General features: G+C 39.9%; 51 protein-coding genes and 1 riboswitch (1 of these 52 running past the window's edge). Of the genes, 22 read left to right on the top strand and 29 right to left on the bottom strand.

The features are described 5' to 3' along the window. The 3 genes in view from trmD to rpsP are tightly spaced (at most 43 nt apart) and all read right to left on the bottom strand, a layout consistent with a single transcriptional unit that may run on beyond the window. Nucleotides 1-466, bottom strand: the 5' portion of a protein-coding gene (gene trmD / locus H4J61_RS13045; protein WP_182136079.1) for a tRNA (guanosine(37)-N1)-methyltransferase TrmD. The gene continues 344 nt to the left of window position 1, outside the view; 466 of the gene's 810 nt are visible here — the first part of the coding sequence; its start codon is at nucleotides 464-466; its stop codon lies off the left edge, out of view. 43 nt (nucleotides 467-509) lie between these two features. Beyond that, nucleotides 510-1040, bottom strand: coding sequence for a ribosome maturation factor RimM (rimM, locus tag H4J61_RS13040; RefSeq protein ID WP_404842448.1), 531 nt, complete (start codon nucleotides 1038-1040; stop codon nucleotides 510-512). 28 nt (nucleotides 1041-1068) lie between these two features. Continuing rightward, the gene (rpsP, locus tag H4J61_RS13035) at nucleotides 1069-1317 is read right to left on the bottom strand and encodes a 30S ribosomal protein S16 (protein ID WP_146879194.1); all 249 of its coding nucleotides are present in this window, start codon (nucleotides 1315-1317) and stop codon (nucleotides 1069-1071) included. A gap of 240 nt (nucleotides 1318-1557) precedes the next feature. Between rpsP and H4J61_RS13030 the strand changes: the two genes are divergently transcribed. Further along, entirely contained in the window at nucleotides 1558-2538 is a 981-nt protein-coding gene (locus tag H4J61_RS13030; RefSeq protein WP_182185348.1) for a DMT family transporter, read from the top strand. A gap of 163 nt (nucleotides 2539-2701) precedes the next feature. On the opposite strand, the gene ffh is transcribed toward H4J61_RS13030, so the two are convergent. After that, nucleotides 2702-4084: a signal recognition particle protein gene (gene ffh, locus H4J61_RS13025; protein WP_182185347.1), complete on the bottom strand. Its 1383-nt coding sequence runs from the start codon at nucleotides 4082-4084 to the stop codon at nucleotides 2702-2704. 202 nt (nucleotides 4085-4286) lie between these two features. On the opposite strand from ffh, the gene H4J61_RS13020 reads away from it, so the two are divergent. The 3 genes from H4J61_RS13020 to H4J61_RS13010 all read left to right on the top strand — a co-directional run bounded on the left by H4J61_RS13020 (nucleotide 4287) and on the right by H4J61_RS13010 (nucleotide 7667). Next, entirely contained in the window at nucleotides 4287-5390 is a 1104-nt protein-coding gene (locus tag H4J61_RS13020) for an SO_0444 family Cu/Zn efflux transporter (RefSeq protein WP_310650062.1), read from the top strand. A 112-nt stretch (nucleotides 5391-5502) separates the two neighbouring features. Then, nucleotides 5503-6303 (top strand): cytochrome c biogenesis protein CcsA, encoded by an 801-nt coding sequence (locus tag H4J61_RS13015; RefSeq protein WP_182136033.1) that lies wholly within the window; start codon nucleotides 5503-5505, stop codon nucleotides 6301-6303. An 86-nt stretch (nucleotides 6304-6389) separates the two neighbouring features. Then, the gene (locus tag H4J61_RS13010; protein WP_182136034.1) at nucleotides 6390-7667 is read left to right on the top strand and encodes an HlyC/CorC family transporter; all 1278 of its coding nucleotides are present in this window, start codon (nucleotides 6390-6392) and stop codon (nucleotides 7665-7667) included. 658 nt (nucleotides 7668-8325) lie between these two features. Here H4J61_RS13010 and H4J61_RS13005 read toward each other — a convergent pair. Together H4J61_RS13005 and gshA are read right to left on the bottom strand one after the other, a co-directional pair. Continuing rightward, nucleotides 8326-8949 (bottom strand): hypothetical protein, encoded by a 624-nt coding sequence (locus H4J61_RS13005; protein ID WP_182136035.1) that lies wholly within the window; start codon nucleotides 8947-8949, stop codon nucleotides 8326-8328. A 625-nt stretch (nucleotides 8950-9574) separates the two neighbouring features. Next, complete coding sequence (gene gshA, locus H4J61_RS13000; protein ID WP_182185346.1) at nucleotides 9575-11170, bottom strand: glutamate--cysteine ligase; 1596 nt, start codon at nucleotides 11168-11170, stop codon at nucleotides 9575-9577. A 388-nt stretch (nucleotides 11171-11558) separates the two neighbouring features. Here gshA and H4J61_RS12995 point away from each other — a divergent pair, with 388 nt between their 5' ends. Together H4J61_RS12995 and H4J61_RS12990 are read left to right on the top strand one after the other, a co-directional pair. Then, nucleotides 11559-12917, top strand: a complete 1359-nt coding sequence (locus H4J61_RS12995; RefSeq protein ID WP_182185345.1) for a Na+/H+ antiporter NhaC family protein — start codon at nucleotides 11559-11561, stop codon at nucleotides 12915-12917. Then, complete coding sequence (locus H4J61_RS12990) at nucleotides 12917-13621, top strand: TIGR01621 family pseudouridine synthase (protein WP_182185344.1); 705 nt, start codon at nucleotides 12917-12919, stop codon at nucleotides 13619-13621. The genes H4J61_RS12995 and H4J61_RS12990 overlap by 1 nt, the downstream gene beginning before the upstream one ends. 93 nt (nucleotides 13622-13714) lie before the next feature. Here H4J61_RS12990 and H4J61_RS12985 read toward each other — a convergent pair whose 3' ends face one another. Then, complete coding sequence (locus H4J61_RS12985) at nucleotides 13715-15061, bottom strand: sodium-dependent transporter (RefSeq protein ID WP_182185343.1); 1347 nt, start codon at nucleotides 15059-15061, stop codon at nucleotides 13715-13717. Nucleotides 15062-15324: 263 nt separating this feature from the next. Then, on the bottom strand, nucleotides 15325-15807 hold the full coding sequence (locus tag H4J61_RS12980; protein ID WP_182136040.1) for a YajQ family cyclic di-GMP-binding protein: 483 nt from the start codon (nucleotides 15805-15807) through the stop codon (nucleotides 15325-15327). 228 nt (nucleotides 15808-16035) lie between these two features. Between H4J61_RS12980 and H4J61_RS12975 the strand changes: the two genes are divergently transcribed. Both H4J61_RS12975 and H4J61_RS12970 read left to right on the top strand, forming a co-directional pair. Further along, on the top strand, nucleotides 16036-16419 hold the full coding sequence (locus H4J61_RS12975; protein ID WP_182185342.1) for a VanZ family protein: 384 nt from the start codon (nucleotides 16036-16038) through the stop codon (nucleotides 16417-16419). Next, a complete protein-coding gene (locus H4J61_RS12970; protein WP_182185341.1) occupies nucleotides 16416-17318 on the top strand; it encodes a ketopantoate reductase family protein in 903 nt (300 codons plus the stop codon). Before H4J61_RS12975 ends, H4J61_RS12970 begins: the two co-directional genes overlap by 4 nt. 323 nt (nucleotides 17319-17641) lie before the next feature. Here H4J61_RS12970 and thiI read toward each other — a convergent pair whose 3' ends face one another. The 3 genes from thiI to pomA form a co-directional block, all read right to left on the bottom strand. Further along, the gene (gene thiI / locus H4J61_RS12965) at nucleotides 17642-19096 is read right to left on the bottom strand and encodes a tRNA uracil 4-sulfurtransferase ThiI (protein ID WP_182185340.1); all 1455 of its coding nucleotides are present in this window, start codon (nucleotides 19094-19096) and stop codon (nucleotides 17642-17644) included. 392 nt (nucleotides 19097-19488) lie between these two features. Next, nucleotides 19489-20424 carry a flagellar motor protein MotB gene (locus tag H4J61_RS12960; RefSeq protein WP_182136044.1) on the bottom strand — a complete coding sequence of 312 codons (936 nt, stop codon included), beginning with the start codon at nucleotides 20422-20424 and terminating at the stop codon, nucleotides 19489-19491. 11 nt (nucleotides 20425-20435) lie between these two features. Then, nucleotides 20436-21200: a flagellar motor protein PomA gene (gene pomA / locus H4J61_RS12955; RefSeq protein WP_182136045.1), complete on the bottom strand. Its 765-nt coding sequence runs from the start codon at nucleotides 21198-21200 to the stop codon at nucleotides 20436-20438. 236 nt (nucleotides 21201-21436) lie between these two features. Between pomA and xseB the strand changes: the two genes are divergently transcribed. From xseB to H4J61_RS12935, 4 genes are all read left to right on the top strand, one after another. After that, on the top strand, nucleotides 21437-21691 hold the full coding sequence (gene xseB, locus H4J61_RS12950) for an exodeoxyribonuclease VII small subunit (RefSeq protein ID WP_182136046.1): 255 nt from the start codon (nucleotides 21437-21439) through the stop codon (nucleotides 21689-21691). Next, nucleotides 21684-22574, top strand: coding sequence for a (2E,6E)-farnesyl diphosphate synthase (gene ispA, locus H4J61_RS12945; protein WP_182185339.1), 891 nt, complete (start codon nucleotides 21684-21686; stop codon nucleotides 22572-22574). The genes xseB and ispA overlap by 8 nt, the downstream gene beginning before the upstream one ends. A 22-nt stretch (nucleotides 22575-22596) precedes the next feature. Then, nucleotides 22597-24483, top strand: coding sequence for a 1-deoxy-D-xylulose-5-phosphate synthase (gene dxs / locus H4J61_RS12940; protein ID WP_182185338.1), 1887 nt, complete (start codon nucleotides 22597-22599; stop codon nucleotides 24481-24483). 216 nt (nucleotides 24484-24699) lie between these two features. Then, the gene (locus H4J61_RS12935) at nucleotides 24700-26235 is read left to right on the top strand and encodes an amidase (RefSeq protein ID WP_220461263.1); all 1536 of its coding nucleotides are present in this window, start codon (nucleotides 24700-24702) and stop codon (nucleotides 26233-26235) included. Between the two features lie 136 nt (nucleotides 26236-26371). On the opposite strand, the gene ribBA is transcribed toward H4J61_RS12935, so the two are convergent. The 8 genes from ribBA to H4J61_RS12895 form a co-directional block, all read right to left on the bottom strand. Beyond that, nucleotides 26372-27481, bottom strand: a complete 1110-nt coding sequence (gene ribBA, locus H4J61_RS12930; RefSeq protein ID WP_182136049.1) for a bifunctional 3,4-dihydroxy-2-butanone-4-phosphate synthase/GTP cyclohydrolase II — start codon at nucleotides 27479-27481, stop codon at nucleotides 26372-26374. A 10-nt stretch (nucleotides 27482-27491) separates the two neighbouring features. Beyond that, nucleotides 27492-28151: a riboflavin synthase gene (locus H4J61_RS12925; protein ID WP_182185337.1), complete on the bottom strand. Its 660-nt coding sequence runs from the start codon at nucleotides 28149-28151 to the stop codon at nucleotides 27492-27494. A 107-nt stretch (nucleotides 28152-28258) separates the two neighbouring features. Beyond that, complete coding sequence (gene ribD, locus H4J61_RS12920; RefSeq protein WP_182185336.1) at nucleotides 28259-29386, bottom strand: bifunctional diaminohydroxyphosphoribosylaminopyrimidine deaminase/5-amino-6-(5-phosphoribosylamino)uracil reductase RibD; 1128 nt, start codon at nucleotides 29384-29386, stop codon at nucleotides 28259-28261. A gap of 60 nt (nucleotides 29387-29446) precedes the next feature. Then, nucleotides 29447-29899, bottom strand: a complete 453-nt coding sequence (gene nrdR / locus H4J61_RS12915) for a transcriptional regulator NrdR (protein ID WP_182185335.1) — start codon at nucleotides 29897-29899, stop codon at nucleotides 29447-29449. A gap of 199 nt (nucleotides 29900-30098) precedes the next feature. After that, on the bottom strand, nucleotides 30099-31355 hold the full coding sequence (gene glyA / locus H4J61_RS12910) for a serine hydroxymethyltransferase (RefSeq protein ID WP_182136052.1): 1257 nt from the start codon (nucleotides 31353-31355) through the stop codon (nucleotides 30099-30101). Between the two features lie 778 nt (nucleotides 31356-32133). Then, entirely contained in the window at nucleotides 32134-33297 is a 1164-nt protein-coding gene (locus tag H4J61_RS12905; protein ID WP_182185334.1) for an ABC transporter permease, read from the bottom strand. Further along, nucleotides 33294-34040: an ATP-binding cassette domain-containing protein gene (locus H4J61_RS12900; RefSeq protein ID WP_182185333.1), complete on the bottom strand. Its 747-nt coding sequence runs from the start codon at nucleotides 34038-34040 to the stop codon at nucleotides 33294-33296. Before H4J61_RS12900 ends, H4J61_RS12905 begins: the two co-directional genes overlap by 4 nt. Nucleotides 34041-34043: 3 nt before the next feature. Beyond that, nucleotides 34044-35543, bottom strand: a complete 1500-nt coding sequence (locus H4J61_RS12895; protein WP_182185332.1) for an alpha/beta fold hydrolase — start codon at nucleotides 35541-35543, stop codon at nucleotides 34044-34046. Nucleotides 35544-35938: 395 nt separating this feature from the next. On the opposite strand from H4J61_RS12895, the gene H4J61_RS12890 reads away from it, so the two are divergent. Next, the gene (locus H4J61_RS12890; RefSeq protein WP_182136059.1) at nucleotides 35939-36157 is read left to right on the top strand and encodes an EF-hand domain-containing protein; all 219 of its coding nucleotides are present in this window, start codon (nucleotides 35939-35941) and stop codon (nucleotides 36155-36157) included. A gap of 391 nt (nucleotides 36158-36548) precedes the next feature. After that, nucleotides 36549-37184 (top strand): hemolysin III family protein, encoded by a 636-nt coding sequence (locus tag H4J61_RS12885; protein WP_310650060.1) that lies wholly within the window; start codon nucleotides 36549-36551, stop codon nucleotides 37182-37184. A gap of 42 nt (nucleotides 37185-37226) precedes the next feature. Here H4J61_RS12885 and H4J61_RS12880 read toward each other — a convergent pair whose 3' ends face one another. The 7 genes from H4J61_RS12880 to H4J61_RS12850 all read right to left on the bottom strand — a co-directional run bounded on the left by H4J61_RS12880 (nucleotide 37227) and on the right by H4J61_RS12850 (nucleotide 44283). Continuing rightward, nucleotides 37227-38426, bottom strand: a complete 1200-nt coding sequence (locus H4J61_RS12880) for a pyridoxal phosphate-dependent aminotransferase (RefSeq protein WP_182185330.1) — start codon at nucleotides 38424-38426, stop codon at nucleotides 37227-37229. A gap of 58 nt (nucleotides 38427-38484) precedes the next feature. Then, nucleotides 38485-40593, bottom strand: coding sequence for a 5-histidylcysteine sulfoxide synthase (gene ovoA / locus H4J61_RS12875; RefSeq protein WP_182185329.1), 2109 nt, complete (start codon nucleotides 40591-40593; stop codon nucleotides 38485-38487). A gap of 55 nt (nucleotides 40594-40648) precedes the next feature. After that, nucleotides 40649-41752 (bottom strand): hypothetical protein, encoded by a 1104-nt coding sequence (locus tag H4J61_RS12870; RefSeq protein ID WP_182185328.1) that lies wholly within the window; start codon nucleotides 41750-41752, stop codon nucleotides 40649-40651. Between the two features lie 775 nt (nucleotides 41753-42527). Continuing rightward, nucleotides 42528-42758: a glutaredoxin family protein gene (locus tag H4J61_RS12865; RefSeq protein ID WP_182185327.1), complete on the bottom strand. Its 231-nt coding sequence runs from the start codon at nucleotides 42756-42758 to the stop codon at nucleotides 42528-42530. 91 nt (nucleotides 42759-42849) lie between these two features. Then, on the bottom strand, nucleotides 42850-43461 hold the full coding sequence (locus H4J61_RS12860) for a fumarylacetoacetate hydrolase family protein (RefSeq protein ID WP_182185326.1): 612 nt from the start codon (nucleotides 43459-43461) through the stop codon (nucleotides 42850-42852). Between the two features lie 66 nt (nucleotides 43462-43527). Next, the gene (locus H4J61_RS12855) at nucleotides 43528-43878 is read right to left on the bottom strand and encodes a hypothetical protein (protein ID WP_182185325.1); all 351 of its coding nucleotides are present in this window, start codon (nucleotides 43876-43878) and stop codon (nucleotides 43528-43530) included. 99 nt (nucleotides 43879-43977) lie between these two features. Then, the gene (locus tag H4J61_RS12850; protein ID WP_182185324.1) at nucleotides 43978-44283 is read right to left on the bottom strand and encodes a hypothetical protein; all 306 of its coding nucleotides are present in this window, start codon (nucleotides 44281-44283) and stop codon (nucleotides 43978-43980) included. Nucleotides 44284-44635: 352 nt separating this feature from the next. Between H4J61_RS12850 and H4J61_RS18095 the strand changes: the two genes are divergently transcribed. From H4J61_RS18095 to H4J61_RS12835, 3 genes are all read left to right on the top strand, one after another. Continuing rightward, entirely contained in the window at nucleotides 44636-46144 is a 1509-nt protein-coding gene (locus H4J61_RS18095) for a HAMP domain-containing sensor histidine kinase (RefSeq protein WP_182185323.1), read from the top strand. Next, on the top strand, nucleotides 46144-46716 hold the full coding sequence (locus tag H4J61_RS12840; protein ID WP_182136069.1) for a hypothetical protein: 573 nt from the start codon (nucleotides 46144-46146) through the stop codon (nucleotides 46714-46716). The genes H4J61_RS18095 and H4J61_RS12840 overlap by 1 nt, the downstream gene beginning before the upstream one ends. A gap of 115 nt (nucleotides 46717-46831) precedes the next feature. Beyond that, nucleotides 46832-48205 carry a sigma 54-interacting transcriptional regulator gene (locus H4J61_RS12835; protein ID WP_182185322.1) on the top strand — a complete coding sequence of 458 codons (1374 nt, stop codon included), beginning with the start codon at nucleotides 46832-46834 and terminating at the stop codon, nucleotides 48203-48205. Nucleotides 48206-48499: 294 nt separating this feature from the next. Here the strand turns inward: H4J61_RS12835 and H4J61_RS12830 are convergent, their stop codons facing one another. The 3 genes from H4J61_RS12830 to H4J61_RS12820 form a co-directional block, all read right to left on the bottom strand. Continuing rightward, a complete protein-coding gene (locus H4J61_RS12830) occupies nucleotides 48500-48973 on the bottom strand; it encodes an FKBP-type peptidyl-prolyl cis-trans isomerase (protein WP_182185321.1) in 474 nt (157 codons plus the stop codon). Between the two features lie 97 nt (nucleotides 48974-49070). Then, nucleotides 49071-49781, bottom strand: a complete 711-nt coding sequence (locus tag H4J61_RS12825; RefSeq protein WP_182185320.1) for a pseudouridine synthase — start codon at nucleotides 49779-49781, stop codon at nucleotides 49071-49073. Between the two features lie 28 nt (nucleotides 49782-49809). Then, nucleotides 49810-50703: a mechanosensitive ion channel family protein gene (locus tag H4J61_RS12820; protein WP_182185319.1), complete on the bottom strand. Its 894-nt coding sequence runs from the start codon at nucleotides 50701-50703 to the stop codon at nucleotides 49810-49812. A gap of 435 nt (nucleotides 50704-51138) precedes the next feature. Next, nucleotides 51139-51237: riboswitch (TPP riboswitch) on the top strand. A gap of 97 nt (nucleotides 51238-51334) precedes the next feature. Here H4J61_RS12820 and thiC point away from each other — a divergent pair. The 5 genes from thiC (at nucleotide 51335) to thiE (ending at nucleotide 57257) form a co-directional block, all read left to right on the top strand. Further along, nucleotides 51335-53293: a phosphomethylpyrimidine synthase ThiC gene (thiC, locus tag H4J61_RS12815; RefSeq protein ID WP_182185318.1), complete on the top strand. Its 1959-nt coding sequence runs from the start codon at nucleotides 51335-51337 to the stop codon at nucleotides 53291-53293. A gap of 18 nt (nucleotides 53294-53311) precedes the next feature. Next, nucleotides 53312-54493 carry an FAD-dependent oxidoreductase gene (locus tag H4J61_RS12810; RefSeq protein ID WP_182185317.1) on the top strand — a complete coding sequence of 394 codons (1182 nt, stop codon included), beginning with the start codon at nucleotides 53312-53314 and terminating at the stop codon, nucleotides 54491-54493. Nucleotides 54494-54570: 77 nt separating this feature from the next. Continuing rightward, nucleotides 54571-54789 (top strand): sulfur carrier protein ThiS, encoded by a 219-nt coding sequence (locus tag H4J61_RS12805; protein ID WP_182185316.1) that lies wholly within the window; start codon nucleotides 54571-54573, stop codon nucleotides 54787-54789. A gap of 3 nt (nucleotides 54790-54792) precedes the next feature. After that, a complete protein-coding gene (locus H4J61_RS12800; protein ID WP_182185315.1) occupies nucleotides 54793-55596 on the top strand; it encodes a thiazole synthase in 804 nt (267 codons plus the stop codon). Next, nucleotides 55596-57257, top strand: a complete 1662-nt coding sequence (gene thiE / locus H4J61_RS12795) for a thiamine phosphate synthase (protein ID WP_182185314.1) — start codon at nucleotides 55596-55598, stop codon at nucleotides 57255-57257. The genes H4J61_RS12800 and thiE overlap by 1 nt, the downstream gene beginning before the upstream one ends. Nucleotides 57258-57671 lie beyond the last annotated feature (414 nt).

The raw sequence follows: 57671 nt of genomic DNA, 5'->3' as shown, positions 1-57671 counted from the left end.
CAGGTAATTCCCCACCACTTAATACATAATCGCCGACCGACCATTCTTCGTCAATTTCAGACTCTATTAGTCGCTCGTCTATACCTTCATAACGTCCTGCTATAAATATCAGTCGGTCATGTTGTGCTAATTCACGTACACCAGCTTGGTCCAATTTCCGTCCTTGCGGCGACAAATAAATAACCTTCGCTCTACCCTTTTCTTTAATAAGATCAGGGCTGCTATCTTCATCTGCAGCTTTTCTTGCAGCTTGTATAGCATCACGTAATGGTTGAACCATCATAAGCATCCCTGGGCCGCCACCGTAAGGTCGGTCGTCCACAGTGCGATGTTTATCATGAGTAAAATCTCTTGGGTTCCACTTATGAAACTCAATTAGACCATTACGTATAGCTCGGCCTGTCACCCCATACTCAGTAATTGCGTCAAACATTTCGGGAAAAAGGCTTATCACCCCAATCCACATTTTCTTATCACTAAGCATGTTTGTTAATACACTCTTACTCAAGTTAGAAACCTGGGTCCCAGTCAACACAAATTTGTTTATCTTCAGCGCTTATCGAAAGTATAACTTGGTCCATTAAGTAAGGTATTAACCTTTCTTTTTTACCAAAGCCATCTTTCAGATTAGCTTTAACAACCAGTACGTCGTTAGCGCCCGTTTCCATTATGTCGGAAACCCGACCTAGGTCGTAACCTTTGTCAGTAACTACCGCCATGCCGATTAGATCACGCCAATAAAACTCACCTTCAGGTAAGTCTGATAACGCCTCTTCGCTGACAAATATCTCTGAACCCACGAGCTTTTGTGCTACATCGCGATCATCAATACCTGCAACTTTAACCACAAGACCATTGTTATGTTTGCGCCAATCGGTAATATCTACTGATTGAATCTTATCCCCTAATTTTAAAGACCAAGGAAAATAGTCTAGAATGGCTTCTTGGTCATCTGTGAATGAATGAATTTTCAACCAACCCTTGATACCGTAGACTGCGCCTACTTTACCTAAAGTGACATCTTTACCAATAACTTCCACAACAAACTCCTAAAACCTACCAATTAAATTAAGCTGCTTTGTTAGCATCTTTAATTAATTTGGCCACACGATCAGATACAGTTGCACCTTGACCAACCCAATGGTTGACACGGTCTAAGTCTAAACGTAATTTTTCCGCTTGACCTTGCGCTGTAGGGTTGAAAAAACCAACTTTCTCGATGAAACGACCATCGCGAGAGTTACGGCTATCTGCAACAACAACCTGATAGAATGGACGCTTCTTTGCGCCGGCACGAGCTAAACGAATGGTAACCATATCGTCCTCTATATAATTTAAGTGTTAAAACGAATTTCCCAGACATTTCCGTCGACTAAGCAACAGAAAAGCTCGCGTATATTACGCTTTTCTGTTGACAAAGCAACCTAAAGCTAGCCTTGGATGAATTATTTCGCAAATTAGTTACCTGTGTTAGCAATATAACGATATAATCCACGTCTGCAAAACCAAGCGCCATATACCCGCGCTTTAATTCACTCTTTCTAGCCGGCGAAAACTATGACTCAGCTCGCAAACACCAGTATAAAAGGATTAATGCTAGCGATGACCACGGCTATTATGTGGGGATTACTGCCATTAGCGCTAAAATCTGTTTTAGTACTAATGGACGCTTATACTATTACTTGGTATCGCTTCGTGTTCGCTGCATTTTTTGTGACTCTATTTTTATCAGCAACCAGAAAAATACCTAACTCAGCACTGCAGCAAACTAGCGTCATGAAACGACTATTGCTTGCTGCTATTCTGTTGAGTTTTAACTACATACTTTATCTGGTTTCATTGCACTATATACCAGTAGAAACTGCACAAATGCTTATTCAAATGGCGCCCTTTTTCATGTTACTCGGCAGTGTTGTTGTAATGAAGGAACACTTTAGCCGTGGTCAAATGGTCGGCTCTTTGGTACTTATCTCAGGTTTGTTATTGTTTTTTAATCAACAATTTATTAATAGCAGTGGCATTGATAGACATGATTTTTTACTTGGCTTTATCATTATGTTTGGGGCGGCAATAACTTGGGCGGCCTATGCAATCATGCAAAAAAAAATGTTACGTTATTACAGCTCAAACCAAATAATGTGGTGTATTTACTTATTAAGTGCCCTGTTTTTCTTACCCTTGGCAAGCCCGGAAAAAATAAAGTCTTTAGATGATAGCGCATTACTTTTGTTACTTTTTTGCTGCGCTAACACCCTCATTGCCTATGGCACTTTTGCTAAGTCATTAGAATATTTGTCAACCGCCAAGGTGAGTGCAACCTTGGCGATAACACCCTTACTTACCGTGTTGTTTGCCACTATCGCTGAGCAAATTTGGCCAACAGCATTCCAAGCACAACAGTTGAATGCACTCGCTTATATCGGAGCCAGCTTTGTGGTGTTAGGCTCAATGCTAACTGCCCTCGGTAATAGAATACTTAATCGAAAAAATATAAATGCGGTTAAAGCGTACTTAAGATTTAAAAATAAAAGCGCTTGATTTAGCCGCTATGACCCACATTGAGTAAAGAAAAATCATAGATGAGAGCAGAGATTTATAACAAACTCCTGTCATGTAATTCTAGAATAGAAAAGTGTAGAAACTAAAAAAGGTAGCCACATGCTACCTTTTTTGGTTTCAAAATATGATTTAGCTTAATAGGTTAACGACCCGGCATACCGCCGCCCATGCCACCACCTGGAGGCATCATGCCTTTCATTGAGCGCATCATTTTTTGCATGCCGCCTTTACCCGACATTTTTTTCATCATTTTTTGCATTTGAGTAAATTGTTTGAGCAATTTATTAACGTCTTGTATTTGCGTACCCGAACCGGCAGCAATACGACGCTTGCGTGAACCTTTAATCACGTCAGGGCGTTGTCGTTCGGCTTTGGTCATCGAATTAATCATAGCTTCCATCCGAATAGTCACTTTGTCATCCATTTGGCCTTTAACTTGTTCCGACATATTGCCCATACCGGGTAATTTATCCATCATGCCCATCATGCCTCCCATGCTTTTCATTTGCACAAGTTGGTCACGAAAGTCTTCTAAATCAAAACCTTTGCCACTTTTAACTTTTTTCGCTAATTTTTCAGCTTGTTTGCGATCAACCTTTTGCTCGACCTCTTCAATTAAAGAAAGTACATCGCCCATACCCAGTATACGAGAAGCAATTCTGTCTGGATGAAAAGGCTCTAAGGCTTCAATTTTTTCGCCAACCCCCATAAACTTGATGGGTTTACCGGTAATATGGCGAATAGATAACGCCGCACCACCACGGGCATCACCGTCAGTTTTGGTTAAGATAATACCGGTTAATGGTAAAGCATCATTAAAGGCTTTAGCGGTATTAGCCGCATCTTGACCTGTCATGGCGTCAACCGTGAACAAGGTTTCAATGGGGTTAATGGCGGCGTGTAACTGTTGGATCTCAGCCATCATTTCGCCGTCGATATGCAAACGCCCGGCGGTATCCACAATAACGACATCAAAAAAGTTTTTCTTCGCGTGGTCAATCGCCCCATTGGCAATATCAATAGGCTTTTGGTTAATGTCACTTGGGAAAAAGCCAACATTAATTTCAGTGGCTAACATTTCCAGTTGTTTAATCGCTGCGGGGCGATAAACATCAGCACTCACCACAAGCACTTTTTTCTTTTCACGCTCAGTTAAAAATTTAGCTAACTTAGCAACAGAGGTCGTTTTACCTGCACCTTGTAAGCCGGCCATTAACACAACAGCTGGCGGCGCTGTTTTTAGGTTAAGGGCTTCATTAACTTCACCCATGGCCATTTCAAGTTCAGTGCGAACAATTTTTACAAAAACCTGACCTGGCGTTAAGCTTTTAGAAACATCTTGCCCAACAGCACTTTCTTTTACTTTGGCAATAAAATCGCGAATAACCGGTAAAGCGACATCAGCTTCTAATAAGGCCATCCGTACTTCACGTAAAGTTTCTTTTATATTGTCTTCTGTTAAGCGACCACGGCCACTGATATTTTTTAGTGTTTTCGTTAAACGATCGGAAAGATTTTCAAACATAAATGACTCAAATATTAACTTTGCGCAAAAAATTACCTCTATTATACCCGTACAATTAATTAGCGAAAGTAGAAGTTATGTTTTTAAGCTAATGATGAGATTTAATCTCACGATATGTAGACAAAAAAGCCTAGTTATAGATCAATAACAGTGAAAAAATTTATGATAAACTCTCATTAATTACCTCACTTTTGGACCAAGTGTGAATACCTTTATTTTATTTTTTGACAATTTATTACAGCTCAGCCTAGAAGCTAGCCCATGGCTATTGCTCGGTTTACTTATTGCCGGTCTGATGAAAGCTTGGGTACCCACCAAAATTTTAAGCCAGCATTTAGGTCATGGTAATAAAGCCATTATTAAAGCGGCATTTATTGGTGCACCATTACCGTTATGTTCATGTGGCGTGATCCCTGTGGCGACTGAACTACGACGCTCAGGCGCTTCAGCTCCTGCCACTGCAGCGTTTTTAGTCGCAACACCTGAAACCGGCGTAGATTCGGTGTCGGTTTCCTATGCTTTGTTAGGGCCTGTTCTCGCCATTTATCGCCCAGTGACAGCAATATTATCGGCAATTTTTACCGGTATGATAGTTGCCACATCCAAAGAGAGCTTTACCCGAGTAAAAAGCCACAACACGCATAGTGAATTAACAACTTGTTGTGCAAAAATAACAACCGCTGTTAAAGCTGAAGCAGCCGAGCCATCCAATTCGTGCTGTGCAAGCAAGCCAACAAAGCCTAGCCATTCGGTACTTAGCCATTCAGTAATAGCGAAAACATTGGCCGGCATTCGCTATAGCGCAACACAATTAATTGATGACTTAGTGCGATGGCTATTGTTAGGCTTATTGTTTGCCACTGCGGTAAGAACATTTGTACCTACATCATTTTTATTAAGCTATGGCAGTGGCTTAGGCGCTATGTTGGTAATGATTGCACTGTCGATTCCTATGTATATATGCGCGACTGCCTCAACACCTATTGCCGCTGGCTTTATTATGGCAGGCATTTCTCCCGGTACTGCATTAGTCTTTATGATGGCAGGGCCAGCCACTAACATTTCAACCTTGGGCGTGATCAAAAATGAAATGGGTAGTAGCGTATTAATAAAGTACCTTTTAGGCATTAGCATTTCTGCCATTAGTTTTGGTTTATTATTGGACTGGGGGCTAGTTTATTTTAACATTGATATTAGTCAGCAAATGCAACACAGTCATCAGTTAATACCTTTTTGGTTTGGCTTAACTTGTCTTGGCGTATTAACATTCTTAGCCATTAAACCTTTGCGTAAACTCTTGATATAAAATAAACAATAGTATGGAGTCTGCTAGCGGTTCTGCTAGAATCGCTATAGTAAATATTAACTAGCAGTATTATTTACCTTGTGGACAATTTTTAATTTTTTTGGAGCTCTTTGTGGAATTTTCAAGTATCAGTTCATTTACTGCGTTTGTATGCTACAGCGTGGCGACGGTATCAATTTTATCGCGTTTATTTCATCCGAAAGGACCAAACTTAATCATTACCTTGATTTTTGCCTGTTTGGCGATTGTTTTTCATGTATTAAGTAGCTCACAATTTTTATTTACCCATAACCACCTTAATTTCTCGCTACCTAATGTGGTTTCACTGGTCAGTTTAATTATTACCTTAGTTATTTCTACGGTCGCTTTACGCTTCAAGGTGAATTTATTATTACCCGTAATTTATGGTTTTGCTGGCCTTTGGCAACTCAGTATGATTTTCATTTCACCCATAGGTAATATGGAAATTGTTAGCGATAAGCTTGCCATGTTAAGCCACATTACTTTAGCCCTTATTGCCTATTGTATTTTAGTTATCGCCACTTTGTATGCCTTCCAAGTTGCCTATATCAATAAAAAATTAAAAAGTAAAAATATTCAAGCCGTGCATCATTTACCGCCTTTAATGCAAGTTGAACGTCAGTTATATATTATTTTACTGTTAGGTAGCATCTGCCTATTACTCAGCCAAGCATTAGGCTTTTTGTTTCTTGACGGCATGATCTCAAAAGTAAATGCGCATAAAACTATTTTATCGCTGATCGCCTGCAGCATTTATTTCTTAACGTTATGGGGACATTTTAAACAAGGTTGGCGTGGCCAACGGGTACTCATATTAACCGTAATTGCCACCTTCATACTGACTTTGGCTTATTTTGGTAGCCGATTTGTGAAAGAATTTCTCTTATTATAATTTTTAGGGTATAAGTTAACTTTGTATTACTTTTCCACTGTGGTCTGGTAATACTGCTTATAAATAACGCATCAATAGGATCCCTTTTGGATAACATCTCTACCGATATGCTGTTTGTCGTACTTGGCATTCTCATATTTATATCAGCCTATTTCTCTGGTTCTGAAACGGGCATGATGTCGATTAACCGGTATCGGTTAAAACACTTAGAAAAACAAAATCATAGTGGCGCAAAAAGGGTGAGTAAATTACTGGCAAAACCAGATAAATTAATTGGCCTGATCCTGATTGGCAATAACTTAGTCAATATTTTTGCCACCCTAATTACCGGCATCATAGCGCAACGATTGTACGGCGACGCAGGCGTGTTTTATTCAGGTTTATTGCTGACCTTAGTTATTTTGATTTTTGCTGAAATAACGCCAAAAACCTTAGCCGCATTGTACCCAGAAAAAGTCGCGTTTCCGAGTTCATTAATCCTAGTTTTACTTTTAAAGCTACTCTACCCTTTCGTTATTGCGGTCAATTGGATCACCAATGGCATATTAGCCATATTAGGCATTAGTTCAGAACAACGTGAACAACACAGCTTAAGCTCTGAAGAATTACGCACCGTAGTAAATGAATCAGGTGCCTTATTGAAATCTCAAGATCAAGACATGCTGGTGGGTATTCTCGATTTAGAAAATGTCACCGTTGAAGATATTATGATCCCGCGTAATGAACTGGTTGGCATCGATATCAATAACGAGTGGAAACGCATCCAAAAACAACTTACCCAGTCAAACCATACCCGGGTATTATTATATCGTGACAATATTGACGATGTAGTAGGTTATGTTCACATGCGTGATGCCTTGCGATTAGTCTCAAAAGAACAATTCACCAAAGCAACCTTGTTACGTGCTGTGCGAGAAATTTATTTTATTCCTGAAGGTACTCCCCTCAATGTGCAACTGTTAAAGTTTCAACATGCAAAAGAGCGCATAGGCTTAGTGGTCGATGAATATGGTGATATTCAAGGTTTAGTCACCTTAGAAGATATTCTTGAAGAAATTGTCGGTGATTTCACTACAACGATGACGCCAACCACTAGCGATGAAGTTAATATTCAACCCGACGGTAGCTATTTAGTCGATGGCAGTGCCACTGTACGTGACGTGAATAAAGAAATGGCCTGGAATTTCCCTACTGATGGCCCAAAAACGATCAATGGCTTAATTTTGGAATACCTTGAAGATATTCCAGAAGCAAACTTAAGCGTTAGAATATCAGGCTACCCGCTGGAAATTATCGAAGTAAAAGACAATATGATCAAAACAGTTAGAATTTTACCTGATTTTTATGATGGTATTAAATCTTAGCGCTGTAAAGGCTAAACTAGCTTTTCGCGCAAAGGCACCGTTGAACCTAAGTCAACGGTGCCTTTTTCTTATGACCTCTTCGATAGCTAAGCTTTAATAACTAAGCTTTAATAAGTTAGCTTTAGTAGCCAACTACCGTCCTCAGTTATTCATTTCATCTTATGATGCCGATCAGTGAATGACATTGACCCCAAAATATTCCTGGCTCATTTTTAGATATTTTTGTGGATAGAACGTTCGCCACCGAGACTTACTAACAAGGTTATGCACAGCTCTAGATCTGAAGACGATTTTTCCACAATTTCTGTGGATAACAAATGCGAGCCCTCTAACAAATAGCCTTTGAATTTTGCAATCGATTTTTCGAAATAAAATGAAGTTTTTTTTAAAAATCACTGCGTTTATTTTCTAGCCCTGATTCACACTGAGTTGTTAAAAAATAATACTATTTTTATCAACTTTGGCAAGAACTATGCTATGGAACTAACGAATAAAACGGTGCAGTAAAACAGTGTAAGACACGGGTAATTTTAAGAGGGGTAAAAGCTTGCCCTTGGTTAAATAATGGCTAGTACTATTGCTAGTAATGTTGCTAGTAATAAAGCGACAAAAATAACGAGAGGCTAAAAACTTGTTAACCTCTGTCATAATAAATGAATTAATCACCAAAAAATAAACGCCATAACCAACCATGATTAAGTTCTTCTTCACAGCTTTTAAGCTGACTTGAATAACGCTTACCACGACGATCGACTTTTCGGGCCACCTTACTTAACCAAGGTTTTTTCTTATAACTTTTATGTTTAAAGCCGCCCCAACCTTCATGATAATTTAAATACTGGTTGTAGCCATCCCATTTAGAGACCCTATTAATTTTTTGAGTTTTAAAAATAAACCACCCCATAAAATCGATAGCATCTTCAAAGTCATCACGATCAGCACCCGAATTGTCAGTTTCTCTCACGTAGTCTGCCCAAGTCATAGTTTTTGCTTGTGAATAGCCATAAGCGCTGCTAACTCTACCCCAAGGAATGAACCCTAGCAGGTAGTCCCTAGGAGGCAATGCACCGGCTTTAAATGAGCTTTCTTGATACATCATACTCATCGGCACATGAATAGGTACGCCCCAACGTTCGCGTACTTCTTTTGCAATAAAGTACCAATCTCTATGTTCACGGAATATTTCGCATAAATTTTCAGGATTTTTGGGTGGGCTAGTCGCGCAACTTGATAACGTTAAGCAAGCTAACGCAGAAATAATAAGTGTTTTAAAAAAGGCCATGAATGCAGTTACTTAGTTTTGAATGATAATATCATGCCAGAATATTGTCGAATTTTCAGATTAAAGTCGCTATATATGACACTTTTTTCTAGTGCTCGCTTGGAAAGCTCTATTCTGACGCATAAAATAAAAACACCGTAATAACCTCATATTTAAATAGGCGCTAGATACTAGATAAAATTTACCTAGGTTTAGGCACTTATTAACTTTTTAGGAATGTTTGTTATGCTGCGCCAATAAGCGCGTATTAGTCAGTAACTTTATATATTTCGCAGCACATTCATTGTTTGAAGCTAAATTATTAGGGGGCTTTTTGATCTTAAACTTATTTTATTTTAACTATTAATCTGACTTTGATAGCCTTATTGGTGAATCATGCTGATTATAAAATAGGGAAAAAAGTCAATGTCATGCAAGCTTCTGCTGAGTGCTCATTAAGGAAGGAAGGAAGGAAATAAGAGGAAGGACAAATAAATCGTATAAAAAATGAACCACCAAAACAATAGCCAGTCATAATACATGAAAGTAAAACCTTCCTGGACTGCTTTCTTATTATTTACAGCGCGTTACCTTAACGCGCTTTTTTTTTGCTGAAAGCTTTGCTAACAATTTAGCTTAGGGTTACTCAGGAAAAGTAATCCTGTAAAAAAGAATCAAAATCTACTTTATCACTTGCTTCAATCGCGGCATTTTTTCGCAATGAATCTGTGACAGTTTCAATAAAATATTCTTCGTTAAACTCTTGATAATCATTAGCTAAAAGCTGTTGGCGATAATCAACAGCCTTAGTAAGTGCCATTTTCGTTAATGATTGATTTTCATCCACCACTGCCGCTAAAATTTGTGCTGACGGCGTTAAACTCGCGTCGTTAATTTTAGCCGCTTCCGCCGCCAGTACTTGGCTGTATAACTTACTGTCATTAGCTTGATCTAATAACGTGGCGACACCGGCCATTTGAGCGAAAATTTCGCCACCCCATTGCTGTACAGACTTTTCTTCTGCGCTGTTTTCTTCTGCACTACCTGTTGTAATATCTCGTAATAATAAGCTTGGATCACGACCTCTTACTACCACAGCATCCATATTTTCTTCACTGGTTGCCTGTGCTTTGCAGTCAAGTATTGGACTCGTTTCCAGCATACAAAAAGTTAGGAAAATGTCTAAAAATCGCACTTGTTCAACCGTAATGCCCGTGGCAGAAAAGGGGTTAACATCAAGTGCTCTAACTTCAATATATTCAACGCCCCTATTGTTTAAAGCTTCTGATGGCTTTTCGCCGGCTTTAGCAACACACTTTGGTCGCACTGGCGCGTATAATTCGTTTTCTATTTGCAAAACATTACTATTGAGCTGTTGGTACTTACCATCCACTTTAATACCAATTTTCTCAAATTTTTTCGACGGTAAGTTAATCGCGTTTTTCACCCCGTCTAAGTAGCCTGACAAGTTGTTATAGCAAATTTGCAACGATGACTGTTCACTGTTGGTATAACCTAAATCGCTCATACGTAACGACGTAGCATACTCAAGATACAAATAACCTTTTTCGGTTTTTTTAAACGGTAAATCAGTCGGTTTATTTTTTAAAAAAGAACCACAAATAGCCGGTGAACTGCCATATAAATATGGGATCAGCCAGCAAAAACGTTTGTAGTTTCTTAACAGTGCAAAATATTTATCAGAAGTATAATCATCAATGTCATCAGTATTTTTTTCGATGGTTTGCAGCGATTGAAAAAAACTTTTTGGAAAGGAAAAGTTAAAGTGTATGCCAGAGATAACCTGCATCATGCTGCCATAGCGATTTTTTAAGCCTTGGCGATAAACAGTTTTCATTCTACCTATATTAGATTTACCAAACTGAGCTAAGGGTATTTTATCGTCATCATCAACAAAGCACGGCATACTCATTGGCCATAATAGCTCACCATCAAGTTGGCTTAAGGTAAACTTTTGCACATCTTCAAGTTGGGCAATAACCGTTTCAGGTTTATAACTCACCGGGGTGATAAATTCCATCAAGGTTTCTGAGTAGTCGGTGGTAATATTAGGATGGGTTAACGCCGAGCCTAATCGTTCACTGTGCGGGCGTTCAGACAACCCGCCTTGTGGTAGCACCCGAAGTGCTTCACGTTCTATACCTCGACCAAATTGGCTCAAAGAAGTTTGATGCTTTTCTTGAGTAAAAGCCGTGATATATTCGTTTAATGATAGTGTCAAAATAGTTCCTGATGCGTTACGCCAGTGAGTGACTGTTATTTAAGGGTGAAATGTGAATTTTTCAATGGCTACAATGATTTATTATTCTTTAAATATGAGTAGGTCAAGTAAATAAAGTACCAACAAAACGGTAAAAACTTGCTCTCTAACTTTAAACTCACCACCTTACTCTGGTAAAATATACGCTATATTGCTGCACTTATCTTTATCTAACTCAGATATTGCAGCAATTCAGTGAAAGTATGTTTCTTTTTTTAAAAATTTTTATCCTCAGGTCTGCAAGCATACAGTTTCTTATTGCATGAGCTTACGGTAAAGTTAGCTGCTGTAAATTTTTAAGTTATAGCGACAAGTTCCCCCCAACATAAAATAATAATAAAGGTTTACTATGCAAGACAGTGTTTTTAGCTTACTTCCCCCGCTTGTTGCTATCATCATTGCCATATGGCGAAAAAAAGCACTTTTTGCACTTTTATGTGGTGTAATGCTTTGTTATGTCATGATAGCAAATGGCAATCCTATTGACGGTTTAACTGGCACTACACTTGGTATTGCGCAAGTATTTTATTCTTTAGGTAACGTATATATTGTCAGTTTCAGCTTATTAATTGGCGCGTTAGTCACCTTGATGAATCAATCGGGCGCGGTAAACGGCTTTATTAACCACCTCGCCTCATTAAACTTAGTGAAAAACAGCCGACAAGCTAGCATGTTACCCACAGTGATCGGTACCACCATTTTTACTGATACTAATCTCAGCATGTTTACTGCCGGCATGGCGAGTCAAAAGCTATTCGATCAGCACAAGCTTAGCCGAGCTAGGCTAGCTTACTTGGTTGATTCAACCTGTGCGCCCATCAGCATTTTATTTTTGATTAATGGCTGGGGAGCTTATGTTTTAGGCTTACTTGATGGTTATTCATTTAAGGATCCGGTCGGTATTTTAATTGCTACCATTGGCTATAATTTTTACGCCATTATTGCGGTTGCTTTAGCTTATTACACCGCATTTAGTGGCCGAGTTTTTGGCCCCTTAAAGCGTGCTGAATCAGTAGTTCAAGCACAACAAAAAACCACGGTTGATGATGTTGCCCCCGCCTATATTATGTGGTTCCCGATGCTAACGCTATTAATGGGCACTTTTATACTGCTTTGGTTTACCGGTGACGGTGATATACGTCGAGGCTCTGGTGCTTTCTCTGTGTTTTGGTCTGTGGTTGCTGCGCTAGTATTCTTAGTGCTCTTAATTATCAGCCACAAGCTCATGTCATGGTCGACTATCGTTAAAACCATTGTTACCGGTATTAAATATATGTCACCTGTTGTCGCCATTTTAGTCTTGTCGTTTGCTTTTGGCGACGCTATTAAAGCGCTTGGTACCGGGGTTTATGTCAGCCAATTAATTAATGTTGAAGTGCCGTTATTTTTAATGGCTCCCATTTTATTTATTGCCGCCGCTATAATGGCCTTTGCAACCGGCACATCATGGGGCACCTTTGCAATACTGATCCCCATTGCTGTACCTATCGCGCAACAAAGCGGTTTGCCTATTGAATTTTTGGTGGCTGCCGTGCTCGGTGGCGGTATATTTGGCGATCATGCATCACCTATTTCCGACACCACCATTGTCGCCTCAATTGCCAGTGGCTGTGATCACTTTGAGCACGTTAAAACCCAATTACCTTATGCCTTAGTGGGCGCGGTACTCACACTGATTATTTATATAATCATAGGGCTGAGCTTTTAATGACTGAGCAAACATTAACTGTAATTGATCACCAAGCTGACTTTGTCGTCATTGATAAACCCCAAGGGCTGAGTTTTCATGATGAAGATACCCTGGGCAGCGGTTTATTTTCCCAAATAAAAGCGCAGCTAAAAACCCAGTTTGCCCTCACTGAGCTTTATCCGGTTCATCGATTAGATAAGATGACCTCGGGGTTGATTATAGTGGCTAAAAATAGTGCCACCGCAAGAGCGTTTCAACAACAATTTGAGCAACACCAAGTGCAAAAATATTACCTGGCAATAGCGGAAGGTAAGCCGAAAAAAAAACAAGGCTTAATTAAAGGTGATATGGAGAAAAGCCGCAGAGGTATGTGGAAGTTGCTCCGCACTATGGATAGTCCCGCCATCAGCCAATTCTTGTCTTTCACTATCGCCCCCAAACAACGGCTCTATTTAATCAAGCCTCATTCGGGTAAAACGCATCAAATTAGAGTGGCGCTAAATAGCATAGGCGTACCCATACTGGGTGATCCGCTCTACAACAGTGAACTCAATACTGATCGAGGTTATCTACACGCCTTTGCCTTAAGCTTTAGTTTGCACAATAAACAATATCAGTACTGCCTGCCGCCAAGCACGGGGGCTGTTTTCAACCACACTTCAACGCTTGCGGTTATAAAGCAACTGACACCACCATGGCAACAATCATGGCCGGCATTATAATCTATACTTAACCACCATTATGGCAAAAAATAGCATAAGAAAAGGGAGCTAAAATAGCTCCCTTTTTAATCACTAAATTTTAAAGTGGCTTTATTACAATGAATGCCAGAAAACAATACCGATTGCGGTGGGACAAACAAACTTAGTGTACCAAGGCCAAATTTTCCAAAACAACGAATGTTCAACCATATCATTACCTTGCTTAAGCTCATTTAAAATATCGTTACGAAACCAAATCCAACCAACAAACACACAGCACAACATAGCAATCAGTGGTTGACCATAAACGGTAGACATCGAAATAACTAAACCAAAAAGCACATCAAAATTAAAGACGATTAAGGTACTTAACATAAATATACCCAGGCCAATAAAGGTAGTGGCTTTTTTCCGTTCAATATTATGGCGTTCTACCACAAAAGAAACCGGCCCTTCTAACATTGAAATACTCGATGTTAACGCGGCAATTGACATTAAAACAAAAAAACCAAAGCCAACAAATAAACCAATAGCCCCCATACCATCGAATAACGTCGGTAAGACATCAAAAACCAAATTAGGACCAGAAATTAAACTACCATCTGCACTAAAGATGGCGACACCTTGTGCCTGAGCAACATACATGGATGGAATAATAAGCAAACCGGCCAAGAAGGCAATAGAGACGTCAATTAAGGTCACTTGCGCACCAAGCGATACTAAGTTTTCACTTTTAGATATATATGAGCCATAAATCACCATCACACTAGTCCCTAGTGACAAAGAAAAGAAAGCTTGCCCCAATGCGCTGATCAGTAAGTCGGGCTCAAATAAACGAGAAATATCAGGATTTAAATACGCCGCGAAGCCTTCTTTTGCCCCTTCTAACGTAAAGACATAGAAGATCAATAAAATCAGCAAACCTATTAGCATAGGCATTAAGCGCTTAGACCATTTTTCAATACCCTCCTCAACACCTCGGCGAATAATCGCGATAGTCAGCATCATAAATAACGCAGAAAAAATTAAATTACGCGCTATAGATTGTGAGGTTAGCCAGTTTGACGCTTCATTAAAGCCTAACAAAGTCGTCATCGGCTCAATCGCGAATGACATCATCCAACCCGCTAAAATGCCATAAAAGCTTAAAATTAATGCCGCACAAACAATACCGCCAAAGCCAACGACAAAAGCAAAACGTTTGTGAAAAATATTGCGTGATATTTTTTGTAGTGACGTCACCGCATTGGCTTGGCCATATCGCCCTATCAGTAACTCCGCCATAAAAGCGGGATACGCTAAACAAAAGGCAAGCACTAAATAAACTAGCACAAATGCAGCGCCGCCATTACTTGCCGTTTGGGTTGGAAAACCCCATATATTACCTAACCCTACCGCAGAACCCGCCGCCGCCATGATAAAACCAAAACGAGAACTGAACGCACCTCTAGAAGCAGCCATTTAAAACCATCATTATTATTATTTGAATAAGTTAATTTACTTAAAATATTAAGAAAAAAACAGCGTTTATTGGTAAAAAAGATCATGAAAGTGCTTTTAATCGCTGTTTTTCGCGTAAACATTTCATTACTAGCTAAATTACAGTCAATCGTGTTTTTATTGCTACCTATAGCTTTAAAAAAGATTAAAGCAAAAAAAGAGGCCAAAGCCTCTTTTTAAAAATCAGACACTAACCAAGAGAAAATAACGCTATGACTAGCGCATTAATCTCTAAAGTTATTATATTGAAATGATTGTTCAAACTCATTTTCTCTGAGTAATTGCATTACCGCTTGTAAATCGTCACGCTTTTTACCGGTAACCCGCACTTGTTCACCTTGAATTGAAGCCTGCACTTTTAACTTGCTGTCTTTGATCAATTTAACCACTTTCTTGGCCACCAATTGTTCGATGCCTTCTTTAAAAGTCGCCTCTTGGCTAAAGTTTTTCCCTGTGTGCTCAGTGTTACTCAGTGTCAGCGCTTTGGCGTCAATATTGCGTTTGACTAATTGGCTTCTTAGTACATCCGCCATCTGCTTAAGTTGAAAGTCAGCATCACCTTTCATCGTTACTGTTGGCGTTTTCCAAGTAAAGCTTGCGTCTGCACCTCGAAAGTCGAATCGAGTCGATAACTCACGGTTAGCATTTTCAGTTGCGTTTCTAACTTCTTCCAAATTAATTTCGGAAACAATATCCATTGAAGGCATGATGATTCTCTATCTAACAATAATTAGGCATATATTATCAATATATGAAATTAATACCAATGCACAAGATAACAAATTATTGCTTTGACTAGGAATAATACCCGTTGAATTAACTCAGCGATCGATTATTTATGTTAATGGCAATAAAGCCTTTAGTTCAAAACAACAATGATAGTTTTCGTTGCTTAGCACTGATATGATTAATAACATCTGATTTTATTAAGCACAATGACCTACACCGCAATGAAAAGTCGCTATCACTTATCTATTCTCGCCATTATTGTCATGCTATTTTTTTGCTTTTACTTTAGTTCTGAAGACTTGAGGCGCATGGTTTTTCGTAGCACAGAAATCGACTCTATTGGCCATATTATCAGTTTTTTTTGCTTAACTTGGGTACTACACAGCATATTAAAATTGCCGTTATTTAATACCATGTTAACCGTCGCTTTTTACGGCATACTCACCGAGTTAGGACAGTATTATTTAGGCTTTCGCAGTGCGCAAGTAAGCGATTTTATTTCTGATTTAATCGGCATAGCATTATTTGGCCTTATTAGATGGGCAATTTTGATCTACCGTAATCGCTCGAGTAATAAGTCAATATCATGAATATTGTGGTTATTGGCCAAGGCGCTATCGGACTGCTCTGGTATCATCATTTAACTAAAATGCAGAAAAACTCAGTCAGTTTATCCTGCTCAGCAAGCGCAAGCTCTGTGCCTAGACATTATCACTTTACTGACCTTAACAACCACAGCCAACAGGGCTTATTAACGCTCGCCAATAACACGACCTTGGCCAATGCAGACTTGATATTGCTCTGCGTAAAGTCTTATCAGGTTAAAGCCGCCATAGCAGCTTTAACCAATAAAATATCAACTCAAGCCATCATTGTTTTTTGTCATAACGGCATGGGTGCATACCAGGACTTAGCCAAACTTCAGCAACCTTGTTTAGCGTTATTAACCACCCATGGCTGTAAAATAACCCGCCCTTTTCATGCTCAGCACACGGGTTTAGGTCACCATGACTTAGGCCTGATCGCTGGCGATATTAGCCCAACAATACGTGATGAACTTACCGCCACATTGGGCCAAGCTTTGCCAACATTGAGCTTTACAGAGGCTATTAAGGACAAGCAGTGGCTTAAATTAGCGATAAATTGTGTTATTAACCCGATAACCGCGATAGAAAACATCGATAATGGTCAGCTACTTGATGATAAATTCAAGTCACTCATCACTAAATTAATTGATGAAATCATCGCTGTAGCGGCTTATGAAAACATTAACTTTAACTTTAACGAGCTGAAAGCAAGCATACTGCAGGTCGCGAGAAACACCGCTAAAAATTGCTCTTCAATGCGCAGTGATATTCTACAGCAACGAAAAACTGAGATTGATTATATCAATGGCTACATTGTTAATCTGGCTAGAAAGGCAGGTCTTGGTGTCCCCCAAAATGAAAAAATAATACAGCAAATTAGAGCATTAGAAGTTAGAAGTTAGAAGTTTAGTACTCTGTCATGTTTGACATTAAAAAACCCTCAAACAATGACTTATTTGAGGGTTTTTTAATGTTAACTATAGCCGTTGAACCTATAGCGTTATTTAGCTGTAGTTGTCGTTGATTTTTGTCGTCTCAAATAAAATTAACTGGGCTATTTATACATAGGTTATGCATATTTGGCCCATCAGGTTAATTGCCTATTTAACGCTTGCCGGACTCAAATTCGACCTAGAAAAAATGGCCCAACACGCTATTATCCCCTAGGTTCCATTTAGGCTAGACTCCATCAGCGAGCAACATTGTGCTGAAACAGAGTGGTTACTTATGGCCGATACACTTTCACATTGGTAAAACCTGCGCCTAATAAATACAGCGCCTGCAATTTACTCATCACACCTTGGTCACAATAAAGTAAGTAATCTTTAGACTTATCTAAGTCGCCAAATTGACTGGTGAGCTTGTAAAAAGGTAAATGTATAACCTCTACACCTTCTAACGCTAATGGATTGTCATCTTCTTCGTCTGGACTACGAATGTCGAGCACGACTGCATTGGCTGGAATGTTATCTAAGGTATCAACCGCATGAATTTCTGCTTCACTTTCTTTGCCAATATCACGAATATCAAATATGCGCGTTTCATCAACCACCTTGTCAAGAATTGAGAAATCAAAGTTTGCTTCTTCTGCCTCAACTTTAGACAATACCGCTTTTACCGTTGGCTTTTTAGAAATAACACCACAATATTCAGGAATGGTTTTAGCAAAATCTTCTGTACCAATTTTACGCGCAATATCAATAATATCTTGTTTATCGTAGGTGGCTAATGGTCGTAAAATCAAGGTGTCTGTCACCCGATTAATAACGTTTAAGTTAGTTAAGGTTTGACTAGATACCTGGCCTATTGCTTCACCGGTAACTAAAGCTTGAATACCCATTTTGTCGGCTATTGTGGTTGCCGCTCGCATCATCATACGCTTAAGCACGACACCCATTAGACCGTTTTCAATGTTTTCTAGTATTTCTGCAACTACAGGTTCAAAATCTACCGCGAAAAACTTCACTCGATGTGACGCGCCGTATTTATTCCATAAATAGTAACTGACTTGCTTAACACCAACTTCGTGCGCCGCACCGCCTAAATTAAAAAAACAATAATGCGTTCGTGCACCTTTTTTAATCATTTGATAACTGGCAACACCTGAATCAAAACCACCCGACATTAGCGATAGCACATCTTCTTGTGTGGCAATGGGAAAACCTCCCATACCTTTGTGACGCTGGGTAACAATATATAAATGTGTATTTTTAATTTCTAAATACACAGTAACATCAGGTTTTGTCAATTTAACGCTAGCAGATTCAACGTGCAAGTTTAGTCCACTGCCAACATATTTTTCGACGTCCATGGAATTAAAGTCGTGCTTACCTGAACGCTTTACTCTGACAGAAAATGTTTTGTTTTCGATATTCTTAGCATGAACCGCTAAGGTTTTTTCACAAATATCATTAAGGTCAGTAAAGCTGGCTTGTTGCACTTCGAGAAACGTCGGAATGCCTGGCGTGGATTTTAAGGTCTCTATTAATTTTAAACGGTTTTCGGGGCTATTATTGGACGTATTAACTTCAATGTTGTCCCAGTGCATTTGTGTTGTCACTTGTTCATCAACACGACGCAGCACATTTTTTATACTTGATTCTAAAATCTTAGTAAAACGCTTACGCACTGGACGGCTTTTAATGGTTATTTCAGCCTGTAACTTAACAATGAATCTCATCAACAATAATGCCCTTATTTAGAATGGCGCGCATTATATACCTGTTCTACTCTAATATGCAATTTCAGCGCTAAGTACCCTAAGGTAAACTGATAACGGCTTATCTGCTAGGTTATAAACATTAACAGTGAAATAATACCAAAGCGTTTTAGGTATAAAGCGCGGTTAAATTAGGAAAGTTATTTATCTTCAACACCTGTTATTGCACAATAGTTGGCGTATATCTGTGTGCACAACAAAATAATCAAGGTAATGGCATGTGCTTAACGTGCAAAAATCTGCCTATTTAAAAGCAGAGGCGATAGACTAGCTTTAAGCTCAGCCATAAAAAAAGGAGTACCTGATTTGTACTCCTCATATAACTTGCCTTTAAGTGAGATAAATTTTTATCATCACTGAATGGAGATTGGCGCTGTTTCTTTCGCTTTACCTTGGTTAATAGCAATTTCAACCCGACGATTTCGACGACGGTTTAAGCGATTAGTATTAGGCACTAATGGCCGTGTGTCGGCATGGCCAACAACCAGTAAACGAGATTGGTCAAAATCAGGCACTTTAATAATTTCATGCGCAATAGCCACAGCGCGTTTACTTGATAAGTCCCAATTAGAGGTAAACAATTCAGAACTTATGCCTTGGTTATCTGTGTTGCCAGAGATCATGATCTCACCGGGCACAGTATTTAATAACAAACCAATTTCTCGCATTATAGGTTTAAATTGAGGTTGTAAGAATGCTGAGCCTGATGGAAATGAGCCGTTTTCACGAATACGAATAATAACTTGCTGCCCCAATGACTCTAACTCAATAGCGCCGTCTTGAATTTGTTGTTCTAATTGCTGGGCTATTTTTTTCACTAGGTCATTAACTTGATCTTGTGACGCTTGTTCTAGCTCATCTCTAGCTTTTTGTGGTGCCGCTGTTGAGACGGTATCTGCAGTGCTTTGTGATTGACCACCGCGTTGGGTGCCGCGTTGCTCTTGTCGACCACCCGCGGAGGTTTCATCTCCGGCTTGAAATTCCAACATTTGTTGGGTCATTTCCATGGTTTGTTGCTGAATAACTTCAATCGGGGTTGGCTCAGGTTTACCGGGGCGAAATTCCTGAGCAATAATACTGGTGCCTTTAGGGATGTCTTTTACTTCTATTTTATTTTGTACACCGAAGGCAAACTTCATTGAGCCCGCAATTTGCTTAAACTTTAATACGTCCATTTCAGAAAATGATAAAAGTAAGACGAAAAAACACATCAATAGCGCCATTAAGTCGGCAAATGTGCCCATCCATGGTGGTAATCCTGGGGGTGGGCATTTACATTTATCTGCCATAATTAACTCCCCTACTCTTCAGTTGTATCAACAGCTCGCTTACTTTCAGCAAGGTAGCTCTTTAGCAGGCCTTCAATAACACGTGGATTTTGGCCATCTTGAATACCTAAAACGGCATCAAGCACGAGTTCTTGATTCATTTTCTCTTCTGCTAAACGTAATTTTAATTTAGACGCGATAGGTATGGCAATAACATTCGCCAAAAATGCACCGTATAAGGTTGTTAGCAATGCTACCGCCATGGCCGGACCAATTGCCTTTGGGTCATCCATATTCGATAACATAGCAACCAAGCCAATCAAGGTGCCTATCATGCCCATAGCGGGTGCAATATCGGCTAGGGCCATCATCATGTTTGAGCCAGTTTCATGACGTTCGGTCGTGAGGTCGATATCTTTTTGCATCGTGGTTCGCACAACATCAGCATCATGACCATCAACCAACATATCGACACCTTTTTGCATAAAAGCATTAGAAATTTCAGCTTCCTCTAGGGCTAAAAAACCGCCTTTACGAGCTGCATCAGCCATTTCTACTGATTTTTCAATTAACTCTTCAGGTGTCTCCAATTTAAACATGAAGGATTTACCAATAATTTTTCCGATACCAAAAAACTGGCCTAAATTATAATTGGCTAACACAACAAAAATCGAACCACCAAAGACAATAATCACCGACTGAGTATCTAAAAACATGCTAATGTCGCCAGCGAGTAACATCGCCATAATCAGTAACCCTATTGCACCGACTATGCCTATTAATGTTGCTAAATCCACAAATGCCTCCGATAAATTTTCTTAGATATACTCATTAGGCTGATAATACCTGATGAATAGGTCTGACGCGAATACTTATATTTTTTGTTATACCTTTGTTATCGTCCATATTGTCAATAACTTAACAAGCTAATATCAATATTATCTTTATCAACATCAATTCATCATTAATTGACCCCGCGCCCTAGCTAAGGTAAGTTTGCGCCTAGAGTTCATATCACGCAAAAAAAAAGTCCATGGCCAGAAAAAAAATTGAAAACTTAAGCTTTGAAGAATCATTAGTTGAATTAGAAACCATTGTGAAAAATTTAGAACAAGGTGATCTTAATCTTGAAGACTCAATGACCTTATTTGAACGTGGCCTACACCTGAGCCAGCATAATCAAGAAAAACTTAAAGGTGCCGAACAGCAAATTAATATTTTGCTGGAAAAAAACGGCCAAGCGCCGTTAGAAAAATTTAATACCGACGAGACTAACATCCGTGACTAAACTCGCCCATATTGATGATGTGCAAACGCGCATTAATAATTATCTCAGCAAAAAGCTTGCAAGCTTAACCCTTAACGATGAAAAGTTATTAGCCGCTATGCGCTACGGCTTACTCATTGGGGGTAAGCGTATGCGGCCATATTTAGCTTATATTACCGGGGCAACATTAGACGCCAAGCAAAGTGATATTGACGGTGTAGCCGCCGCCATAGAGTGCATTCATGCTTATTCACTGTTGCATGACGATTTACCGGCAATGGACGACGACGATTTGCGTCGCGGCCAACCCACTTGTCATAAAGCCTTTGATGAAGCGACCGCTATTCTCGCTGGTGATAGTTTGCAAACGCTAGCGTTTGATATTATTGCCAACCATGAATTTTCTGAGGCTGTAGACACTAAGCGGATTAATTTATTACGCCACCTTGTTAATGCCGCGGGTTATCAAGGCATGTGTGGTGGCCAAGCATTAGATTTAGCCGCCACTGATAAAGCCATTTCACTGGCCGCATTAGAAAATTTACACTCGTTAAAAACCGGCGCTTTACTTGAAGCTTCGGTAAAAATGGCCGCAGAATGCAGCAATAAAGCCACCCTGTATGACAAAGAACAATTAGCCCTTTATGCTAAGCTTGTTGGCTTGGCTTACCAAGTACGTGATGACATTATCGATATAACATCAACAGAAGAAGAGCTGGGCAAACCCACGGGTTCTGACCTTGCCGCCAATAAAAGTACCTATCCCGCATTGTTAGGTTTACAGGGCGCACAAGAAAAGGCCGAAAACTTATATCAACAAGCGCTTCAAGCTTTAGCCACTTTGCCCTACAATACCCAGAGCTTGTCCGACTTTGCGACTTTCATTGTCAGCCGCAAACATTAATTTTTAAATTTAATAGAATCATATGACTATAAACTTAACTGAATATCCTTTATTGGCCAAGATCAATTTCCCGGCTGATTTGCGAAAATTAGAGCAAAAGCAATTAACAAAAGTCAGTGAAGAGCTAAGACGTTATCTTTTAAATTCTGTCAGTAAAAGTAGCGGTCACTTTGCCTCGGGCTTAGGTACCATTGAATTAACCGTTGCCTTACATTATGTTTATAACACGCCATTTGACCATTTACTTTGGGATGTTGGACACCAAGCATACCCACACAAAATACTCACTGGCCGACGTGATCAACTCCACACTATTCGACAAAAAGACGGCTTACACCCATTTCCATGGCGTGAAGAAAGTGAATATGACGTACTTAGTGTCGGTCACTCAAGCACCTCAATCTCTGCGGCATTAGGCTTAGCCGTTGCGGCTGAGCAAGAAGCAAAAAATCGTAAGGTGGTTTCGGTTATAGGTGACGGCGCCATGACAGCAGGTATGGCTTTTGAAGCTTTAAATCATGCCGGTGATATCAATAAAAACATGCTAGTTATCTTAAACGATAACGAAATGTCGATATCGGAAAATGTCGGTGCGTTAAATAATCATCTAGCAAAATTACTTTCTGGCAGCATATATACCGGTATCCGTGAAGGGAGTAAACGCATACTTGAAAACATTCCACCGATTAAAGAATTAGCCAGTCGTGCTGAAGAGCATTTAAAAGGTATGGTTGTGCCAAGCTCCTTATTTGAAGAGCTGGGTTTTAACTACATTGGTCCGATTGATGGTCATGACGTTAATGGCTTAGTGGCGACTATTTCTAATATGCGTAACCTCAAAGGCCCACAATTACTGCATATTGCCACTAAAAAAGGTAAGGGTTATCAACAGGCAGAACAAGATCCAATCAAGTATCATGCCGTACCTAAATTTGATCACACAGAAACAAGCCTACCTAAAAGCGCACCAAGCTTGCCCACTTATTCAGCCATATTTGGTGATTGGTTATGTAAAGTGGCTGAGCAAGATAGTCAGCTTGCCGCCATTACGCCAGCCATGCGTGAAGGTTCAGGTATGGTGGAGTTTAGCCAACGTTTTCCCAAGCAGTATTATGATGTGGCTATTGCTGAACAACATGCGGTCACTTTTGCTGCCGGCCTAGCTATTGGCGGACAAAAGCCTGTGGTAGCTATTTATTCAAGCTTTTTACAACGCGGTTATGATCAATTTATTCATGACGTAGCGATTCAAAATTTACCGGTATTATTTGCCATTGACAGAGCCGGTATTGTCGGCGCTGATGGTGCGACGCATCAAGGGGCATTTGATTTAAGTTTTATGCGTTGTATTCCAAACCTCACTATCATGACACCCTCTGATGAACGCGAATGTCAGTTAATGCTCAATACCGGTTATCAGTTAAATACCCCTGCCGCCGTGCGCTACCCTCGTGGCAGTGGCAATGGTGCAACACTACCGGCAATATCAGAAACACTTGAGATCGGTAAAGCTAATATTATTCGTGCGATAGACGATAACATCCAAGTGCCAAGTAAAGTGGCTGTGCTTAACTTCGGTACTCTATTAACGCAAGCGAAAATAGCGGCAGAAACCCTTAACGCCACTTTAGTTGATATGCGTTTTGTTAAACCCTTAGATCAAGCGCTAATCAAAACACTATGTGCCAGTCACGACTGTATTGTCACCGTCGAAGACAATGCCATTGCTGGTGGCGCCGGCTCTGGTGTTAACGAATTTATTTTAAGCCAAGGTATTGCGAAAAAAATTCTCAATATAGGCTTACCCGATAGTTTTATTAAGCACGGCACACAAGCTGAAATTCATCAAGAATTAGGCTTAGATAGCCAAGGGATAATCGAGAAGATCAGACAATTTATGCAACTATAAAAGTCTTAATTCACCGCTAATAGCAAACACGCCATTTGACAAAGCAAGTGGCGTACTTCCTTATTCGGCACTAACACAGCACAAACACACTTCGTCAAAACATCTTTACCTCTCATACTAAACCTCACTATCACGTTTAATCACGCTTACCTTTAAGGCTAGACAAGTGGCTTTTTTTAACGTTATATAAGCGTACAAATAATAAAAGGAAGTACTATGCGAAGTTTTATTAGCATTATAGCCGCGCTCATGCTCTGCACTTTATCAGCTTGTTCAAAAACAAACATAAATCATCACGAATTAACGGTGACTAAAGTTCACCGCATGATGGAAAATAAACAGCTCACAAGTGAAGAATTGCTCAACTACTACTTAGACCGAATAACCAAAATTGATGACCAAGGGCCACAACTAAACGCTGTAGTTCAGCTCAATAAAAACGCGCTTAAAAGAGCGCAAGAGCTTGATGCGATTTATAAAAAATCAGGCAAAGTAGGACCATTACACGGCATTCCTGTTTTATTAAAAGATAATATCGATACTATTGACGGTATGGCCAACACTGCAGGCTCTTGGGCGTTAAAAAACCACTACCCTAAAAATGATGCTTTTTTGGTTCAGCAACTTAAAAATGCTGGTGCGATTATTTTAGGAAAAACAAATTTAAGTGAGTGGGCAAACTTTCGTTCAACCTCGTCGTCAAGTGGTTGGAGTGGCCTATGGGGTCAAAGTAAAAACCCATACGACTTAACTACAAGCCCATGTGGGTCGAGTGCTGGCTCTGGCGTAGCCATTGCAGCAGATCTGGCATTATTGGCTGTAGGCACAGAAACAGACGGCTCTGTAACCTGTCCATCGGCAATAAACGGTATTGTCGGTATCAAGCCTACTTTAGGTACCATAAGTCGAGATGGCATTATCCCTATCGCCCATAGCCAAGATACTGCTGGCCCAATGGCGCGCACAGTAACTGACGCTGTGCTTTTGCTTGACGCATTAACTGCTGTCGACAACAGTGACCATGGTGCACTATCGACTACCACTGATTATATTAGTCATTTAAAAATAGGCGGCATTAAAGGCAAACGCATCGGAGTTGCCCGAAACCTTATGGGTTATCATGGCCAACTTGATGCGGTCTTTGAACAAGCTATTGCCGACTTACAAGCTCAAGGCGGAATTATTGTTGATGCAACTAATTTCACCAATACTGATGCTTGGGGTGACGCAGAGTTTGAAGTGCTGCTGTACGAGTTTAAGCATGGTTTAAATGCTTATCTTGCAGACACAGGTGATAATATCCCTAAGTCACTTGCAGCCTTAATTGCCTTTAATCTTGCACACGAAGATAAAGAAATGCTTTATTTTAAACAAGAAATATTTGAGATGGCACAAGCTAAAGGACCATTAACTGATGAGCGTTACCGTGCAGCCTTACGGCTCGCAAAAAAATCAACGCAAGATGAAGGTATTGATGCCCTCTTGGCTGAACACCAGCTTGATCTGATAATTGCACCAACAACAGGGCCGGCTTGGAAAACTGATTGGATAAACGGTGATCATTATTTAGGCGCAGCGTCTTCTGCTGCGGCCATTTCTGGTTATCCCCATATTACAGTGCCTATGGGCTATGTTCATGGCTTACCTGTTGGTTTATCAATGTTTTCAGGTAAATTACAAGAAGGTAAATTGATTGAAGTTGCCTATGATTATGAGCAATCAACGTTACATAGAAGATCGCCAGAGCTTTAAATATTGTTGACCTGAGTTTCATATGGCATCAAAAAAGCGATTTGAATGACTTCAAATCGCTTTTTTACTTGTCGCACATTAGCGACATCGCACTCACTTGGCAGTGAAGTAGTAACACGATTCACTACAAAATTGTTTACTCAGCAATATATTCCACGACTTCTAAGCCAAAGCCTGAAAGCGAGTGATATTTCGTTTGTGAACTTAATAAGCGCATTTTACTGACACCTAGATTAGCTAAAATTTGCGATCCAACACCAACGTTACGTGAACCGACATGACGTTGCACTTCTTTCACGGTTTCACCCGCGTCAAGCTTAGCGTATTTCTGTACTTGGGCAATAAGCTCCATAGGTGACTCGTGTTTGCCTAATAAGACTAATACACCACCTTCTTTGCCAATTTTTTCCAGCGCACTCGACATCGGCCATTTAGCGACACTTTCACGTTGACTCAATAATAAGTCTTTAAAGGTATTTTCTAAGTGCACACGCACTAATGTTGGCTCTTCAGGCTTAATTTCACCTTTGGTTAAGGCAAAGTGTGCTTGACCATCAATAGTGTCTTTAAATACGGTTAAATCAAAATCACCAAATTCGGTCGGTAATTTACACTTTGAAATCCGTTCAATCGTAGTTTCATTGGCATTACGATATTCAATTAAATCGGCAATAGTCCCCATTTTTATGCCATGTTTTTCAGCAATAATTTCTAGGTCTGGACGACGCGCCATGGTGCCATCTTCATTTAATATCTCAACAATAACCGCTGCAGCTTCAAAGCCAGCTAAACGCGCTAAATCAACACCGGCTTCGGTATGACCCGCACGGTTTAACACGCCACCATCTTTGGCAATCAGTGGAAAAATATGGCCGGGCTGCACAATCGAGTTATGATCAGCGTCTTTACCAACCGCGGCTAAAACGGTCGTGGCACGATCAGCGGCAGAAATACCGGTAGTTACGCCTTCAGCCGCTTCAATAGAGACAGTGAAATTAGTGGTGAACTGGGCGTCGTTTTTATCGACCATTAACGGTAATTTTAACAACTCGCAACGCGCTGCCGACATTGGCATACAAATAAGACCACGACCATGTGTTGCCATAAAGTTTATCGCTTCAGGCGTTACTTTTTCTGCCGCCATAATGAAGTCACCTTCATTTTCGCGATCTTCATCATCCATTAAGATGACCATTTTACCTTGAGCTATATCGTCGATAATCTCTTGTGGCGTATGTAAATTCATGACAACCTCTTTATTTAATAAAACCATTACGCGCTAATAACGCATGCGTAACACCTGACGGCTCTTGCTTGCCAGTTGTTTGCTTGGTAAGTAATCTTTCTAGGTAGCGGGCAATTAAATCAACTTCTAGATTAACTTTAGTGCCCACTTGGTATGTACTGATAATTGTTTGACCTGTGGTATGTGGAACAATCGTTAAGCGAAATTGATCGGCGCTTAAACTATTGACCGTCAAGCTAGTACCATCAATAGTCACTGAGCCTTTTTCTGCAATATAGGCTGATAGTTCTGCCGGCATAGTTAACCAATAATCTATGCTATTGCCCTTATGTTCAATGGCGCTAATTTCACTCACCGCATCAACGTGACCCGACACCATGTGGCCACCGAATCGTGTGGTAGGTAGCATAGCTTTTTCAAGATTAACGCTAGCACCCATTTTATAATGTGCGAAACCAGTACGTGTTAAGGTCTCGCTAGATACATCAGCGCTAAAGCTGGTGCTATCTAAGGCAACAACGGTTAAACAAATACCATTGGTTGCAATTGAGTCGCCTAATTTAACATCTGATAAGTCTAATTTTACCGTATTAATGGTGACGCGTGCGCCATCGCCTGAGCTATTAATTGCTTTTAAATGCCCTACGGCTTCTATAATGCCTGTAAACATATTATGTCTCGTCGCCTGTATAGCTTATTATTTATTATTACCACTGACCCTATTTGGCCTGAGCCTAGTTTGGCCAGAGCCTAGTTTGGCCAATCAAAGCCTTCACGTTAACGACTAAACTTTGCCGTTATCCTAATATCTTTACCCACCATGCGAATATCATTTATATCAAGGTTTTTAGCCGCTGATAGCTGCAATATTGCGGGCATATTAAGTAGGCTTTTACCCTCACTACCGATAAGTTTTGGTGCTTGGTAAAGTACCAGTTCATCAACTAAGTTTGCGCTAATAAAAGCGCCCGCTAGCTTAGCGCCTGACTCAATTAAAATGTCATTCAAGCCTTGTTGAGCCAAGTAAGCTAACAATAAACTGAGATCGATATATTCACTATCGACCGCTTTAGAAATAATCACTTGTTCTACAAAATGCGGCCAAGTTTGGCTATTTTCAATAGTTTGTCGAATTAATATTATTTTACTGCTGGTTTTAAAGACTGCAAGATCAGGTGTTAAACGGTTTTTACTATCAATAATAATACGCACTGGCTGTCTAATATCTGCTTGAGCATAATGCTGCTTTAGCTCACCTAATGCATGCCAACGGACATTCATTTTAGCATTGTCAAAAATAACAGAGTCGGCGCCACAAATAATGCCACAACTTTGTGCTCTGAGTCGCTGGACATCAGTGCGGGCTTCACTTGAGGTTATCCACTGGCTTTCACCACTGGCCATAGCCGTTTTTCCGTCCAAGCTTGCCGCTAATTTACAACGAACATAAGGTAATTTGGTGGTCATTAAGTGAATAAAACCAGGGTTTAATGCCCGAGCATCTTGTTCAAGCAAACCAAACTGTGTGGTTATTCCTGCCTCAGTTAACAACTCAAGGCCACGACCCGAAACTCTTGGATCCGGGTCCACCATAGCGGCAATAACATGGCTCACTTGTGCTTTAATCAGCGCTTGTGCACAAGGCGGTGTTAAACCAAAATGACTACAAGGCTCTAGCGTGACATAAGCAGTGGCACCTTTGGCTTTGCTTCCAGCCTGTTTTAGTGCATAAACTTCAGCATGCCCTTGCCCTGCTTTTTGATGAAAACCTTCACCAACCACTTCGCCCTTCAACACAATGACACAACCCACGCGAGGATTAGGCGAGGTGGTAAAATGGCCACGCTTTGCCAAGCTAATGGCGCGCTGCATAAATTGATGATCTTTTAACGAAAAATGGCTCATTACTGGACTCAAAATTAAACTGTGATGGCGCTTAAGCTATATGCCGATCGAACTAATTATTTATTCATCACCTAAACGGGCAATTTCTTCACCAAACTCTTTAATATCTTCAAACGAGCGATACACTGAAGCAAAGCGTATATAAGCGACTTTATCTAAAACTTTTAGCTGTTCCATAATAATGGTACCGAGCATTTCACTTGACACTTCGCGCTCGCCTGTTGCTCTAAGTTGTGATTTGAGTTTATTAATCGACAACTCTATTTCTTCGGTGCTGACCGGCCTTTTTTCTAATGCACGTAATAAACCGTTACGCATTTTATCTTCGTTAAAAGGTTCTCGAGAGCCATCACGCTTAATAATGCGTGGCATCACTAACTCAGCACTTTCGAAGGTAGTATATCTTTCATGGCACGCTAAACATTCACGACGACGACGGACTTGGTGACCATCTGACACTAAACGTGAATCGATAACTTTAGTCTCGTTGGCTGAACAAAAGGGGCAATACATGGATGAGTTCCGTAGTTAGCAAGTCATGAGCAATTTAATCTTGGTATGTTAATTGAAAACACTGCATTAAGCCAAATAGTTTGCGATTAATGGCAAACGAGTACTAGCCCAATAAAAAATAGTTAAAAAAAATGGCCACTAAGGTGGCCATTTTAAGTGTAATCAGGAAATAACACGATTAGTTAAAAGCTAAATATAATTACTTATAAACCGGGAAGCGAGCACAAAGCTCACTAACGCCGGCTTGAACTTTAGCGATCACGGCTTCGTTGTTGATATCATCTAAAATATCACAAATCCAACCTGTAGTTGTTTTGGTTTCTTCAACGCCAAAACCACGACGAGTAATAGCTGGTGTACCTAAACGTAGGCCAGAAGTCACAAAAGGTGAACGTGGATCATTAGGTACAGAGTTTTTATTCACTGTGATATGAGCACGACCTAATGCGGCATCAGCATCTTTACCCGTAATATCTTTATCAATTAAATCAAGCAATAATAAATGGTTATCTGTGCCATTAGAGACAACTTTATAACCACGTTCTTGTAATACCGCCACCATAGCTTTAGCATTATCTAGCACGTTTTGCTGATAGACTTTAAACTCTGGCGCTAATGCTTCTTTAAATGCTACGGCTTTTGCGGCAATAACATGCATTAATGGTCCACCTTGACCACCAGGAAATACCGCGCTGTTCAATTTTTTATAAACTGCTTCGTCATCACAACCCGAAACAATTAAGCCGCCACGTGGGCCTGCTAATGTTTTGTGAGTTGTTGTCGTTACAACATGGGCGTGTGGCACTGGGTTAGGGTATAAACCTGCAGCAACTAAACCGGCAACGTGAGCCATATCAACGAAAAAGTAAGCACCGACTTTATCGGCAATTTCACGCATACGAGCCCAATCAACCACACCAGAAAAGGCTGAGAAACCACCAATGATCATCTCTGGTTTATGCTCTAATGCTAAACGTTCTAATTCAACATAATCAATATCACCGGTTTCAGGGTGCAAACCGTATTGAAAAGCTTCATATGACTTACCCGAAAAGTTTACGTGTGAGCCATGCGTTAAGTGACCGCCATGCGCTAAACTCATACCTAATACTTTGCCGCCTGGAGAAACTAAGGCTTGGAAAACAGCAGCGTTTGCTTGTGAACCGGCATGTGGCTGCACGTTAGCATAAGTGGCGCCAAATAATTCTTTTGCGCGATCAATAGCCAGTTGCTCGGCAATATCCACATACTCACAACCACCGTAATAACGCTTACCTGGGTAACCTTCGGCGTATTTATTCGTCAGTTGTGAACCTTGAGCTTCGAGTACACGTGGACTACAGTAGTTTTCCGAAGCGATGAGTTCAATGTGTTCTTCTTGACGAACAACTTCGTTACTCATTGCTTGATAAAGTTCTGGATCAAAATCAGCAATATTCATATCACGTGTAAACATGTTATATCCTCAAATAGTCTGCCATTGGCAATACTGGGGGTTGGCTTTAGTTCTAAATTAATTGCGGCATATTTTGCCTGAACTTGCTGAGCTTGTACACGATAAAACCGTGCTCTCTTAGTTCATTTTGCAATCGAATATACTTTGCAGTTAGCTGTAAAAGTTTTTAGTACTAACATCAACAAATAGTTGAAACTAATATACTGCTTTAAAAGTGCAAAAACAATAAATTTAATTCACAAAGTAACGCTGAAAAACAAATTAAATACAAATAAATTAAATTAAGCCGTGAATTATTCGATACATATGACACTTGGTTGTGTTAACTCGCACCTGCGCTTACCCTGGTGGCAAGGCGCTATTATCCACCTAAGCCCAAACTCGAGTAATAAACGCAAGTATGACTCAAACATTTAAGGCCAATAAAGCGTTACCCGTTGAGATGGCGCGAAAGCTGAGTAATGCGCGCGTATAGTTAACACGATTTATTGAAGCAGCTTGTTTTGAATCGCAGAGTTGGTTTCAAAGTTATTGCTTATAGGATGTAGCTGTCTTAAATGCTGGTTAACCGACCAAGACAATGAATCAATATGCTTTGCTTACTTACTAAATAAAGAACTCAATAAATAACTCAATGGATCTTTAGCCACTTTACACTGTTTTTTTTACTAACTAATGCCACTTACCTGATGCTTTTTATACCCGCTTAGCCATAGCCGTTCCACTTCGAACTATATTTTGTTATGGAACGGCTCTATTTTTGACTAACTTACTGTGACTAACTTAACGACATCACCACTTTTTCAGAGGTTAATCGTTTCGCCAAAATTAACACCAAGACCACAGTTAAGGCAATAGTGGCTGCACTGGTAAATAGCAAGGCACTCCAATCAATAGCTAAGCCTTTAAACACATCTTCCATCAACAATGACTGACCAGAGATTGGCATCCAATCGATCCAAGCAGGCTTATCGTCCATCATCATTAAGGCAAAAGGAATAAAACTAGGCACCATAATTAACATGGTCACGGTTGATTGTGCTTCTTTAAAACTCTTGGCCTGAAAAGCAAATAATAGCTGTAGTGCGGCGGCGAGAAAGCAAATAGGTACCAATAACAACAACAATATAGCAAAGGTACTGGCGTCAATACTAAAGGTTGCCCCTATTTTAGTTAGGTCAACAAAGTTCATCGCCACTGAGGTCAACACCAGCATTAATATAATGGAGATAATTGAAATAGCGCTGGCACAACTCAACTTCGCCAGCACTATTTTTAAGGTACTTACCGGCTGACACAGCAGCATTTCTAAAACATTACGCTCTCGTTCACCTGCGCTCGAATCAATCGCCACGGGTAAACCCGACATGAACGCCGCCATCATTAAATAAACCCCTAAAATGAGTGAGATCATCACCGCATTGCCACTCGGCAGTGAGGTGTCTTGCTCAAGCAATTTAATGGGCTGCAATAACTTAGTGTCTATACCGCGCACTAATAGCCGTTTGTAACCAATAGTTAACGAGTGTTCGTTAATAACGGCTTTAATTCGGCGAATAGGTGACGTTAACGATTTCTCGTTATAATCAGCGCGCAAAGTTAATTCAATCGGCTTACCTGCTGCCATATCCGCAATAAATGTCTCAGGAATGCTGAGTTCAATATTACGCTCATTCCAATTACGCTCTTCATCTGCAGGTACATCAGCAAAAGATAAAATATTCTCGTCTTTGAGGGCGTTAATCAGTTTTGGTGCATGCTGCTCGCCACTATATTTTACATAAACTGGCGGGTTGTCTACCGCTTCTTTAATCGCGACTTTTAACATCACCATGATCATGACCGGCATCAATAAAGCCATGCTCATCGCGACCATTAATGCGCGCCGGTCGCGAAAAGCTTCTTTAAATTCTTTTACCATTAAGGCTTTTAATTGCATCATGCGGCGACTCCTTCATCAGAGCCTATGAGTTTCACGAAGGCTTCTTCCAATAAGCTTTCTCCGGCTAAATCACACAACTCTTGTGGTGTACCTTGGGCCGCTAACTTACCGTTTGAAACAATGATCACGCGATCGCATAAGGCAGCAACTTCTTGCATAACATGTGAGGAGAATAAAATGCAGTGACCTTTGGCTTTGAATTTAGCTAAGTGGTTACGCAACACGCGCGTACTCATCACATCTAAACCACGGGTGGGTTCATCAAGTACAAAATTTTTCGGTTGATGAACTAATGCCTGAGCCAAGGTCACTTTCATGCGCTGACCTTGCGAAAACCCCACCGTTTTGCGATGTGCTAATTCACTCATTTCTAAATCAGATAGAATTTGCTCAATGGCGGCATGCTTTTTTGCGCCTTGCATGCCATGAATACTGGCAAAATAATCAATTTGTTCATAAGCGGTTAAGCGCTCATACAAGCCAAATTTATCGGGAAATATGCCTAATAGTTTTCTAGCTTTGATTGGCTCTTCTGTTACTTTAATACCATCAATAGTCGCATAACCTTCATCGGCACGAAGTAAACCGTATAGTGTACGCAAACAAGTAGTTTTACCGGCACCATTGGGGCCTAAAATACCAGTAATTTCGCCATCTTTTGCAGTAAACGACAAACCATCTAACGCTTTAACGGTATTTTTTTTGCTGACAAAACTTTTATGTAAATTATTAACTTCAATCATGATTTATTCCTTTGCTTTTGTTGGCATAGCGCTAGGCGATACTTGGGCTGCACCACCACCATTTAAACCCACCATAAATGACTCGTCAGGAATTTCTTCAAGACATGACTCATCAAGTTCCTTTGGCATTTGTTGCTCTAAAAATTGATTTACGATTTTAATACCGCAAGCTGTTGAGGCTACGATATGCGCGTTGTTTTTAGCAATAATATGATGACTATTGGGTAAATGCTCGTCAGATTTTTCGCCATTACTGGCCGGCGTGACCGGGTCTAATGCACCCGACATGATCAGGGTTGGAATATCAGCACTAACGGTTTGATAAAAATCGTCGCTCGGTTGATACGTTGGCCAAACAGCACACACTTTTCCAACCATAGTTAAGCTCATGCCTTTAGCGAAACTATTGTCGGCATCGTCAGCTTTCATACCGGCAGATATTCTGGGATAGTCTTCATTGCAAACAATATTAAAATGCAAAGCTATATAAATACCCATGCCACCTTCACTTTGAGCAATAACACCCGCCAATGGCTTATAGTTACCCAAATAGGCTTGATGAATTAACAGCGGCACTAGGCTACGTGTTTCCATCGAGTACAGTTGCATTTGTATGGTTGAAATGAATTTATCCTTACTAATAATAAAGGCGGTATTAGTACCTAATCTTGGATGGTCAATTTCTACCGTTACCTGTGCTTGCGATAATTTATTGGTGATAGCGGCAAACTCATTTGCCAATTCTGGGTATTGTGCCGCGCAACTTATTTCGTTCTGACAGTTTTCAACCAGCTTAATAAAGGACTGCTCTGCGCTTTTACCAAATAAGCCAATAGGTACTTCAATGGGGCCAACACTGTCAAGTACCACACTTTTTAACGAATTTGGGAACATACGCATATAAACCAAACCGGCACGGGTGCCATAAGAGCCACCGTAAATATGTACTTGTTGATGTCCTAACGCCGCTCGCACCGCGTCAAAATCTCGAATCGCATTTTCTGAGTTATATTGGCTCAAGTCTCCCTTAAGCTGCGCTAAACATTGCTCAATATCAGTAAGGGCAAAATCTTCAGGTATACTGGTGTAGGGATCAAGCTCTAATGAGTCTATACATTGCAGAGGGTGTGACTGGCCTGTGCCGCGTTGATCAATAAGAATTAAGTCGCGGGTTTTTCTAATCTCGTTAAAGCCACGAAAAATATAGCTAGCTAGCTCAGTTGCGGCTTGACCCGGGCCACCGGCCAGAAACATTAGCGGGTGTTTTTCTTGACTATTATCCATTGCCGGTAACAGCACAAAATTTATATCAATTTTTACGCCATCAGGTTTTTCATAATTCTCTGGTGTAACTAAAGTACCGCATTGTACTTGTTGTCTAATACCCTCTATATGACAGCTTTTTAAGGTTAATGGCTGTGTTACACTATTCTCAGCCCAACTGCTGTGGGTTATTGCAATGAGTAAACTTGCACTAAATAAGCCTTTCCAATTTATTTTCATTTTATCTTCCTTTTAAAACCTTGACTGCATAGTCTTATCATTGGCTATTTTATTACCGCTTTTTTTAAAAAAAAATTCAAGCTATTTTAAATGACTAACACGACCGACTGCCGCGAGATAGAGCCGCTAAGAAGTTAACACATAACCAAGTTGCTAAGCGCTAAATAAAGTAAAAAATAGTGAGTTGAAAAATATTATGAGTGGCGGTGATACTTATCATGCTAAATAGCGAGCATCATGCTATGCGATATCAGCAATGCCCTTTGCTCTATAAAAATAGCCTTATGTGGCAAAAACACACGATTGCACGAAATAACAGAATTAATCATTCACATAGTCCTAAAATAACGATAAAGTCTGTTATAAGTATTATTCGACAGATAAGAGGATGACTGATGGAATTAAATCAGTGGGTAGATGAATTATTTGAATTGTTTGATGAAGATAAAGACGGCGTTATCAATCGAAGTGAGTTTGTCGAATTGATTGACTGCTTACTGCAAGATAAAGGCATTCGTATGTGTGAAACCATATTCAATCGCTTTGATAAAAATCATGACAACTCAATTTCCAAAGATGAGTTACGTGAAATGGTTATCGATCTAGCACTCTAGTGCTTATTTGCGCTTGTATATCGCTCGTTATATAAGCGCATTTTTATGCGCCTTGACGCTTAACCTTTAAGCTATTAATTTTAATCATATATATTTAACCTCCAACTTATTATTAAAATATAGCACTGAATCCCCCCTCTTGCTACCCGTTTATGGATAATGCTTGTGCTGTTATTGCCACAATTTTTTCTAAAAAACATTATGCAAACACGCTTTTTTTAGCCACCTTTTTCAAGTCACTTTTCTTCGCCCTTATTTCTCAACAATGATCAAACGATGTGAACTTTTGAATCATGCTTCACAAGCTTAAAGGTCAGACCTCTAGTATTCTAATCTGTGGCTTGCTATCATGCTCGGCGTACACGCGTACACTGAAATGGGAATATATAACGTGCAAACTCAAGATTACGGCTTAGCAGAAGAAATTGTCAATGCAGTTAGTCATGGGCTAGCGGCATTGCTTAGTGTCGCCGGCTTAACACTTTTAGTCACTTTAGCCTGGATACAAACTGACATGGTTAAAATCATCAGTTTTAGTATTTATGGTGCTAGTCTGGTTTTACTGTTTAGTGCCTCAACACTTTATCATGCGCTATTACATGAAAAGGCAAAAAGAGTCTTTAAGTTACTCGATCATTGTGCGATTTATTTATTGATTGCCGGCACATATACCCCGCTAATGCTGGTTACATTAGCTGATGACATTGGCCCGCTAATGTTGGCTATTATTTGGGGGCTAGCCATTTTAGGTATCGCGTTTAAAGTTAAGTTTGGTAACAAATATAAAAAGCTATCGCTATCAACCTATTTAGGTTTAGGTTTAATTTCCCTAACCTTTATACATAAACTCAATGCTAAACTTGCCTATGAAGGTATAATTTTACTGGCTTTGGGTGGTATTATTTATGGCTTGGGTACTATTTTTTACGTCAGAAAAGACAAGCAATATAGTCATGCTATTTGGCATTTTTTTGTATTTTTAGCCGCTTTGTGTCACTTTTTTATGATGTTTTTTTACGTACTTTAACTAACTAAAAAGTAATGGCTGACAGTTATAAGCTGTCAACTGTTAAGCGCTATCGATACTTGTTGTTAGCAAATAATCTTCAAATATTTCTAGTGTGTTAGCTAAGCTCTTTTGGCCTAGACCTAAGCGAAAATAATTACCTGAAAGTCCGAAAAGCTCACTTGGCAGCGCTAATATACCGCTTTGCTTGGCAAGTTTATGTGACCAAGATATTATTGAGTCGATATTTTTAACCTCAACGAGTGCGAGCATACCTGCCTGAGGCTGATGCCAATGTAATTTTTCTGGGTGTCGGGCAACAAGTGCCGAAAATAACGCTATATTGTCAGCAATAAGCTGATTATTGCGGGTTAAAATTTCTTGGCTATTTTGCAATGCCAGCAGCGCTAATTTTTCATCAATTTTCGAGCAACAAATAGAATGAACGGCTTTAATTGCCATTAAACTTTGCAGTAATGTCTTATTAGGTGTTACCGCCCAACCAATACGAACGCCAGCCAATCCTAAGCTTTTAGACATCACACCCACCACAATACTTTTTGGGTAGTCTAAATAACCATGAGCTAAAGCTAAATCATAGTAATTGCTGGCTTGTGAAACATCATCACTTAACAAGTAACACTGATAATGCTGCGCCAGTTGCAGTATTTGCTTGGCGAGTTCGCTGTCAATAACACTACCCGTTGGGTTATGTGGTGAATTCAGCACAATAAGCTGGGTTTTGTCATTCACCACTTGCTTAAAGTCGTCAATATTGGCTTGCCAATGGTTGTCAACGCAAAGTGCTATTTCTCTAACGATAACGCCCATCGACTTTGCCATAGTGACCAAAGACGGATAACTGGGTGTCATGACAACTATTTCATCACCGGCACTTAACACCGCTTGATAAATAGCTGAAAGGGCTTCCTGCGCGCCGCAAAAGGTCACTGCGCTATCGGGCGTTATTAATCGGCGATGGCAGTTTAAACCTTGGTGAAACTTAACGATTTCTTGCCGCAAAGCCAGGTCACCTTGAATAGGTGAGTAGCTTAAAAGTGTTGCGCCAATAGGGTCTGTTTCAACAGCGCTTACAGTTAGATTATCAGTGCCTAAACTGCTAGCACCTAAACCTGCAGTGCCAAGCTGACACAACTGAGCTAATGTCAAAGCCTGTGCGGTTGAATCACTTAAATTATGCTGTATATAACCCGCAAGACTTTGACTATAAGCAATATGTTTAGGCAGTGAGTAAGTTGGCATAGGTTAGCTATTCTTCTTTATGTAAATGCTTATGTAAATACAGCTATAAATAAGCAAGCTATTTTGCTCGCCAAACGCTGAGCTGACAATGAGAGACATTGAAATTACGCGCAGAGTCTGCGACAACGCGCGGCAATTCTTTGGTCGCTACAAGGTCAAACTCATCATTGAGTTCGCTGGTTAAGGCATCAATACCTGATAAGTTTTCGCCATTAACTTTTATGCCACTTAGCCATTTAGCTTTATCTGTTGTCTGTAACTGATAATGGTAATCTGAAATAATAATCAGTAACCCTGAAGGGTTTAAACGGCTTACGGCATTAGCCAATAAACGCTTAGGATCGTAACTTTGCTCCAAAGCATTTTGAATCAAAATAACATCATAGTGCTTAAAGTTATCTTTGAGATTACAACCGTCTGCCTGACTGAACAATATCCGTTCACTATTAGCCTGTTTAACCTTTTCCGCTAGGGTAATTTCATTATACTCACAGATATCTCCTTCAATCGTATGGGTATAACGGACACTAGCACCGGTTTGTAATTGCACACCATATTGAATGGTGCGCGCAGAGAAGTCTACCGCATCAATATGTTGAAAAGATTGACTCAGTTCAAAGGCTACTCGCCCAACACTACAGCCTAAGTTAAGTAAACGCTCAGTCGCAATATTTTCAGCGGCGATAAAACGCTCTACCTGTTGTGCTATTTGTTGGCCATAATTTTCATGGCCAAGCACATTAGCGCCGAAATAACATTCAAGCTGCTGGCAAATATCTTTACTTGTTTCATATTTATTGACCGCTGCTGGTGGTTTTTCTGCATGCTCACTAACCACATAGCGAAAGCCTGCATGCTGATAAAAATGTCGACGAAAGGCATAGCGTGAAGAGGCTAAAGTTTCATTGCCCGTAGAGATCCAAGACCCGCCTTTAATTAAGTTATGCTTGCCGTCGAAAGTCGGTGTCGAAAAGTCGTCGTATAAAGGGTGAACATTAAAGCCAGCAAAGCCGTCAATGGCTGATTCAGTCCACTGCCAAGTATTACCAATAACATCAAAAAATTCACCCTGCTGATGTCGGTTAACTGGGCATGATGAGGCTTGATAAGCTAAATCAATATTACCTGGCACCTCAGGCCACTGGTGTTGGTCACCAGCAACATGCTCACGAAGACAATACCACTGGGCTTCGGTAGGTAAACGAACAAAACCTTTGGTCGTTTTTTGTCGCCACTGGCAAAACGCTTTTGCTTCTAAGTAATTAACTTCTACCGGCCAGTCTAATGGCAAAGGCATTTCACTTGTTAAATTACGCTGAGCATATTCGCCATTGCTATAACGCCAAAACCTCGGCATTTCAGCTTGAGTAAATTCCAGCCATGCTTGTCCTTCTTCGCACCAAAACTGCTCTGAGCGATAGCCGCCGGCGACAACAAAGGCCATGAATTCATCATTGGATACTAAAAATTTAGCGGCACTGAAGTTTTCAACATCGACGTCTTGATGACCATATTCATTATCCCAGCCAAAGGTTTTGTCATCTGCTTTTTTTCCTAACGACAAGTGTTGAGACTTAACCGGTATTAATTGGTTTTCAGGTGCCACTGATGAATGTAAACACGGCTGCCATTGCTCTTGGCTTGTTAACCACTTTAATGGCAACATACGCATAATCACTGATGACGTTTCAAGGTGAATACGTTCGTGCTCGCAGCCCATCAATATCATCCAGGCTAACGAGTCTTGCGTAATAGGTAAACTCAACTCCATATTATCAATCAAATCGAGTACTAACTCATAAACTTGCTGGCGATAAGTTCGAACTTCATCAACACTTGGCCAGTCATAGTGTTCGCTATTAAGATCGTCCCAACTCATTTCATCAACACCGACCGCGCAAATAGCTTCTAAACGGCTGTTGACTCGCTGCTTAATATATTTGCCCAGTATCAACTTATTGACATAAAAAGTTGCGGTATGGCCAAAATAAAAAATTAACGGGTGGCGTAACCGTTCTGGCCTTAAAAAATAGGCATGGTCATGATTGATCAGTGAGAATAATGACTCATATGTCGACCAAGTATTTTTAAAGTATGCCGTTAACTCTTGTCGCTTTTCTGCTGTCGAGTTGCCATCAAGTGTTGGGGTATTTAATTGTTTTATCATTTAATTCTTCGCTAAATATGTTTGTAGTCCGACGTAGTATTTCAAAGCTCACGCTTTAAATAATAATACTTGGCCGTTGAAATTGCTTTAAATAACCATGTTGCAATAATTGCCCCATACTTAACTCTGTTGTTTTTTCACCATAACTGCCTGTGCCGCTGAGCGCTTTGTCTATGCTTTGGTTAAACCAATCATTATTGGCAAATAAGGTAATAGCTCCAACACTGTTGGCTTGATCATGTAACGAACTTGGTAATTGGCCATACGTTTCACTCTGCACTGGGTAACCATTTTTCATATCATCAATAGCTTCAATAACATTTAACAAAGCAAAAATCACATTCAAATAGGGGTTATAGTGCTCACTCGAGGCACCTAGCCTGTGTTCAACCCTGGCGGTTTTATGCCAATTATTCTGACTCACGATGACCTTGTTTTTATCATCATATAACAATGGCTCAACACCCATTTTTTGATTGTGTTTACCAATGTCTCTGTACAAAGCAATACTGCCTTGATGCCCGCCAGAAATATCAACAGGGGAGCAAAGCTCTTCCGCTAAGCCATATTTCGATTTTAATACTAATCGCTCAAAAGCTTCTTCTTCTGGCAAATAAATTAAGCAGCAGGCTAAACTTGTACGCAAAAAATGTTGCTGTAAACATTCACCAAAATCACCAGAAACCAGCAAGTTTCTTCCACTTACATCTTGTACGCTAACATTAATTTGTACCGCATTAGGGATATGTACCGCACGGTTATCGCCACTAAAAATACTTTCACAACCAGCAGCCAACTTGCCATGGTCACCCGCCCAAATAACAGGCTTAATAAGTGTTTTTGTCGCGCCTTGAACAGCAAACAATTTCGGCAAAATTTCAATAGCGCGACTAAGGTTTTGTGCCTCTTTTAATGGACTTTGGCCATTGAAAATCGACACATACTCCCATTGATTACTCCAATACTCAGCAACCACTTCACCATCAATACCCAGTGCTAATAAATTTCTATTCACCTGCCTATAATCTATATGCTTATCTTTTGGCTTTTGATAACACCCTTCCAGTTCAAAGTGTATTAATGCGCGAAAGCCGCGTTTATTGATGTATTCTTGCAGACCAGAAATTATGGCTTCTGCGAGCCTATTTAAACTATTCATAATGGATAAATACTTGAACGTTGATATTTTGAATATACTTGGATAATAGGAAAAATTATAGCTAAGTGGCTAATAATTTAGTTATACGTAGTAATGATGATTTAGGATTAAAAAACTTTAACTTGATTGTTATTCTGGTATTTTGCTCGATATAAAGCTTGGCCAGTATTGAGGTAAAACTGAGCAGTATTTTCAGGTTGGGACGACAAGACAAAAAAATGTCGCAATCTTGAGACTAGCAGTCACAATAGCTTATACCAATTTCATTAATTAGGTGGTCTACTTTATACGCAGGGAAAATGACCAAATATAAGGCATTTATTTTAATAACTAGTTGTTCTAATTATTAAATAAATAACGCAGTAGTTGGTTGTTTTAACCAGTAAAAATGATCAGATAATTAGTGAGATTGGTATTAATGTTATTTATCTATTTTTTGAGTGAGGAGTTGACCATAAGTTGCTCAACAATGTTTGACTGTGACCTTGTTTGACTGTGATTTTGTTTAACTGTGACTTTTGACGTTAAACTCGTACTTGCAACAATATTTTTCTGGGTAGCACACAGAGACACGGCTACGCCAATACTAGCAAAAATATCACTTTGGCGAAGAAGTGCTTAAAAAAATTTTCCAAACTTCTCGATAACATCATCACTAATGGGCGAGCCATAGTGATGATATGTTTTTGATTATTTTCAATGTCGATTAAAAATATCGATTAAGAAAACGATAATAAAGGTACTTTTTGTGGTTTCAGTATGGGTCTGTTGGGGATTAGTTATCTTGATAGAGTTCATTGAAGCTTTTAACGTTAAAGCCTTTAAGAACTTGATTGCCGACTTTTAATACCGGCACACCACGTAAGTTTAATTTGGCAAACTCTTTCTGGCCTGCTGGCGTCTTTACATTGCACAAACGAAACGCAATATTTTTTTCTTCAAGGTAGCGTTTTGCGGTCTGGCAATGTGGGCAATTAGTCATGGTATAAAGCGTGATACGTTGCATAAAGTGAGTTTTAAACAGTTAATTTACTCAATTATCGCATAGAATGAGCCTAACACACTCATTCCCGTGAGATATTATTATTGGTTACAAGCTAAGTTGCTTGCCATTGTTTAGTCACTAAGACCTTATCTTGATGCAGTATTCGCCCTTCAAAAACATCACCCGATACCACTTCACCGACACCGGCAGGTGTGCCTGTCATCACAATATCGCCGTCTTCTAGGGTAATAAAAGAACGAATTTCATCCAATATGGCTTGCGGTGAATGTAACATCATCGCTATTGAAGCAGATTGTCGGCATTCACCATTGATCAAAAGCGCTAACGATAGGCATTCATCAATAACATCTATCGTCACAAAATCGCTAAATAGTGCAGAACCTGTAAAGGCTTTAGCGCGCTCCCATGGCAAACCTTTAGCTTTTAACTGAGTTTGCAAGGCTCTTTTAGTCAAATCTAAACCTATAGCAAGGGCAGAAAATTTACCTTCTTGATATAAAAAACAAAGCTCAGCTTCATAATGCAAGGTTTCTTGATGGTAAGAGCAAAGTTGCTCACCAATAGCCGCATTAGGTTTCATAAATAACACCATATCATCAGGAACTTCATTACCTAGTTCGCTAATATGTAGAGCATAATTTCGACCAACACAAATAATTTTAGATGGTGTAATATAAGTATTATTAACTTTAACCGAATTCATTAGACAGCCTTTAATATATGTTAACGCACCATGCTAAGCGCAATCAGTGCCAATAACTATACTATACTATACTATAACTAATTTTAACTCGGGTTTAACACAATTTATTGGTGGCACTTTAACTGTATCTGAAGATTTTCGTTGTTGCTTAAAACGGTCAAAACTTACGGTTTCAAGTCCTAATTGCTGACTCATTTTCCCAAAGGTTTGATAGTCTTCACGTGTGAAGTCATCATCTACACGAGTCAGCAGACCATCAATATATGCGCTGTCACCATTTAAGGCAATATTGGCAACAGCAGTGTAAGGTTTACCAAAATCCTCAACGCGTATTGCGCGTACTGATTTCACTTCAAAAATCCATTTATCAATTTTAACATAACGGGACAAACTATCTTCAGAAGACTGATTTTTCATGTGGAGAGGTCCTTAAAGTCAGTAAAAATGATCGACTGTTTGGTTAAAGAAAACACTAACAGTCGAAAAAACAAGCTATTAACAGACAAAAATTATTTTTTATAATAAATGCTTTTTCATCTTAGCTAGGTATTGGTTAAATTCTTCTTCATTAATTTCTGTATCACCATTGATATCGAGCTGAACAAAAACTTTTGTTAATGTCTCATTTTTAGCTAATTCATTTGCACTTAAGCTATTACTTTTATCGACATCATAATCTGTGACTAATTGAGAAAAAGTGGCTGTAGGCTCTGCAACTTTAAGCGTTGTTTTAGTAACATCATTGTTAGCAAAAGCAAGGTTTGATGCCAGTGATGCGACAACAACAGTGATAGACAGTTTTTTTAAGCTCATATTGTTCATATCTGAATCCTTTTAATTAATAGCACATCAAGAAATATGCCGACCATGGCTCGTGCCACTTACAATAGATACTTAGCACATCTCATGCCAAAGCATATGTAATTGATTTTTATAGGTTTAAATGACCTGCTTAACTAGTCAATGTCTCCAATTAGCAACAACTTGTCTGCACCATAATTTATATATAGTGAATGGCACTGGCTAAATTATAAAATACACATACAAAACAGTAGTTTAAAAAAATAAAAAGCTGTCAGTACTATTGTCTCCGTATTGAGACAGCATTGTTTTTTTTGCGTTTTTAGCTAACACTATATAAATGTTTATAAGGAAAAAGGCCCAAGCACACATTGTGAGCAATTCAACCACACTCGCCAGTAAAGCGCATAATAGAAATTTGTCGATAAAAAGCTTATCAATAAAGTCATTAACCTTATTAGGCTTTGGTTTAGTCGCTTTACCTCTGGTCATTGCTTTAATTTTTGGTGCCTCGCAAGTCAATACGCTTGCTAAAAAAAGTGCCAGTGCAATTACCGGAATAACGGAGATATTGGATCAGCAACAATTACTGAAAAGTAGTCAAATCAAACTAGAACGCAGTGCTGCGCAATATTTAGTACTGCGAGACCCAGCTTTAGCAAATAGTTATAATGAGCAGTGCAAGCAAATATTACACTTAGCTCAACAATTAATTGCGGCAAGCCAAGACCAAAAATTACAACTATTGGTCGCTGAATATGCCCAAACTGTTACAGCACTGATTGAACAGACCATGCCAGAAGCTGTACAAAAATCGCCTACTGACAGCACAATCATCAAGCCAATACAGGTCAAATTTAGTGCCCTAAATATGACTTATGAGCAAATTACTCAGCGAAGTGGTGAACTTAACACCTTGCATATCACAAATATTAAACAGGCCGCGCAAGCTGTTCGCGATATTATGATCCAGAGTTTAGTTATTATTCCTATTAGCCTACTTATTGCGGCTGTATTTATTTTCTTAATCACTAGCCCGCTTAAAGTGCTTACCCAGAGTATTTTTCGATTACAACAAGGGCATTTTGATCATGAGATCAAAGTAACAGGCTCGCCAGAAATTCAAGAAATAGCGCTAGCCTTGGAAAGCATGCGTACACGTTTACAAGCATTAGAGTTACAAAAATCGAGCTTTATTCGCCATATATCACATGAATTAAAAACCCCCCTAGCAGCCATTAGAGAAGGCACTGAGCTGTTATATGATAATAGTGTTGGTGAACTCAATGCCGAGCAACAAGAAATTTCTCACATTATTAAAGACAGCGTCTTTCGCTTACAAAAGCATATTGAAGACTTACTCGATTTCAATATTGTCCTCGACTCAACCAGTTTACAAGATTCCAAATTGATACAGATTAATGAGGTAGTCTATCAAGTGATTGCAGAGCAAAAATTAGCTATAAAACGTAAAAAACTTATCCTTAATAATAAGTTGAGTGATATCGCTCTTTTTAGTAACCGTAAACAAGTAGCGGTTATTATCGACAATATTTTGTCCAACGCGATAAAATATTCACCGGATGAAGGCGTGATAGATATTTCGTCGGCACTAGTAGATGGCCACTTGCAGCTCTTTATTAGCGATCAAGGCATGGGGATTGCTGAGGGAAATAAAGACAAAATATTTGATGCTTTTTATCAAGGTCCGCCACCTGAGCAAAATTTAATCAAAGGTAGTGGTCTCGGCCTCACCATAGTTAAAGAACTCATACTGCGCCTTAATGGCGATATTGAATTTTTGGCTGCAAAAAGTGACCAACAAGGGACTAAAGTAAAAATCACCTTACCACGCGCTTTTCGCCAAGAGGAATCCGTTTAATGGCTCATTTACAGCGATTTTCATCCGCAATGAAAGTACTAAGCATAGGGTTACTGCTGTTATCTGGTTGTCAACTCATGACCAAACACGATAATAGCAGCACAAGTTATGGTGAGTATTACCTAATATTGCAACAACTTAACCAACAACAACTAACCAATGAGGTTAGTAAGCAACAAAAAACACTTGAAAAACCAACAAAAAAAAACAGCCAGATGCACTATGACGCGCAAATAAAACTCCTGCTACTTTATAGTCTACCTACGTCACCTATTTACAATGTTTTCAACGCTAAAGTATTGTTAAATGAATTGAACAGTGAGGATGAAAATGCCGCACTCGCTAATATCAACCCAAGCGATCAGGCTTTTATTTCCTTATTGCGCGATCAATTAAATCAATGTTTACTGATGAGAAGTCGCTTGCTCGCCCAGCAACAAGAGCTTCAACAAGCACAACGACAGCAGGCAATAAAACAGCAAGAAACCTTAATCGAACAAGTAAAGTTATTAGAACAAACCATTAAACAATTAAAAAATATTGAACAAGCTATTGATAAAAGAGATCAATAATTGCTAGTTAAAGGCACTATTAAGTGCACTAGCGATTAATATCAATTTAAGTTCTATTTTTAGCACTATGTTTTAGCCACATATTTTAGCCATAGATAAGCACTGAGAATAACCCATGACCAATCTTAATCCAGCTGCCGTTAAAACAGACAATAAAATTCTAATCGTTGATGACGACCCTAGCTTGCTGCGACTACTTGCTATCCGTTTGGCTGCAGCAGGCTATCAAGTTGAGTCAGCAAAAAATGCCAAAATAGCTCTAGGCCGACTCGAGAGTTTTCATCCACAATTAGTGATCAGCGATCTTAAAATGGAAGGCATGGACGGCATGGCACTATTTGAACAAATAAGAGCTAAGCACCCCCATATTCCGGTCATTATCATGACCGCCCACGGCACTATTCCTGATGCAATCAATGCCACTAAACAAGGGGTTTTTAGTTTTCTCACTAAGCCTTTTGAAAGTAAAGAACTACTGGAAATAGTACAACAAGCCATTCGCCTGCAACCGGCAGAACTCAACCACAGTCAGGCTGATAACCAATGGCGTGATAAAATTATTAGTCGCAGTACTATTATGGAGTCGCTTTTACAGCAAAGTAAGCAAGTGGCAAGAAGTGATTTTAGTTTACTTATTCAAAGCCAAAGTGGCACAGGCAAAGAGCTGTTGGCAAAAGCGATTCATTTGGCAAGTCCTCGACATCAACAAACATTTACCGCTATTAATTGCGCGGCTATTCCTGAGCAGTTGCTAGAGTCTGAATTATTTGGTCATATCAAAGGCGCATTTACCGGCGCAGAAAAAAATCATATTGGCTTATTTCAAGCAGCAGATGGCGGTACACTCTTTTTGGATGAAATTGGTGATATGCCCATGAGTTTTCAGGTAAAACTGCTACGTACCTTGCAAGAACGAGAAATACGCCCCGTGGGTAGCACACAAGCGATTAAAGTTGATGTGAGGATTATTTCAGCAACCCATAAAAATTTACAGCAAGCCATTATTGACAAAACATTTCGTGAAGACTTGTATTACCGACTCAATGTCGTTGAGTTAGAGTTGCCACCTTTGTCTGAACGTCGAGAAGATATCCCATTACTTGCGCAATATTTTTTAAGTCAGTCTGCAGACCAGTCACACATCAATATTACTGGTTTTTCGCAAGAAGCTATGGAAGTGCTGATCAGCGCAACTTGGCCAGGCAATATCAGACAACTACAAAATGTTGTTGAGCAAACACTCGCCTTGTCTACTGAACCATTAATCAGCGAAATGTTGGTAAAGAATGCGCTGCGCGATAACACCACGATTTTACCCTCGTTTGTCCAAGCCAGAGATAAATTTGAACGTGATTACCTTGCCAAACTATTAAAAATAACGGCCGGGAATGTTTCACAAGCAGCAAAAATAGCACAAAGAAATCGCACTGAATTTTACAAATTGCTTAATCGCCACCATCTTTCAGCAGAGGCCTTTAGGGAAGAATAGAGTAAGCCATTTGAGAATACAGCATTCGCTGCTATGAAGTAGTTTGGATAGCTAGATGTAAGCGTTTGCTATAAAACCTTAAGCAAAAGCCAAAGCAAAACCAAGAGTGAGGTAAAATAAAGCGCCACAACAATCCTTGGATGGTTGTTATGCTATCAAGTTAAGCGTTAAGCAAGGACTAACTCAAGCGAAAAACCACTATTTTTGTATCGCGTTGGCAACAGTCTTAACAAGCTGTTAAAACTGTTTTTGTTATTTAATATCAGTCATTGAATCAGGGGGTAGTTAAGTGTTTTACTCAATAGCCAGTAATTCAACATCGAAAATCAATAATGAGCCAGGCGGAATTTTACCTGCCGCACTCTTACCATAACCTAGCTCTGCCGGTATAAATAAACGAGTTTTCTCACCCACTACCATTAGCTGTAAACCTTCTGTCCAGCCCTTAATCACTTGATTTAAGCCAAAACTAATCGGTTCATTTCTTTCAACTGAACTGTCGAAAACTGTGCCATCAAGTAAAGTGCCGTGATAATGCACTTTCACTTTTGTGCTTGCCATGGGATGAAGGTCACCCTGTCCTGAGGTTAATACCTGATACTGCAAGCCAGAAGCTGTTTCAATCACACCGGCGACTTGTTTATTATTTTCTAAAAACTCTGCCGCTAGCACAGCATTAACTTTTGCCACTTCACGATTAGCATTATTGCGTACAAAGAAGCTGACGATTAAGGCCAGTACAATAATTAGCATAATATACTTAAACATTCTTATTCCTTATTATTATTTTTATGGTTTTTTTGCATTGTTTGTTGTGATTGTTGTAGTAATTTTCCGCCTTAATATTTAGGCATTAAAGAGCGTTTTATTTATTAATATTATTAACCTCGAGCTCGGTTAGCTTTCTGCTTAGCCCAACAGCTAAGTGCTGATCAAGTTGCAAATTGCCAATTGAGCATCGGTGCAAAGCCATCACTGGGTTACGAAAACGACCAAACATGCGCTTAATTTGATGGTAACGTCCTTCAATAATCTCAACTTGTGCCCGATAGTCGGATATAATAGTTAATTTTGCAGGCTGAGTCATAATGTCCTCAAACGCAAAATACATACCTTCGGCAAAAGCGGCTATATATTCGGCGGTAAGTTTATTTTGCAAGGTTACTATATAACGTTTAGTTATTTTTTTCTCAGGCAAAGTTAAGCGTTCTGACCAACGACTATCATTGGTCATTAGCAGCAAACCAGAAGTATTAAGATCAAGTCGGCCGACAATATGCAGTTCATTTTTAAACGGATATTCAAGTAAATCAAGCACTGTTTTATGCTTTGTATCGCGGGTTGCACTGACAACACCCACAGGCTTATTCAGCATAATATAATAGGCACAATTAGCTTGGATCACTTTACCGTCCAAGGTGATATGGCTAAAGGTATCAATAATTTCATCAATATCATGAGCGACTACATCATTGATCAATACTCTATTTTGCGCCAATATTAGTCGGACACTTTTGCGATTAACCTGACAATATTGTGCCAAAAATCGATCCAGCCTAGCCTTATTTAACGCCATAATAAAGCCGGTATAAACGGCATCATAATCACACTACATCCTTAATAAGATGAACATCGCGTTGCGGGAATGGAATTTTAATATTGGCTTTATCTAACGCTAAATAAATTTCTTTATTCGCTTCATATTTAGCACTGTATAAATTTTCTGTTGGGGTCCACAAGCGCACCGCGATGTTAATAGCACTATCAGCAAAAGCATCTATACCAATCAAAGGCTTACGGACTTTACTGACAATATCTAACTGTCCGATCACCTCTTCAAGCAACGCCACGACCGCTAACGGGTTTTCGCTATAATCAATGCCAACACTTAACTCTAACAAAGAGTCATGGCTTGAATTATGTAATATTTCACCCACGATATGTTTATTCGGAATGGTAATTTCAACATTGTCTTCATCTGACAAAATCGTGTATGCCAGTAAAACTTCTTTAACTAGCCCAGTAACACCACGCACCGTAATGGTATCACCCACCACAAAAGGGCGAATAATAATAATATTAAAGCCGGCCGCATAGTTAGCCAGCAAGCCTTGCAGAGCTAAACCAGCACCTAATGAAATAGCACCTATAGCGGCAATAAATGGCGTAACACTAATGCCTAATTTCCCTAAAGAAATGATGGTTATCATCACTACAATTAACATTTTACTGGTGTTCGCTAAAAAGCGACTCAGGGTGATATCAAGCTTATGTCGCTCACATAATTTCAGCACGACAGTCGCTATTTTACCTGCAAAAATGTAACCAATAATGAAGATGATAAACGCACCAATTAATTGAAAACTGTAATTGGTGAAAAACTCAACAATGATATTGTAAATACGACCCACTTGATCAATTTCATCTTTAAGTAAGTTGACGGGGTCTAAAGTTTTACTTATCTGCTCTGTTGCGCTTGAGCTGCTAGATTCAGCCATAAATTAATTCCATATAGTGTACGTTACTCAGTTTGTCTATATTACGACAATTTACCGCTACATTTGCATTATTATTAGCAATTAATCCGTAAAGTTAAACCTTGTACTGACTTTTGCTAACCTGATCACTTAAGTCGGTACTCACCACGCCAAACCATCATAGTGCTTATTAAAAAATGCCAGCACTGATGAATAATCAAAATAAAATAAGCTTTTAAAATGAAACAGCGCCGGTAAAATGATAACTTAAAATCTTATTATAATATCTTAACCCGTTATTTTACAATGCAATTAATGCCTATATTTTAATGAAAAACAATATACTCAACACATTAAATAACTACAGCAAACAATAAAAACTAATATAAGGCTTGATTGTCATTAAAAGTTCAAGCTAGAATAAATTACGTTTAAGCGCACTAAAAGCTTAAACGTATTGACTTGTCGGAGTGCCAAAGGGCTGAGATCGCGAAAGCGGGATCCGTAGAACCTGATTAGATTAATATCTGCGAAGGGAACAAGTGAGCAGTGTCAACAGCGCACCTAATTTTTTGCTAATAAACCTGCTCCTCGTTACTACCCCCATAAAGCTCCGCCTAACTTTTATTTAATAAAAAACAGGTGAGAGAACATGAGTTCAATTTCAAGACGTAAGCGTCGAAACCAAGCAGCGCAATTTTTAAAAAACGTTGCCGATCAATCCTTTCCAAACTCTAATAAAGTTTATGTCCCGGGTAAAATACACGATATTCGTGTTGGTATGCGCGAAATAACCTTGTCTGATACTTTAGTTAATGGCAATAAAGATCAGCCTAGCTATGAAAAAAATCCACCCTTGTGTGTTTATGACACTTCTGGATTTTATACCGATAACTCAGTGATTATTGATGTTCACAAAGGTATTCCTCGCGTACGTGACAGCTGGATTGACTCACGTGACGATGTCGAGTTTCTGCAAGAAAAAACATCTATCTACAGCCAACAGCGCGGAACAGACGAAGGCCTTGATCATATTCGCTTTGAACATTTACCTAAAGTACGTAAAGCCAAGAAAGGTAAAAATGTCACCCAAATGCATTATGCCCGCCAAGGCATTATTACGCCTGAAATGGAATATGTTGCCATTCGTGAGAATATGAAACGCCAAGAAGTTAAAAACGAGATACTGCTGCAACAACATCAAGGACAAGCATTTGGTGCCAGCATTCCTGAACAAATTACCCCTGAGTTTGTTCGTGATGAAGTAGCTAGAGGTCGAGCGATTATTCCAGTCAATATTAACCATCCCGAAGTTGAACCTATGATCATCGGCCGAAATTTTTTGATCAAAGTAAACGCGAATATCGGTAACTCAGCGGTAAGCTCTTCTATTGAAGAAGAAGTAGAAAAACTGGTTTGGTCAACCAAATGGGGAGCCGATACTGTGATGGACTTATCAACCGGTCGTTATATTCACGAAACCCGAGAATGGATTATTCGCAATTCTCCTGTGCCCATTGGTACAGTACCGATTTATCAAGCTTTAGAAAAGGTTAACGGCATTGCAGAAAACCTGACTTGGGAAATATTTCGCGACACCTTAATTGAGCAAGCCGAGCAAGGTGTTGATTACTTTACTATTCATGCGGGTGTATTACTACGTTATGTGCCGTTGACCGCCAAACGTGTTACCGGCATTGTTTCTCGCGGTGGCTCGATTATGGCGAAATGGTGTTTAGCCCATCATCAAGAGAATTTTCTTTACACCCATTTTGAAGATATTTGTCAGATTTTAAAAACTTATGACGTTTCATTTTCACTAGGCGATGGCTTACGTCCTGGTTCGATTGCCGATGCTAACGATGAAGCACAGTTTGCTGAATTACGCACCTTGGGCGAGCTAACAAAAATAGCATGGCAACATGACGTACAAACCATTGTTGAAGGTCCTGGCCATGTACCCATGCATATGATCCAGCAAAATATGACGGAACAACTTAAGCATTGTGGCGAAGCACCTTTTTATACCTTAGGCCCGCTAACCACAGATATTGCCCCCGGTTATGATCACATTACCTCCGGCATTGGTGCCGCTAATATTGGCTGGTATGGCTGTGCCATGCTTTGTTATGTTACCCCGAAAGAACACTTAGGCTTACCCAATAAAGAAGATGTTAAAGAAGGTTTGATGACCTATAAAATCGCCGCGCATGCTGGCGACTTAGCAAAGGGTCACCCAGGTGCGCAAATTCGTGACAATGCCATGTCAAAAGCCCGTTTTGAGTTTCGTTGGTATGATCAATTTAATATTGGCTTAGATCCTGAAAAAGCCCGTACTTACCACGATGAAGCCTTGCCGCAAGCGTCAGGCAAAGTTGCACACTTTTGTTCCATGTGTGGCCCTAAATTTTGTTCAATGAAAATATCGCAAGAAGTTCGAGATTATGCCGCTAATTTAAGCGATACGGACAATAGCGAACAGCCTATTAAAATTAAACTACTTGATGAAACCATCAGTATTTCAAGTCAAGGAATGGCTGAAAAATCAGCTGAGTTTAAAGCCAGCGGTAGCGAGCTATATCAGCCCGTTGCCAAGCCAGTAAACAATTAGCAGCTGAGCCGTTTAATTATGCCAACCATCGCTATTATTGGCGCCGGCCTTATGGGTCGCTTGTTAGCCTTGTCGTTAAACCGACAAGGCTACAAGGTAACGCTATTTGATAAAGACCAAAAAAACGGCCAGCAAAGTGCCGCTTATGCCGCCGCTGGTTTATTAACACCGCTGGGTGAAGCAATGCACAGCCCAGCCAACATTGTTGCTATGGGTTTTGCCGCCTTACCCTTGTGGCCAAAACTGCTGAACACCCTGTCAGGCTATAGCTTTTTTCAACAAACGGGTTCGCTAGTGGTAAGTCATGAGCACGACATCGCTGACTACCACAAATTGACACGTTTTTTAGCGAATAGTTATCCAAACCATGCTCAACAACAGCTCAACAGACAACAACTTTTGGCGCTTGAGCCAGAGCTTGCCGGTAAATTTTCGCAAGCGCTATATTTACCAGAAGAAGGTCAAATTGGTAATCGAAAACTACTACTCGCTTTACATCAACAGTTAAGCGATGAATGCGTTGAGTGGCGCAGTGAGTCTGAAGTTATAGCGATTAAAACCAACAGCTTTAATGCCGGTTGTGAGATTAACTTTCAAGCTTGTGGTGATCACCCTAATAGCCAGTGGCAGTCGTTTGATCTTGGTATTGATTGTCGCGGTATTGGCGCGAAAGCGTCAACCAAGGTAAACGATAAAGACAATGCTGAACTTGATGACTTACGTGCTGTTCGCGGTGAACTTTTTCAACTTTTTGCTCCTGAAGTTAACATCTCTCGACCTGTTAGACTGATGCACCCACGCTATCAGCTTTACATTGCGCCAAAAGGTAAAAGCCATTATGTCGTTGGAGCAACAGAAATTGAAAGTGACGATACCGCTGCCATGACAGTACGTTCAGCACTGGAATTACTCAGCGCGGCCTATAGTGTTCATCCCGGTTTTGCTGAAGCCAATATCCGCCAACATATCAGCCAACTTCGCCCTGCATTTAGTGATAATCAACCAAAAATAATTTCGCATAACGCTTTAATTCAAGTCAATGGCTTATACCGTCACGGCTTTTTAATTGCCCCTATTGTGCTGGCCCAAGTGTTAACGCATGTTGGCAACCTAATGCAACAACAGCAAAAACCTGTTGAACATTATCAATACTCTCATTGGCTACCTATTAGTATTTCCCCAAACGGAATTAACCATTAAAAGCCTAGGTAATAGTGGTTGAAGTCATCATTGAGTTAAGCATTAGTTAAAAATTAAGACCAGAATTGAGATAATAAATGAACATATATATTAATGGTAACGCCTTTGAACTCATTAATGCTGCAGAGCCATACAGCATAGATAAGGTGCTAGCCAAAACATTACCCTTAAGTCAGCAACAACAAAGCTTTGCCTTGGCACTTAATGGTGATTTTGTTGGCCAAGCAGATTACTGCAATACACACGTTAGCGATAACGACAGTATTGATCTGCTATTTCCTATTGTGGGAGGATAACGCATGTCGCTAAGCATTTATGGTCAACCGATAGCTAGTCGCTTGCTCATTGGCACTGCACTTTTCTCTTCGCCAGCAGTAATGAAACAAGCCATTTTAGCAAGTGGCTCACAAGTGGTGACCTTGTCACTAAAACGGCAAAATCCATTGGCCCAGTCAGGTGAGAAAATTTGGCGCTACATTCAAGATAGCGTTAAGCAAAACCAAGGTTTTTTACTGCCAAATACCGCCGGCTGTAAAAGTGCTAAAGAAGCCATAACCTTAGCGAAAATGAGTCGTGAGTTATTCCAAACAGACTGGATAAAACTTGAAGTTATCGGCGATGACTACAATCTTCAGCCTGATCCAGTCGAGCTACTCATTGCCACCGAAAAATTGCTTGCAGAAGGCTTTAAAGTCTTACCCTATTGCACCGACGACTTAGTTATTTGCCAACGTTTATACGAGTTGGGTTGTCAAGTAATCATGCCATGGGCCTCACCCATTGGTACCGGCAAGGGCTTAATGAATCCTTATAACTTGTCGAGTATTCGTCAACGATTACCTAACGCGACATTGATACTTGATGCCGGTATTGGCAAACCTTCAGATGCTTGCATTGCTATGGAAATGGGCTTTGATGGCGTGTTACTTAATAGCGCGATTGCCCTTGCTGATAACCCAGTGTTGATGGCCAAAGCCTTTGCCGCAGCAATCACTGCTGGAAAATCTGCTTATATCGCCGGCACTATGCCCGAGCGCCAAACGGCTCACGCTAGCACGCCAACATTAGACCGCCCTTTTTGGCATCACCCAGAGCATACTTAATGACATTTACACCTTCATTGCCGACACAAAAATTTAAAAAAAAGCCGATTATTTGGACCATTTCAGGTGCGGATTGCTCAGGTGGTGCCGGCATTGCCGCCGACATTAAAACGGGTCATGGTCTCAATGTTGAGGTTTGCCACTTGATAACCGCTAATACAGTACAAAACTCAGTAGAGCTTAGCGCGGTTAATGTTATTGAGGTGCAAGTTTTAGCCCAGCAAGCGCAAGCATTGCGCTTTGATAAACCGCCCGCCGTGATAAAAATAGGCCTTATGGTTAATAGTGCACAAGTTAATTGGCTAGTGGCAACATTGTTAATCTTAAAACAACAATTACCCGATTTGCTGGTGGTTTATGATCCGGTTGGCCAAGCCAGTGTTGGTGGTCGTTTATCAAGCTTAACCGCTAAAGCACTAGCGCCATTAATGCCGCTGATTGATGTCATCACGCCAAACCTTATTGAAGCAAAGCAGCTAAGTGGCTTAAACCCAAAAAACACTCATAATGCTAAACTGCTAGCTTTAAACATTCTCCAATTGGGCTGTAAAGCGGTGATTATTAAAGGTGGCCATACTGACAGTGAAAACACCAACAATGCAGAAAAAAATAACGCAGCTAAAACGCATTGTATTGATATATGTTTACAAAGCTTAAACTTAAGTTCAAGCGCGTTGATAAGCTTACAGTCACCGAAGATTAATACAAACTATAGTCATGGTGGCGGCTGCAGCTTTACTAGTGCCTTAGCCAGCTTTTTGGCTCATGGCTATTTATTACGCGATGCCTTTACCTTAACTAAAGCGTTTATTAACCAAGGGTTATCATTATGCGCTGACATACCTAGCGACAATAATAAAGGCGAAAACCAAGGAGAAGGTGAAAGCCAAAACAATCTTGAGGTTAATAACAGCAGCATAAATAACGCTAACAATGAAAATTATTATGGCGCATTTCAGCAAGGGTTGTGGCCAACAAAACTCAGATATTTTCCAAGCGTTATTAGCCCGCTTAATCAGCAAGTTAAATTTTCGCCTAACTTTCCGTCTCTTGGATTAGCTGACTCAGAAAAACTTGGGCTATATCCCGTGGTTGACTCTTTAGCATGGCTAGAATGTTTGTTGCCACTGCATTTAAATATTATTCAGCTACGAATTAAAAGTGAAAATACTGCCGAGTTAGCCTTGCTGATAGAGAAAGCGGTGAGCTTGGCCAGTAATTATAATTGTCGATTATTTATTAATGATCATTGGCAGCTAGCTATTAAATACGGCGCATACGGTGTCCATATCGGCCAAGAAGATCTTAACAGTGCTGATTTAAAGGCGATCGCTAAATCAGGTTTACGTTTAGGTATCAGTACTCATGGTTGTTACGAGTTTTTATTAGCCAAACAACTACAACCCTCTTACCTTGCCATTGGCGCCATATTTCCTACTAACACCAAAGATATGACCGGACAAATTCAAGGGTTAACAAACTTAAGGCAAATATTAGCACTAGCCGATAATATTCCCATTGTCGCCATTGGTGGCATTAACCAACAAAGGCTAGAGCTGGTATGGCGCACTGGTGTTAGCGCGGTGGCGGTAGTTACTGCAATTACCCAAGCTAAACAGCCTTTTATCGCCACTCAAACCATGCAAGCACTGCTAAGTTAAAAAATATAAAAGGCTTTTGCTTTAATGGGTCATTGCAATAATTTCAGAGTGGTGAATAAACTCGTCCAACTCAACTTGCGCATTGGGAAATTGTGCTCGGTTTTTTTGTAAAATTGCGATGGCGATGGCGTTACGCATCGCAAATCGCGATTCAGCAGTAAACTCATCAGGTTCATGCTCAGTGCTAGCAATACTATTGGACAGTTGTTTACGAATAAAGTTAATATCTATTTTATGACCAGGACAAGATTTATACCATTTTAACTAAACCTCTGATCTAATTGATTTTATTTTTCATACATTGATATCAGTCGTTATGATCACACTTGAATCCATTGATTTTAAATCTCTTATAGCAAAAGAAACTAATGGGCGAATGCGGGTTCGTTTGATGGCGCTTTCTCATATCAAAAG

Origin of the sequence: Colwellia sp. MB3u-4 (assembly GCF_014077065.1) — a bacterium.
GTDB lineage: Bacteria > Pseudomonadota > Gammaproteobacteria > Enterobacterales > Alteromonadaceae > Cognaticolwellia.
Note: the sequence above shows the minus strand (reverse complement) of the source record. Positions and strands in the feature narration are given on the sequence as shown.

What these genes read in the sequence shown, in the direction of transcription:
- rpsP (WP_146879194.1), bottom strand. Translation starts at nt 1,317, where the DNA reads ATGGTTACCATTCGTTTAGCTCGTGCCGGCGCAAAGAAGCGTCCATTC.
- H4J61_RS13030 (WP_182185348.1), top strand. Translation starts at nt 1,558, where the DNA reads ATGACTCAGCTCGCAAACACCAGTATAAAAGGATTAATGCTAGCGATG.
- ffh (WP_182185347.1), bottom strand. Translation starts at nt 4,084, where the DNA reads ATGTTTGAAAATCTTTCCGATCGTTTAACGAAAACACTAAAAAATATC.
- H4J61_RS13005 (WP_182136035.1), bottom strand. Translation starts at nt 8,949, where the DNA reads ATGGCCTTTTTTAAAACACTTATTATTTCTGCGTTAGCTTGCTTAACG.
- H4J61_RS12995 (WP_182185345.1), top strand. Translation starts at nt 11,559, where the DNA reads ATGCAAGACAGTGTTTTTAGCTTACTTCCCCCGCTTGTTGCTATCATC.
- H4J61_RS12990 (WP_182185344.1), top strand. Translation starts at nt 12,917, where the DNA reads ATGACTGAGCAAACATTAACTGTAATTGATCACCAAGCTGACTTTGTC.
- H4J61_RS12985 (WP_182185343.1), bottom strand. Translation starts at nt 15,061, where the DNA reads ATGGCTGCTTCTAGAGGTGCGTTCAGTTCTCGTTTTGGTTTTATCATG.
- H4J61_RS12980 (WP_182136040.1), bottom strand. Translation starts at nt 15,807, where the DNA reads ATGCCTTCAATGGATATTGTTTCCGAAATTAATTTGGAAGAAGTTAGA.
- H4J61_RS12975 (WP_182185342.1), top strand. Translation starts at nt 16,036, where the DNA reads ATGACCTACACCGCAATGAAAAGTCGCTATCACTTATCTATTCTCGCC.
- H4J61_RS12970 (WP_182185341.1), top strand. Translation starts at nt 16,416, where the DNA reads ATGAATATTGTGGTTATTGGCCAAGGCGCTATCGGACTGCTCTGGTAT.
- thiI (WP_182185340.1), bottom strand. Translation starts at nt 19,096, where the DNA reads ATGAGATTCATTGTTAAGTTACAGGCTGAAATAACCATTAAAAGCCGT.
- H4J61_RS12960 (WP_182136044.1), bottom strand. Translation starts at nt 20,424, where the DNA reads ATGGCAGATAAATGTAAATGCCCACCCCCAGGATTACCACCATGGATG.
- xseB (WP_182136046.1), top strand. Translation starts at nt 21,437, where the DNA reads ATGGCCAGAAAAAAAATTGAAAACTTAAGCTTTGAAGAATCATTAGTT.
- dxs (WP_182185338.1), top strand. Translation starts at nt 22,597, where the DNA reads ATGACTATAAACTTAACTGAATATCCTTTATTGGCCAAGATCAATTTC.
- H4J61_RS12935 (WP_220461263.1), top strand. Translation starts at nt 24,700, where the DNA reads ATGCGAAGTTTTATTAGCATTATAGCCGCGCTCATGCTCTGCACTTTA.
- ribBA (WP_182136049.1), bottom strand. Translation starts at nt 27,481, where the DNA reads ATGAATTTACATACGCCACAAGAGATTATCGACGATATAGCTCAAGGT.
- H4J61_RS12925 (WP_182185337.1), bottom strand. Translation starts at nt 28,151, where the DNA reads ATGTTTACAGGCATTATAGAAGCCGTAGGGCATTTAAAAGCAATTAAT.
- ribD (WP_182185336.1), bottom strand. Translation starts at nt 29,386, where the DNA reads ATGAGCCATTTTTCGTTAAAAGATCATCAATTTATGCAGCGCGCCATT.
- nrdR (WP_182185335.1), bottom strand. Translation starts at nt 29,899, where the DNA reads ATGTATTGCCCCTTTTGTTCAGCCAACGAGACTAAAGTTATCGATTCA.
- glyA (WP_182136052.1), bottom strand. Translation starts at nt 31,355, where the DNA reads ATGTTTACACGTGATATGAATATTGCTGATTTTGATCCAGAACTTTAT.
- H4J61_RS12905 (WP_182185334.1), bottom strand. Translation starts at nt 33,297, where the DNA reads ATGATGCAATTAAAAGCCTTAATGGTAAAAGAATTTAAAGAAGCTTTT.
- H4J61_RS12900 (WP_182185333.1), bottom strand. Translation starts at nt 34,040, where the DNA reads ATGATTGAAGTTAATAATTTACATAAAAGTTTTGTCAGCAAAAAAAAT.
- H4J61_RS12895 (WP_182185332.1), bottom strand. Translation starts at nt 35,543, where the DNA reads ATGAAAATAAATTGGAAAGGCTTATTTAGTGCAAGTTTACTCATTGCA.
- H4J61_RS12890 (WP_182136059.1), top strand. Translation starts at nt 35,939, where the DNA reads ATGGAATTAAATCAGTGGGTAGATGAATTATTTGAATTGTTTGATGAA.
- H4J61_RS12880 (WP_182185330.1), bottom strand. Translation starts at nt 38,426, where the DNA reads ATGCCAACTTACTCACTGCCTAAACATATTGCTTATAGTCAAAGTCTT.
- ovoA (WP_182185329.1), bottom strand. Translation starts at nt 40,593, where the DNA reads ATGATAAAACAATTAAATACCCCAACACTTGATGGCAACTCGACAGCA.
- H4J61_RS12870 (WP_182185328.1), bottom strand. Translation starts at nt 41,752, where the DNA reads ATGAATAGTTTAAATAGGCTCGCAGAAGCCATAATTTCTGGTCTGCAA.
- H4J61_RS12865 (WP_182185327.1), bottom strand. Translation starts at nt 42,758, where the DNA reads ATGCAACGTATCACGCTTTATACCATGACTAATTGCCCACATTGCCAG.
- H4J61_RS12860 (WP_182185326.1), bottom strand. Translation starts at nt 43,461, where the DNA reads ATGAATTCGGTTAAAGTTAATAATACTTATATTACACCATCTAAAATT.
- H4J61_RS12855 (WP_182185325.1), bottom strand. Translation starts at nt 43,878, where the DNA reads ATGAAAAATCAGTCTTCTGAAGATAGTTTGTCCCGTTATGTTAAAATT.
- H4J61_RS12850 (WP_182185324.1), bottom strand. Translation starts at nt 44,283, where the DNA reads ATGAACAATATGAGCTTAAAAAAACTGTCTATCACTGTTGTTGTCGCA.
- H4J61_RS12840 (WP_182136069.1), top strand. Translation starts at nt 46,144, where the DNA reads ATGGCTCATTTACAGCGATTTTCATCCGCAATGAAAGTACTAAGCATA.
- H4J61_RS12835 (WP_182185322.1), top strand. Translation starts at nt 46,832, where the DNA reads ATGACCAATCTTAATCCAGCTGCCGTTAAAACAGACAATAAAATTCTA.
- H4J61_RS12830 (WP_182185321.1), bottom strand. Translation starts at nt 48,973, where the DNA reads ATGTTTAAGTATATTATGCTAATTATTGTACTGGCCTTAATCGTCAGC.
- H4J61_RS12825 (WP_182185320.1), bottom strand. Translation starts at nt 49,781, where the DNA reads ATGGCGTTAAATAAGGCTAGGCTGGATCGATTTTTGGCACAATATTGT.
- H4J61_RS12820 (WP_182185319.1), bottom strand. Translation starts at nt 50,703, where the DNA reads ATGGCTGAATCTAGCAGCTCAAGCGCAACAGAGCAGATAAGTAAAACT.
- thiC (WP_182185318.1), top strand. Translation starts at nt 51,335, where the DNA reads ATGAGTTCAATTTCAAGACGTAAGCGTCGAAACCAAGCAGCGCAATTT.
- H4J61_RS12810 (WP_182185317.1), top strand. Translation starts at nt 53,312, where the DNA reads ATGCCAACCATCGCTATTATTGGCGCCGGCCTTATGGGTCGCTTGTTA.
- H4J61_RS12805 (WP_182185316.1), top strand. Translation starts at nt 54,571, where the DNA reads ATGAACATATATATTAATGGTAACGCCTTTGAACTCATTAATGCTGCA.
- H4J61_RS12800 (WP_182185315.1), top strand. Translation starts at nt 54,793, where the DNA reads ATGTCGCTAAGCATTTATGGTCAACCGATAGCTAGTCGCTTGCTCATT.
- thiE (WP_182185314.1), top strand. Translation starts at nt 55,596, where the DNA reads ATGACATTTACACCTTCATTGCCGACACAAAAATTTAAAAAAAAGCCG.